Source organism: Herpetosiphonaceae bacterium (assembly GCA_036374795.1).
GTDB lineage: Bacteria > Chloroflexota > Chloroflexia > Chloroflexales > Kallotenuaceae > LB3-1.
The window spans coordinates 1-57,671 of record DASUTC010000200.1 but is presented as its reverse complement, the minus strand read 5'-3'; the positions used below and the strand labels follow the sequence as shown (position 1 = coordinate 57,671).

General features: G+C 63.0%; 55 protein-coding genes. 23 read left to right on the top strand and 32 right to left on the bottom strand.

Annotated elements, in window-relative coordinates:
- The first annotated feature begins 78 nt into the window (after positions 1-78).
- A complete protein-coding gene (locus tag VFZ66_15195; GenBank protein ID HEX6290533.1) occupies positions 79-429 on the top strand; it encodes a hypothetical protein in 351 nt (116 codons plus the stop codon).
- A gap of 95 nt (positions 430-524) precedes the next feature.
- Here VFZ66_15195 and VFZ66_15190 read toward each other — a convergent pair whose 3' ends face one another.
- The 5 genes from VFZ66_15190 to VFZ66_15170 form a co-directional block, all read right to left on the bottom strand.
- A complete protein-coding gene (locus tag VFZ66_15190) occupies positions 525-1,736 on the bottom strand; it encodes an SPFH domain-containing protein (GenBank protein ID HEX6290532.1) in 1,212 nt (403 codons plus the stop codon).
- A 174-nt stretch (positions 1,737-1,910) separates the two neighbouring features.
- Positions 1,911-2,906, bottom strand: a complete 996-nt coding sequence (locus tag VFZ66_15185; protein HEX6290531.1) for a biotin-dependent carboxyltransferase family protein — start codon at positions 2,904-2,906, stop codon at positions 1,911-1,913.
- Entirely contained in the window at positions 2,903-3,577 is a 675-nt protein-coding gene (gene pxpB / locus VFZ66_15180) for a 5-oxoprolinase subunit PxpB (GenBank protein ID HEX6290530.1), read from the bottom strand. The genes VFZ66_15185 and pxpB overlap by 4 nt, the downstream gene beginning before the upstream one ends.
- Entirely contained in the window at positions 3,574-4,344 is a 771-nt protein-coding gene (locus VFZ66_15175; GenBank protein ID HEX6290529.1) for a 5-oxoprolinase subunit PxpA, read from the bottom strand. Before VFZ66_15175 ends, pxpB begins: the two co-directional genes overlap by 4 nt.
- Positions 4,341-5,783 (bottom strand): NAD(P)/FAD-dependent oxidoreductase, encoded by a 1,443-nt coding sequence (locus tag VFZ66_15170; GenBank protein HEX6290528.1) that lies wholly within the window; start codon positions 5,781-5,783, stop codon positions 4,341-4,343. The genes VFZ66_15175 and VFZ66_15170 overlap by 4 nt, the downstream gene beginning before the upstream one ends.
- A 393-nt stretch (positions 5,784-6,176) precedes the next feature.
- Between VFZ66_15170 and VFZ66_15165 the strand changes: the two genes are divergently transcribed.
- The 6 genes from VFZ66_15165 (at position 6,177) to VFZ66_15140 (ending at position 13,219) form a co-directional block, all read left to right on the top strand.
- Positions 6,177-7,100 carry an NAD(P)-dependent oxidoreductase gene (locus VFZ66_15165; protein ID HEX6290527.1) on the top strand — a complete coding sequence of 308 codons (924 nt, stop codon included), beginning with the start codon at positions 6,177-6,179 and terminating at the stop codon, positions 7,098-7,100.
- 281 nt (positions 7,101-7,381) lie between these two features.
- Positions 7,382-7,894 (top strand): VOC family protein, encoded by a 513-nt coding sequence (locus VFZ66_15160; protein ID HEX6290526.1) that lies wholly within the window; start codon positions 7,382-7,384, stop codon positions 7,892-7,894.
- Between the two features lie 21 nt (positions 7,895-7,915).
- Entirely contained in the window at positions 7,916-8,932 is a 1,017-nt protein-coding gene (locus VFZ66_15155) for a phosphotransferase (GenBank protein ID HEX6290525.1), read from the top strand.
- A gap of 144 nt (positions 8,933-9,076) precedes the next feature.
- Positions 9,077-9,700 carry a class I SAM-dependent methyltransferase gene (locus VFZ66_15150; GenBank protein HEX6290524.1) on the top strand — a complete coding sequence of 208 codons (624 nt, stop codon included), beginning with the start codon at positions 9,077-9,079 and terminating at the stop codon, positions 9,698-9,700.
- 124 nt (positions 9,701-9,824) lie between these two features.
- Entirely contained in the window at positions 9,825-10,304 is a 480-nt protein-coding gene (locus VFZ66_15145) for an SgcJ/EcaC family oxidoreductase (protein ID HEX6290523.1), read from the top strand.
- Between the two features lie 260 nt (positions 10,305-10,564).
- Positions 10,565-13,219, top strand: a complete 2,655-nt coding sequence (locus tag VFZ66_15140; GenBank protein ID HEX6290522.1) for a glycosyl hydrolase — start codon at positions 10,565-10,567, stop codon at positions 13,217-13,219.
- 47 nt (positions 13,220-13,266) lie between these two features.
- On the opposite strand, the gene VFZ66_15135 is transcribed toward VFZ66_15140, so the two are convergent.
- The 4 genes from VFZ66_15135 to VFZ66_15120 form a co-directional block, all read right to left on the bottom strand.
- Positions 13,267-14,382, bottom strand: coding sequence for a glycosyltransferase family 1 protein (locus tag VFZ66_15135; protein HEX6290521.1), 1,116 nt, complete (start codon positions 14,380-14,382; stop codon positions 13,267-13,269).
- Positions 14,379-15,209, bottom strand: a complete 831-nt coding sequence (locus VFZ66_15130) for a glycosyltransferase family 2 protein (protein HEX6290520.1) — start codon at positions 15,207-15,209, stop codon at positions 14,379-14,381. Before VFZ66_15130 ends, VFZ66_15135 begins: the two co-directional genes overlap by 4 nt.
- Positions 15,210-15,248: 39 nt before the next feature.
- Entirely contained in the window at positions 15,249-16,535 is a 1,287-nt protein-coding gene (locus VFZ66_15125) for a glycosyltransferase (GenBank protein HEX6290519.1), read from the bottom strand.
- A 149-nt stretch (positions 16,536-16,684) separates the two neighbouring features.
- A complete protein-coding gene (locus tag VFZ66_15120; protein ID HEX6290518.1) occupies positions 16,685-17,173 on the bottom strand; it encodes a GNAT family N-acetyltransferase in 489 nt (162 codons plus the stop codon).
- Between the two features lie 257 nt (positions 17,174-17,430).
- Here VFZ66_15120 and VFZ66_15115 point away from each other — a divergent pair, with 257 nt between their 5' ends.
- Entirely contained in the window at positions 17,431-18,192 is a 762-nt protein-coding gene (locus tag VFZ66_15115) for an META domain-containing protein (protein HEX6290517.1), read from the top strand.
- A 44-nt stretch (positions 18,193-18,236) separates the two neighbouring features.
- Here the strand turns inward: VFZ66_15115 and VFZ66_15110 are convergent, their stop codons facing one another.
- From VFZ66_15110 to VFZ66_15085, 6 genes are all read right to left on the bottom strand, one after another.
- Positions 18,237-19,325, bottom strand: a complete 1,089-nt coding sequence (locus VFZ66_15110; protein HEX6290516.1) for a glycosyltransferase — start codon at positions 19,323-19,325, stop codon at positions 18,237-18,239.
- Entirely contained in the window at positions 19,322-20,602 is a 1,281-nt protein-coding gene (locus VFZ66_15105) for a polysaccharide biosynthesis C-terminal domain-containing protein (GenBank protein HEX6290515.1), read from the bottom strand. Before VFZ66_15105 ends, VFZ66_15110 begins: the two co-directional genes overlap by 4 nt.
- Before the next feature lie 12 nt (positions 20,603-20,614).
- Positions 20,615-22,123 carry a glycosyltransferase family 39 protein gene (locus VFZ66_15100; protein ID HEX6290514.1) on the bottom strand — a complete coding sequence of 503 codons (1,509 nt, stop codon included), beginning with the start codon at positions 22,121-22,123 and terminating at the stop codon, positions 20,615-20,617.
- A 6-nt stretch (positions 22,124-22,129) separates the two neighbouring features.
- A complete protein-coding gene (gene udk / locus VFZ66_15095) occupies positions 22,130-22,813 on the bottom strand; it encodes a uridine kinase (protein ID HEX6290513.1) in 684 nt (227 codons plus the stop codon).
- A gap of 224 nt (positions 22,814-23,037) precedes the next feature.
- Complete coding sequence (locus VFZ66_15090; GenBank protein ID HEX6290512.1) at positions 23,038-24,240, bottom strand: AAA family ATPase; 1,203 nt, start codon at positions 24,238-24,240, stop codon at positions 23,038-23,040.
- Between the two features lie 264 nt (positions 24,241-24,504).
- Complete coding sequence (locus tag VFZ66_15085) at positions 24,505-25,632, bottom strand: SH3 domain-containing protein (GenBank protein HEX6290511.1); 1,128 nt, start codon at positions 25,630-25,632, stop codon at positions 24,505-24,507.
- A gap of 169 nt (positions 25,633-25,801) precedes the next feature.
- On the opposite strand from VFZ66_15085, the gene VFZ66_15080 reads away from it, so the two are divergent.
- Positions 25,802-26,605, top strand: coding sequence for an ABC transporter substrate-binding protein (locus VFZ66_15080; GenBank protein HEX6290510.1), 804 nt, complete (start codon positions 25,802-25,804; stop codon positions 26,603-26,605).
- 519 nt (positions 26,606-27,124) lie between these two features.
- Here VFZ66_15080 and VFZ66_15075 read toward each other — a convergent pair.
- The 4 genes from VFZ66_15075 to VFZ66_15060 form a co-directional block, all read right to left on the bottom strand.
- The gene (locus tag VFZ66_15075) at positions 27,125-27,349 is read right to left on the bottom strand and encodes a type II toxin-antitoxin system prevent-host-death family antitoxin (protein HEX6290509.1); all 225 of its coding nucleotides are present in this window, start codon (positions 27,347-27,349) and stop codon (positions 27,125-27,127) included.
- Between the two features lie 148 nt (positions 27,350-27,497).
- Positions 27,498-28,172, bottom strand: coding sequence for a CpsD/CapB family tyrosine-protein kinase (locus VFZ66_15070; GenBank protein ID HEX6290508.1), 675 nt, complete (start codon positions 28,170-28,172; stop codon positions 27,498-27,500).
- 160 nt (positions 28,173-28,332) lie between these two features.
- On the bottom strand, positions 28,333-29,043 hold the full coding sequence (locus VFZ66_15065) for a hypothetical protein (protein HEX6290507.1): 711 nt from the start codon (positions 29,041-29,043) through the stop codon (positions 28,333-28,335).
- A 24-nt stretch (positions 29,044-29,067) separates the two neighbouring features.
- Entirely contained in the window at positions 29,068-30,192 is a 1,125-nt protein-coding gene (locus VFZ66_15060; GenBank protein HEX6290506.1) for a glycosyltransferase, read from the bottom strand.
- A 197-nt stretch (positions 30,193-30,389) separates the two neighbouring features.
- On the opposite strand from VFZ66_15060, the gene glf reads away from it, so the two are divergent.
- Positions 30,390-31,577: a UDP-galactopyranose mutase gene (gene glf, locus VFZ66_15055; protein HEX6290505.1), complete on the top strand. Its 1,188-nt coding sequence runs from the start codon at positions 30,390-30,392 to the stop codon at positions 31,575-31,577.
- 147 nt (positions 31,578-31,724) lie between these two features.
- Positions 31,725-32,141 carry a TIGR03667 family PPOX class F420-dependent oxidoreductase gene (locus tag VFZ66_15050; protein ID HEX6290504.1) on the top strand — a complete coding sequence of 139 codons (417 nt, stop codon included), beginning with the start codon at positions 31,725-31,727 and terminating at the stop codon, positions 32,139-32,141.
- Between the two features lie 18 nt (positions 32,142-32,159).
- Here VFZ66_15050 and VFZ66_15045 read toward each other — a convergent pair whose 3' ends face one another.
- Positions 32,160-32,456: a hypothetical protein gene (locus VFZ66_15045; protein ID HEX6290503.1), complete on the bottom strand. Its 297-nt coding sequence runs from the start codon at positions 32,454-32,456 to the stop codon at positions 32,160-32,162.
- Complete coding sequence (locus VFZ66_15040) at positions 32,404-33,081, bottom strand: aminotransferase class IV (GenBank protein ID HEX6290502.1); 678 nt, start codon at positions 33,079-33,081, stop codon at positions 32,404-32,406. The genes VFZ66_15045 and VFZ66_15040 overlap by 53 nt, the downstream gene beginning before the upstream one ends.
- Before the next feature lie 175 nt (positions 33,082-33,256).
- On the opposite strand from VFZ66_15040, the gene VFZ66_15035 reads away from it, so the two are divergent.
- On the top strand, positions 33,257-34,681 hold the full coding sequence (locus tag VFZ66_15035; protein HEX6290501.1) for a cytochrome P450: 1,425 nt from the start codon (positions 33,257-33,259) through the stop codon (positions 34,679-34,681).
- Between the two features lie 82 nt (positions 34,682-34,763).
- Here the strand turns inward: VFZ66_15035 and VFZ66_15030 are convergent, their stop codons facing one another.
- The 3 genes from VFZ66_15030 to VFZ66_15020 form a co-directional block, all read right to left on the bottom strand.
- Complete coding sequence (locus VFZ66_15030) at positions 34,764-35,705, bottom strand: peptidoglycan-binding protein (protein ID HEX6290500.1); 942 nt, start codon at positions 35,703-35,705, stop codon at positions 34,764-34,766.
- A 757-nt stretch (positions 35,706-36,462) separates the two neighbouring features.
- Positions 36,463-37,434 carry a penicillin-insensitive murein endopeptidase gene (locus VFZ66_15025; protein ID HEX6290499.1) on the bottom strand — a complete coding sequence of 324 codons (972 nt, stop codon included), beginning with the start codon at positions 37,432-37,434 and terminating at the stop codon, positions 36,463-36,465.
- Positions 37,435-37,546: 112 nt separating this feature from the next.
- On the bottom strand, positions 37,547-38,626 hold the full coding sequence (locus VFZ66_15020; protein HEX6290498.1) for an N-acetylmuramoyl-L-alanine amidase: 1,080 nt from the start codon (positions 38,624-38,626) through the stop codon (positions 37,547-37,549).
- Positions 38,627-39,409: 783 nt separating this feature from the next.
- On the opposite strand from VFZ66_15020, the gene VFZ66_15015 reads away from it, so the two are divergent.
- From VFZ66_15015 to VFZ66_14965, 11 genes are all read left to right on the top strand, one after another.
- On the top strand, positions 39,410-42,340 hold the full coding sequence (locus VFZ66_15015; protein ID HEX6290497.1) for a tetratricopeptide repeat protein: 2,931 nt from the start codon (positions 39,410-39,412) through the stop codon (positions 42,338-42,340).
- 583 nt (positions 42,341-42,923) lie between these two features.
- A complete protein-coding gene (locus VFZ66_15010; protein HEX6290496.1) occupies positions 42,924-44,009 on the top strand; it encodes a glycosyltransferase family 4 protein in 1,086 nt (361 codons plus the stop codon).
- A 206-nt stretch (positions 44,010-44,215) separates the two neighbouring features.
- Positions 44,216-45,748, top strand: a complete 1,533-nt coding sequence (gene malQ, locus VFZ66_15005; GenBank protein ID HEX6290495.1) for a 4-alpha-glucanotransferase — start codon at positions 44,216-44,218, stop codon at positions 45,746-45,748.
- A gap of 246 nt (positions 45,749-45,994) precedes the next feature.
- On the top strand, positions 45,995-46,708 hold the full coding sequence (locus VFZ66_15000; GenBank protein ID HEX6290494.1) for a Maf family protein: 714 nt from the start codon (positions 45,995-45,997) through the stop codon (positions 46,706-46,708).
- The gene (locus tag VFZ66_14995) at positions 46,693-47,442 is read left to right on the top strand and encodes a response regulator transcription factor (GenBank protein ID HEX6290493.1); all 750 of its coding nucleotides are present in this window, start codon (positions 46,693-46,695) and stop codon (positions 47,440-47,442) included. Before VFZ66_15000 ends, VFZ66_14995 begins: the two co-directional genes overlap by 16 nt.
- Complete coding sequence (locus tag VFZ66_14990; protein HEX6290492.1) at positions 47,439-48,461, top strand: diacylglycerol kinase family protein; 1,023 nt, start codon at positions 47,439-47,441, stop codon at positions 48,459-48,461. The genes VFZ66_14995 and VFZ66_14990 overlap by 4 nt, the downstream gene beginning before the upstream one ends.
- Positions 48,458-49,504 (top strand): DPP IV N-terminal domain-containing protein, encoded by a 1,047-nt coding sequence (locus VFZ66_14985; GenBank protein ID HEX6290491.1) that lies wholly within the window; start codon positions 48,458-48,460, stop codon positions 49,502-49,504. The genes VFZ66_14990 and VFZ66_14985 overlap by 4 nt, the downstream gene beginning before the upstream one ends.
- Positions 49,505-49,577: 73 nt before the next feature.
- Entirely contained in the window at positions 49,578-49,850 is a 273-nt protein-coding gene (locus VFZ66_14980; protein HEX6290490.1) for a hypothetical protein, read from the top strand.
- Positions 49,851-49,962: 112 nt separating this feature from the next.
- The gene (locus tag VFZ66_14975) at positions 49,963-50,499 is read left to right on the top strand and encodes a hypothetical protein (GenBank protein ID HEX6290489.1); all 537 of its coding nucleotides are present in this window, start codon (positions 49,963-49,965) and stop codon (positions 50,497-50,499) included.
- A gap of 27 nt (positions 50,500-50,526) precedes the next feature.
- The gene (locus VFZ66_14970) at positions 50,527-51,012 is read left to right on the top strand and encodes a hypothetical protein (GenBank protein ID HEX6290488.1); all 486 of its coding nucleotides are present in this window, start codon (positions 50,527-50,529) and stop codon (positions 51,010-51,012) included.
- 130 nt (positions 51,013-51,142) lie between these two features.
- On the top strand, positions 51,143-51,646 hold the full coding sequence (locus tag VFZ66_14965) for a hypothetical protein (GenBank protein HEX6290487.1): 504 nt from the start codon (positions 51,143-51,145) through the stop codon (positions 51,644-51,646).
- 38 nt (positions 51,647-51,684) lie between these two features.
- Here the strand turns inward: VFZ66_14965 and VFZ66_14960 are convergent, their stop codons facing one another.
- The 8 genes from VFZ66_14960 to VFZ66_14925 all read right to left on the bottom strand — a co-directional run bounded on the left by VFZ66_14960 (position 51,685) and on the right by VFZ66_14925 (position 57,415).
- Positions 51,685-52,296, bottom strand: coding sequence for a GyrI-like domain-containing protein (locus VFZ66_14960; protein HEX6290486.1), 612 nt, complete (start codon positions 52,294-52,296; stop codon positions 51,685-51,687).
- 138 nt (positions 52,297-52,434) lie between these two features.
- Positions 52,435-53,097, bottom strand: coding sequence for an MOSC domain-containing protein (locus VFZ66_14955; protein ID HEX6290485.1), 663 nt, complete (start codon positions 53,095-53,097; stop codon positions 52,435-52,437).
- A 147-nt stretch (positions 53,098-53,244) separates the two neighbouring features.
- Positions 53,245-53,556, bottom strand: a complete 312-nt coding sequence (locus VFZ66_14950) for a hypothetical protein (GenBank protein HEX6290484.1) — start codon at positions 53,554-53,556, stop codon at positions 53,245-53,247.
- Positions 53,557-53,712: 156 nt separating this feature from the next.
- The gene (gene mug / locus VFZ66_14945) at positions 53,713-54,285 is read right to left on the bottom strand and encodes a G/U mismatch-specific DNA glycosylase (protein HEX6290483.1); all 573 of its coding nucleotides are present in this window, start codon (positions 54,283-54,285) and stop codon (positions 53,713-53,715) included.
- A gap of 15 nt (positions 54,286-54,300) precedes the next feature.
- On the bottom strand, positions 54,301-55,014 hold the full coding sequence (locus VFZ66_14940; GenBank protein HEX6290482.1) for a DedA family protein: 714 nt from the start codon (positions 55,012-55,014) through the stop codon (positions 54,301-54,303).
- Entirely contained in the window at positions 55,011-55,433 is a 423-nt protein-coding gene (locus VFZ66_14935; GenBank protein HEX6290481.1) for a hypothetical protein, read from the bottom strand. The genes VFZ66_14940 and VFZ66_14935 overlap by 4 nt, the downstream gene beginning before the upstream one ends.
- Before the next feature lie 78 nt (positions 55,434-55,511).
- Positions 55,512-56,498 carry a lysylphosphatidylglycerol synthase transmembrane domain-containing protein gene (locus tag VFZ66_14930; protein HEX6290480.1) on the bottom strand — a complete coding sequence of 329 codons (987 nt, stop codon included), beginning with the start codon at positions 56,496-56,498 and terminating at the stop codon, positions 55,512-55,514.
- Positions 56,495-57,415 carry a glycosyltransferase family 2 protein gene (locus tag VFZ66_14925; protein ID HEX6290479.1) on the bottom strand — a complete coding sequence of 307 codons (921 nt, stop codon included), beginning with the start codon at positions 57,413-57,415 and terminating at the stop codon, positions 56,495-56,497. The genes VFZ66_14930 and VFZ66_14925 overlap by 4 nt, the downstream gene beginning before the upstream one ends.
- Positions 57,416-57,671: the final 256 nt, after the last annotated feature.

The window sequence follows — 57,671 nt, the reverse complement described above, 5'->3', positions numbered from 1 at the left end:
GATCAATAGTAACCCAGAGTCATGATTCAGAAAGGAATCGCAACCACAGATGTATACGTTACAAGCAGATGCAACCTGTTGCTCGATCGTGTATGCCTGAACGATCGAGTGCTGCTGCGCGCCGGGCTGGCTATTTGCGCACTCGTGTACAATCGGTGTAGCGAGCCGAAATCTGAGCGCAGCAAGGAGATCAGGATCGATCACAGCGAGCCACAGAGCGATCAGAATGAGCAGCAGCCGAAGAAACGGACGGTCTTCGCGCCGCAGCCTGATAACGCCGCACCCGCTCCGGCCGTGATTAGCGTTGAGCTTGACGAAGACGAGGATGTTCAGTGGCAGTGGACGCACTACAGCGGCGGACGAAGCGCGGTCACGGGCTATACGATCGTCAAGAAAACCGAGCAGCCGGAGCATACGAGCGAATCTTAAATCCGCTGCTGATCAGCCTTGCAACCAGCGTATGAGAACAAGAAAGGGCACGGTATGCGTGCCCTTTCGATCAGACTATGGAGCTACCCGCCTCGTTACACCGCCGGGCGCTCCTCCTGGGTCTGCCCGTCGCCTTGCCGCACGCCGTTAGCCTGCGTATGAATGTCGTGCAGCATATCGCGCATGACAAACGCGCGGACCATCTCATCGGCGCTGCCGACTTGCAGCACGGCGCGGCTGTTTCCGGCCAGCGAGCGGGCTACGTCAAGCCGTGCCATCTCGATCTCGCGCTGCGCCGCGTGCGGATTATTGCGCATCGTCTCTTCCAGCCGTGTCAGGCGCATCATCTCGGCCTCGGCCTCCAGCTCGGCGATGCGCCGCCGCGCCTCAGCCTGCTGCACCTGCACCTGCAGCTCCTCGCGCTCACGCTCGACGCGCGCTACGACTTGCTGACGGGCCAGCGCCTCCTGATCGGCCTGCCGACGCTGCGCCAGCGCTTGCTTCTCCGACTGTTCGGCGCGCTGAAGCACTGCCAACTGCCGCGCCTCCTGCGACTGTAAAAACTCGGCGGGCGGTCGAGCGTCCGTAATATTGATCTTGGCAATCGTCACGCCGTACTGCTCCACGTCCGCATTCAGCGACTCGCGCAGCCCTGCGGTTTCCTGCCGCGCCAGATCGTTGACCTGCTCCGACGTGACCAGACGCACCATCGAGCGGATCGCGTCCTGACAGGCCGCCTGGAAGACCTGATCGAAGCCGCTGGCCGAGATACCGTACACGAAGCGGTACGGGTCTGTCACCATGAAGGTGATCGACGTATCGACCGCCGCCCGCACGTTATCTTTGGTCGGCGCTTCCTTGACCGGCGCATCATAGGGGATCTCACGGCGCGTCACCAGATGGGAGACGACCACCCACGGCTGGATGAAGTGCAGGCCCGCGCCAACCACGCCGATATGCTTGCCGCCGCGCGCCAGCAGCGCGTTGACGCCTTCGGGCACCTGGATATATAGCGAGCGCAGCAGGCCAGCCAGGATCAGCAGAGCGCCGAAGAAGAAGCCGAGCGCGCCCACGAAGCCACGGCTCGTCACGCCTGCGGCAAAGAATCCAAACAGAATCACGAAGCCGCCGAAGATGACCAGGCCCCAGCGGATACGATTCTGACGCCTGGGCACCACCACAATCGGCGTGCGGCCAGCCTCATCCTTACGGCCAAAAACCTCTGCCGCCTCTTCGATCGCGGCGCGAACCTGAGCAAGCTGTGAAATACCTTGAGCGACCTGATTGGTGTACGGCGCTTGAGCCATAGTGCGGTTCCTTCCTATGTATGTCGGTGGGACTGTGACGAAACTGTGACTGATCTACGCACGCATGCCGGATTGGTTGCAGATCTGGGGATGCGCCTGGTGAGTGCCACCAGCATACACGAATCCGATTACTCAGGTCAAGCGATCGTTTGGCCTGCCATCGGGCTAAGAAAGTCACGCCCCTGCCCATGCCAACGGGTAGAGGTCGTCGTCGGGCACCGCCCCGCGCCAGCGCTGCATCTCATGCCGCGCAGCCAGCGCCGCCGAGGGCGTCGTCCACGCGAAGCGCAGCCGATCGCCGGGGAGAAGCTGCGCGGCCAGCGGCAGATCCGGCCCGATCACCACCCCGACGATCGGATAGCCGCCGGTCGTCTGCGCGTCGGCCATGAGCAGGATCGGGCTGCCGTCGGGCGGCACCTGCACCACGCCGGGCAGCACGCCCAGCGACGGCAGGCTCCACGGCACGGCATAGCGCATACTCGGACCTTCAAGGCGGTAGCCCATGCGATTCGAGCTTGCGCTGACCTGGAGCGGCGCGGCGACGAGCTGATCGAGCGCGTCGGCGGCAAAGCGCTCGACGTGCGGGCCGGGCAGCACGCGCAGCACCGGCTGCGCAGCGTAGGCCGGTCGCGCATGCGGCGGCCAGCTTCTCCCGGCAAGACGTACGGCATCGATAGCACCCGACGGAGCGTGCAGCAAATCGCCAGCCCGCAGCGCCCGCCCATGCAGACCGCCAAAGCCGCCGGGCAGATACGTGCTGCACGAGCCGAGCACCGGAGGCACATCGAAGCCGCCCGCGACCGCCAGATAGGCCCGCGCGCCCCAGCCAGCCCGCCGCCCGGTCAGCCTGAGCCGCGCGCCCGCTCGCGCAAAGACCGCCATCCACAGCGGCAGCGGCTCGTCGTCGAGCGCCGCGCCAAGATCGGCACCTGTGAGCGCCAGCAGCGTCGGCGCCAGCACCTCAAAGTCCGCGCCGCCTGCGGTCATCTCCAGCGTAGCGGCGCTCGACGGATTATCCAGCAGCCGGTTTGCCGCCACAGCCGCGACATTGTCCAGCGCGCCGCTCTGGGGCACGCCGTAGCGCCGCGCGGCGTATCGCCCCAGATCTTGCACGGTCGTCAGCACGCCGCCCGCAAGCACGTGCAGAACCGGGATCGAATCGTGAATCACGGCTGGACTCCATCGGGCAGTGGCACGAAGCGCACGCCATCGCCGGGCTCAAGCGCGGAGGGCGGGTCGGCGGCGGGATCGAACAGGCGCAGCGGCGTCCAGCCGATCAGATGCCAGCCGCCCGGCAGCCTGGCCGGATAGATGCCGCTCAGATCGGCGGCGATTGCGACCGTGCCTGGGGGTACGCTGGTGCGGGGCGTGGCCCGCCTGGGCAACTGCAAGCGCTCCGGCAGCGGGCCGAGATACGGAAAGCCCGGCGCGAAGCCGATCAGCAGCACGCGATAAAGCTGCGCGCAGTGCAGCGCCACAACCTCCTGGGGCGTCAGGCCAACGCGCGCGGCAATCTCAGGCAGATCCGGACCGTCCGCGCCGCCGTAGCGCACCGGGATCGACACGACGCGCGCGGGCATATCCGGCGCTGCCTCAAGCTGTCTCAGCAGATCGTGGATCGTTCGTTCGAGCGCAGCCTCCGATTGCCGCAGCGGATCGAACGGCACCAGCAGCGTGTTGATCGCCGGGACCGACGGCTCGACGCCATCCAGCGCCGCCGCGTCCAGCGCCCGCGCCAGCGCGATCACCGCCCGGTTGGTCGGCAGATCGGCGGGCTGGCCCTCGACCAGCAGCGCCGCCTCGCCGAGCGGCAGCACGCGCCAGCGGATCGTCGCGCTCACCCGCCGACGACCTGCGCCAGCGGCAGCACCGCGATGCCCGCCGCCTCAAGCTCGCGCCGCAGCAGCGCTGCGCGCCCGGCAGCGCCGGGCGTGTCGCCGTGCAGACAGATCGTATCAGCTTCCAGGTCCACACGCGCGCCGTCATAGGTCAGCGTCGAGCGCTGCTGCACGATGCGGATCGCCTGCGCCTGCGCCTGCCGATCGTCGTGGATCACCGCGCCGGGCTTGCGCCGATCGCGCAGCGAGCCATCCGCTTCGTACATGCGATCGGCGAACGCCTCGCGCGCCACGCGCAGCCCGGCGGCGCGGCCAGCATCGACCAGCGCGGAGCCTGCCAGACCAACCAGGATCAGATCGCGGCTGAACGAGGCTACCGCCCGCGCGATAGCCTCCGCCGCCGCTGGCGTCGTCGCGGCGTGGTTGTAGAGCGCGCCGTGGGGCTTGACATGTGTCAGCTCCACGCCCTCGGCCCGCGCAATAGCGTAGAGCGCGCCGATCTGCGCCAGCACACTATCCGCGATCTCGGTGGGCGACAGATCGAGCAGACGGCGGCCAAAGCCTTGTAGATCGGGATAGCCCGGATGCGCGCCGACGCCAACGCCTAGCTCGCGGGCCAGCCGCACCGTGCGGCGCATGGTAGTCGGATCGCCAGCGTGAGCACCGCAGGCCACATTCGCCGACGTGACATGCGGCAGCAGCGCGTCGTCGTCGCCCATGCGCCACGGCCCGAAGCTCTCGCCGCAATCGCAGTTCAGATCGATCTTCATGTATCTCCGTTTCCTACTCGATCGGGTCGCGCAATCGGACGGACGGTTGCCTGGCCCGCCTCAGGCGCAAGCTGGCTGGCGGCCATCCCGACGATCGCAGTGTATGTCGGATAGGCCAGCTCGATCCCGGCCAGCGTCGTCGCCGTGACCTCAGCCGCCATCGCCGTCGCAATGGACTGGATTACCTCGACGGCGTGCTCGCCTGCCGCGTGCGCGCCGATCACCAGCATCGTCTCGCGGTCCACGATCAGCTTGAGAAACCCGACCGTCCGCCGATCGATGATCGCGCGGTCGAGATCGGCAAAGTGCGCGACGGCTACCAGGCAATCGGGATGCTGCTCGCGCGCCTGCTCCTCGGTCAGGCCAACTCCGCCGTAGTCGGGATCGGTAAAGCCGCCGCTGGGCAGCAGCTTGTGCTTGAAGGACATCTTCGGGCCGCGTACCGCGTTCTCGGCGGCGACGAACGCCTCGAAGTGCGCGCCCTGCACCAGCATCCCCTGGCCGTTGGCGTCGCCCGCCGCGAAGATATGCGGCACGCTGGTCTGGAGATACTCGTCGACCGTGATATAGCCCTTGTCGATCTCCACACCGATCTCCTCAAGGCCCAGGCCCTCGATCGCCGCAGGCCAGCCCGCGCACAGAAACACGGCATCACACTCAACCTGCTCCTGCCGATCGTCCTTCGTATAAACCAGCCGCCGCCGCCCCTCGTCGAGCAAATCGATACGCTCCACGCCCTTGATCCCGGTGGCGACGGTCACGCCCTGGCTGAGGAAGCTCTCGTGCAGCAGTTGCCCGACATCGCGATCCATGCCCGGCAGCACATGCGGCTGCATCTCCAGCAGCGTAACCTCCGCGCCGAACGCATTCATCACCGTCACAAGCTGCACGCCGGTATAGCCGCTGCCGACGATCGCTACCGAGCGCGGCAACGTTTCGAGATCGAGAATATCTTCCGGGTACAGCGCGTGCTCCACGCCGGGGAGCGGCAGCCGCCGCGAGTGTCCGCCAACACATATGATGATCTTGTCGGCGGCCAGCGTCCGGCCCGAATCGGATAGCCGGACCTCGTGCGACGAGCAGAAGGTCGCCGTGCCCTCCAGAAACAGCTCGCCACCGGCGCTACGAATGTTCTCGGAAACGTGCTTGTTGGCGTGAACGTCGGCGATCACCTGGCGCACCCGATCGCGGGTCTGCACCCAGTGCAACGTCGGCTCGCTCACCTGGATGCCGTACGCGCCCGCATCTCGAATATCGCGGAGCGTGCGCGCGGTCTTTGCCAGCACGCGCGTCGGGACGCAGCCGGTGTTGGTGCAGGTGCCGCCCGTGCGCTCCCGATCCACGATCGCCACGCGCGCGCCAAGCTCGCAGGCATGGAGCGCCGCCATCGTCCCCGCCGGTCCCGCGCCCAGCACCAGTACATCATATCGTGTGGTCATGAAAGCTCCTCGTCGTAGAATCGCATCTGGTTACAGCCCAGCGATCGGTATGTTGTGAAACATGTCGGCGGCAGGATACGATCAGACATGCACGACGCAGCAGCAACAAGAGTGCCCGCGACCAATGAGTTTCCAGCGAGTAGTGTTTGCGGCGGAGGGCGTCGCGGACAAGATCGAGAAGTTTGGGCGCTTGTCGGCCCATCACGACACCTCAGGAATGTTGAACACGATCATCCGGTGATGTACAATGCCCAATCAGCGAATGTGCCTGAGGGCATACGCATATTCCGCACATCTATGGGGATAGCGGGCTTATACGGAATAATTCCGTAAAATCACCTGTCGTGCCGCTTTCTAGTAAGACGATGTTGATCATAAAAATAGGACCACAACATGAACGTGTTCGTCGTAGGCGGCACGGGTGCAATCGGTAGTCATGCCGTTCCAGCCCTTGTTCGTGCAGGACATACCGTTACTGCGTTGGCGCGAACGCCAGAAAAGGCTGCTCAGTTGCGCAAGCAGGGGGCTTCGCCCGTCACGGTGTCTATCTTCGATCGAGCGGCCCTGACCGAGGCGTTCAAAGGGCACGATGCGATCATCAACCTTGCAACGGCCATTCCGCCAACCGCGCGGTTTATGCAGACAAAGGCGTGGGCCGCCAATGACCGCGTCCGCAAGGAAGGATCAGCTATTATTGTCGACGCCGCAATCGCGGCGGGCGTCGGTCGGGTGGTACAGGAATCGGTCAGCATGATTTATCCCGATCGAGGAGCGATGTGGATCGATGAAAACTGCGCGCCCGACCATTTCCCGATGGCCCAAGGCAATTTGGCGGCGGAAGCGAGCGCGAACCGGTTTTCTGCCGCAGGTGGCACGGGCATCGTGCTTCGTTTCGGGTGGTTCTACGGCCCCGGCGCGACGCATAGCGAGGAGTTTTTTGCCCTGGCGCGTCGCCATATCGTCATTATGATGGGGCCGCCCAACACCTTTGTCTCGTCTATTCATGTGGCTGATGGGGGCGCGGCAGTTGTTGCGGCGCTGGCGATTCCAGCCGGAACCTACAACGTCGTTGACAACGAGCCGCTCACCAAGCGTCACTACGCAGACGCGCTTGCGGCAGCCGCAGGCAAGGCAGCGTGGCTGCGCGTTCCAGGCCGCGCGGCGCTCTTGCTCGGCAAACGCACAACGTCACTGACTCGATCCTTGCGCGTGAGTAATGCGCGGTTCCGAGCGGCAAGTGGGTGGACGCCCAGGTACCCCAATGCGCGTGAAGGGTGGATCGCCACCGCACAAGCCCTCGCAAGGCGCTCAGGCTAACGTCAAGGGCCGCACGACAACGTGCTGCGCCCGACCGCGTCTTACGTCGCGGTTTTAGAACGCGGCGAATTTTCGTGCTGGTGTCACACAAGTCTCGCGTAGGTTGGGCGGCCTACCCGATCCTGCGTCGGCGTTTTATGCGGGTCCGCGATTCTGCTGGCCTCCGCACAGAGCGCAGGTTGTTTAAGGAATCAGCTCGGCGTATAATCGTTTCTATAAGCAGCATGCGGGCATCGTTCGGGTAGCACCAGCTATTGCTATAGCTAGGAAGGAGCAATCCGATGCAAGACACCAGCCAAAAGATCACCCCCTTCTTGTGGTTCGACGATCAAGCCGAAGAGGCCGCGACCTTTTACACCTCGATTTTTAAAAACTCTAAGCTGGTGCGTGTTACGCGCTATGAGTCAGAAGGCGCGGCGGCCTCCGGCAGATCGCCGGGATCGGTTATGACCGTGGTATTCCAGCTCAACGGGCAGGAATTTGTCGCGCTCAACGGCGGGCCGCATTTCAAATTCACCGAGGCGATCTCGTTCGTCGTCAATTGCGAGTCTCAGGACGAAGTAGACTACTATTGGGAAAAGCTCTCCGAGGGCGGAGACGAAGCCGCGCAACAATGCGGGTGGCTGAAAGACAAATATGGGCTCTCGTGGCAGATCGTGCCCAGAGCATTGGAAGAGCTTTGGAATGATGCTGATCCCGAAAAAGCTCGCCGGGTGTGGAGCACAATGCTTCAGATGAAGAAGCTTGACATAGCAGCGCTCAAGCAGGCGGCTGCCGGACAGGGCACGGACTGACAGACACAGGCATGCAAACCGATGCGCACACCACCCAGGCTCACAGACGCAGCCATTCGCGCGGCGCTGTACGCACACTATAGCATGTCGATCACGGCGCTGACCTTCCTCCCAATCGGCAATGACTCCGCATCGTTCGTGTACCGCGTAGATGCCGTCGATGGGACGAGCTATTTTCTCAAAGTTCGTGCTGGCGTGGGTTTCAGCCCGCCGAGCCTGCTCATCCCGCGCTTCATCCACGAGCAAGGCATTGCCCACATCGTCGCGCCACTGCCGACGACGGACGGCGCCATGTGGGTCGGCGTAGACGATTTCGCCTTGAGCCTCTATCCCTTTATCGCGGCGCGCAACGCCGCGAAGGTGGGCCTGTCGGATCAGCACTGGCGTGACCTTGGCGGCACGCTCCGGCAGATCCATACGAGTCAACTGCCCGCTGAGCTGCGGCTGATGATCCCGCAGGAAAGGTTTATTCCCTCGCGACGCCACGTGCTGACCCAACTCCAACCGGTGATCGACAGCCACGACCTCGCCGACCCGATCCAGCGTGCGCTGGCCGCGTTTTGGCGTGAGCGGCGGCACGACATACACGCGCTGATCGAACGGGCCGACACGCTCGGCAGCCAGTTGCGTCAAGCCACCCTGCCGCGCGTGCTGTGCCATGCCGATCTGCACACCTGGAACGTGCTGCTGGACTCCGCGCAGCAGATGTGGATTGTAGACTGGGATGAGATGATCCTGGCTCCGAAAGAGCGTGACCTGATGTTCGTCATCGGTGGGATTGGGCACGGTTTGGTCAGCCCGCACGAGACGACATGCTTTTTACAGGGCTATGGCGATGTGGCGATCGACCAGCGGGCGCTGGTCTATTATCGCTATGCCTGGGCGGTGCAGGATATGGCGGCGTATGCCGAAGAGGTCTTTGTTTTGCCCGATCTCGGCGAGCAAGACCGGAGCGCTGCGGTGGACGGTTTTATCGACCTGTTTGCGCCTGGAAATATCGTCGCTATCGCCCGTGCGTCGGACAGCAGCGCGCTGTAGCCTCGTTTCCAGGCGCAGCGATGGGGCTGGTTAGCAGATCCGTGCTCGACTTGCTACACACGCTGCCCGCGATCTGTGCCAGCAATGGCGGCGTATGCAGGCCCGAAACGAGTCAGCCGAAGCCGCAACACAGTAGGAGTCGCCATGAGCGTCCGCGAGGCATACAACGCATGGGCCGCCACGTACGACACTGATCGTAACCTGACGCGCGATCTGGATCATCAGGTCATGCAGGAAACGCTGGCCGACACGCGCTACAGCTCGATTCTGGAGCTTGGCTGCGGCACGGGCAAGAACACGGCGCTGCTGGCTCAGATTGGCGCGCGCGTGCAGGCCCTTGATTTTTCAGAAGGCATGATCAGCCAAGCCAGAGCGAAGCTGCCCGCACCCAATGTCAGCTACTCGGTGGCGGATCTCACCCGGCAGTGGCCGTGCGCGGATCGGTCGGTCGATCTGATCGTCTGCAACCTTGTGCTTGAGCACATTGCCGAGCTACCCTTCATCTTTGCCGAGGCATCGCGCACGCTGGTAGCTGGCGGGCGGTTCTTTATCTGCGAACTCCATCCATTCAAACAGTATCAGGGATCGCAGGCCAACTACCAGACCGGCGCAGAGCAGGTCGTCATTCCCGCCTTCGTACATCATATCTCTGATTTCCTCACGGCGGCAGAATCGAGCGGCCTCACGCTCAAACGGTTGCGCGAGTGGTGGCACCACGAGGATCAGCGCGCTGTGCCCCGACTTGTCTCGTTTATGTTCGAGAACTGAGCGCACGGGGCTGGGCCAGGGATCACGGCTGAGACTTTTGTTGGTGCTTCTTTACCTGACAGCGCTGCTAGAATAAGCGCAGATGTACTAAAACAGCGTGCGCAGCGCTGAAGGAGGGCCGACGATGAGCACGCAGCCGGACCAATCCCACCCTGCACGAGCGGCTGATGAGCGGGAAGTACGCGCGCTCTATCAGCAGCTATTGTCTAGCTGGAACGAGCGGAATGCCCATGCGTTTGCTGCGCTCTTCAGTGAGGACGGCCATTCTATCGGCTTCGATGGGAGCGCGATCAGCGGACAGGCCGAGATCGAGTCGCATATCCGCCAGATCTTCTCCGACCACCAGACGGGCACCTACGTAGGGAAGATTCGAGACGTGCGCTTTCTGGGCGCTGATATTGCCCTCCTTCGGGCTGTCTGCGGCATGATCCCGCCTGGGCAGGCCGACCTCAATCCCGCCGTGAATACGATCCAGACTGTGGTTGCTGTCAGACACGATCAGACATGGCGCGTCGAACTCTTCCAAAATACCCCGGCGCAGTTTCACGGCAGGCCGGATCTGGTCAGGCAACTGACGGATGAGCTTCGCGAGCTTCTTACGTAAAGCCATCATCCACAGTCGATGGAACACAGGATCGCGTGCGATAGCCGCCGTGGGGATGCTCGACAGCGGCGATCCCTCATGATTTGCCGCGACGATCGCGCCCAGCCTGCGCACGCTGCTCTTGTCCATCGGGCCAGGCGACAGGCCGACGATCTACCCCCTACCGATCCACCCGATTTCGATCTCATTTCCCTTACCAAGCGCTTGATCTCTCGGTATAATCATGTCTCCCCCTTAGACCTACCGGGAAGGAACACCACTTGAGACAGCTTACGCTTGCTTTGATGCTGATCGCTTCGCTGCTGCTGCCCTACACCTGCTCGCAGGCGGCAACACAGCCAGCGCCGACACAGCCAGCGCCGACCTCTCAGGCGGCGACATCAAGCGCATCCGTTTTTGGCCTCAATAGCCATATCGCATCGCGCTACCCCAACTACGAGACGCTCGACCAACCGGCTGGGCTGGTGAAAAATCTTGCGGTCGGCTGGGTGCGCGAGGACGTGCAGTGGTCGCGGGTCGAGCCGCGTCCCGGCCAGTTCGACTGGTCCTGGCACGATACGGTCTTTGATCTGCACCGGCGCAACGGCGTCAACATCATCGGCGTGATCGGCCCGTCGGTCGGCTGGGCCACGCCGGAGCCGAGCGATCCCGTCGACGGCGTTTCGTTCTACCCGCCCGATCCCGACAGGTACGCCGCGTTTGCGCAGGCGGTCGCGGCGCACTACAAGGGCAGGGTCCAGGCGTGGGAGATCTGGAACGAGCCGGAGAACTCCAACTTCTGGAAGCCGGGGCCGGATGCGGCGGCCTACGCGCGGATGCTGATCAAAGCGGCAGCCGCGATCAAAGCGGTCGATCCGTCGGTCACGCTGCTGAGCGGCGGCGTGGTGCCCTTCGACCAGAGCTTCCTGACGGCGGTCGCGGCTAACGGCGCGTGGGGCGCGTTCGACGTGCTCTCGGTCCATGCGTACGTGGATCCGTTCACGCCCGAAACCGCGCAGATCGACGTGGTCGGGATCGACAATGTGCGGGCGCTGGCCGCGCGCTACGGCAGCAAGCCGATCTGGGTCACGGAGTACGGCTGGGGCAGCGGCGCGTGCGAGCGCGATCCGGTCGGGCGCACCGACGAGCAGCAGCAGGCCAATCATCTCGTGCGCGGCGGCGTGCTGCTGCGGGCGGCAGGTGCCGAGCGCGTGCTCTGGTATAACTTCAAAGATCATCAGGAGCCCTGCTACGGCATCATCCGTGGCGGCGGCGGCAGCACCGACTATAGCTCGCTCAAGCCTGCGGCGCAGGCGCTCCGCGTGCTCAGCCAGCAGATCGGCGGCGCGCAGCCGCGCGGCGCGCAGAACGTGATGCCGAGCCAGGTCGTCGTGTCGTTCGATGACACGCGCGGCTGGGGAGCGCCCTTCCCCGCAGGCAAGCAGCCGATCGTCGCCAGCGGGGCGCAGGTCCACGGCGGAAGCGCGGCAGGCCAGATCAGCTACCGCTTCGACAGCGCCAATAACGATTATGTCGCCTTTCCACGCAGCGAAAACACGCCGCTGCCCGGCAATACCACCCGACTCGGCCTGTGGGTCTATGGCGACGGCTCAGGCCATATGCTTCAGGTGCGCATCGCCGACGAGCAGGGCGAGGTGCTGCAATACCGCCTCGGCTACATCGGCGGGGCGGGCTGGCAGTTCTTGAGCACCTCGCTGACCGGCGAGGTCGAAGAGGGCAACCGCATCAGCGGCGGCAACGGGCGGCTCGACGGCGCGCTCCGGCTCAAGGAGCTGATCGTCGACGATAGCCCGAACACAGCTACCGGCTCCGGCACGATCTACGTTGACGATCTGACGGCGTTCCAGGGCAGCGATGTGTATGTCCAGCGTTTCCAGGTTGGGGGCGATGTCGTCGATGTGATCTGGGCACCCGGCGGCGGTGCCGTGCGGCTACCGACCGCATCGGCGAGCGCCACGGTAACACAGCGCGACGGTAACAGCAGCCAGGTCGGAGCCGAAAACGGCACGCTCGGCCTGAGCGTCGGTCCCGCGCCGATCTATGTGCGGCACGTCCCCGCCAGCGCGCCGAATCCGCCGTCCGCGCCGCCCGCAGGCAACGCGCCCGCGCCCTACGATGGCAGGTACGCGACGCCCAACTTCCAGCGTGTGTGGGAGCGCACCGACCGTGCGGTCGCCGAGGGCAGGCTGACGCAGCCGCGTACCTGGCTCTGGGGTCCGCAGCCGATCACCGCGTCGCATCGCGAGCCATACAGCGACAGCCCCGGCGGCTCGCGCGTGGTGCAGTACTTTGATAAAAGCCGGATGGAGATCAACAATCCCGCCAACGGCCAGGTGACGAACGGCCTGCTGGTAGTCGAGCTAATCACCGGCAAGACGCAGGTCGGCGACGCGGCCTTTGCCGACGCCGCGCCAGCCGAGCAGGCGGTCGCGGGCGATCCGACCGAGGCTAACCCGCAGGGTCCGACCTACGCCTCATTCCGCAGCGTCGCCTACCCAATCAACACCGCGAAAGCGCCCAATCGCACGGGTCAGACCGTGATCGCCACGCTGCGGCGCGACGGAGGCGTCGCGGATGATGGAGCGCTCGGACGCTACGGCGTGCAGATTGGCGGCTACGATGCGACGCTGGGCCACAACGTACCGCGCGTCTTCACCGATTTCTTCGCGCAGCGCGGCCTGATCTACGAGGGCGGCTACCGTCAAGGCCAGGTGATCGACGCGATCTTTGCGGTCGGCCTGCCGATCAGCGAGCCGTACTGGGCGCGCGTCAAGGTTGGCGGCGTCGAGAAGGATGTGCTGATGCAGGCGTTCCAGCGGCGCGTGCTGACCTACACGCCGAGCAATCCGGCTGGCTTCCAGGTGGAGATGGGCAACGTCGGGCAGCATTATCTGCGCTGGCGCTACGGTCGGTAATCGGCGATCATCTTCGGGGCGTATGGCAATACACCCTTACATTTTCATCATCGGCCCGCCGCTCGCTCGTACACCGCGATCGTCCGGCGGGCCGTCTCCGCCCACGTGAAGCACGCCGCCCGCGCTAATCCCCGCTCGCGCAGCCGCTCGCGGAGCACCGGATCGTCCAGCAGCGTGTGCAGCGCCTCGGCCAGCGGCCCCTCCTCCGGCGCTACCAGCAGCCCGGCATCGCCCACGACTTCCGGCAGCGACGATGTGTTGCTGGCGATCACGGGCGTGCCGCAGGCCATCGCCTCAAGCAGCGGCAGGCCAAAGCCCTCGTAGCGCGAAGGAAAGACGAAGGCTAGCGCGCCCGACAGCAGCGCGGGCACATCGGCGGCGGGCACATCGTGGATGAAGCGCACCCGCTGCTCAAGGCCCAGTGTTTGGACGATCTGCCGTGGCTCGGTGTAGCGCCGATCCCATGCTCCGGCGATCACCAGCGGCACATCGGTTCCCACCCGCGCGAACGACCGGATCAGCGTCGCCAGGTTTTTATGCGGCTTGTTGCTGCCGAAGTAGAGCAGGTAGCGCTCCGGCAGCGCGTAGCGCTCTCGGATCGGCTGGATTCTCGCGGCGGGCTGCGGCGTAAACGAGCGATCGGCGGCCAGCGGGATCACGCGGATCAGCTCATCGCTGATCCGGTACTCGCGGATCAGATCGCGCTTGGTAGCCGCCGAGCTGGTGATGATCTGGTTCGCGCCCCGTAGCGACAGCCGCAGCGACAGCTCAAACAGCAGACGCGAGCGCGGCGGCAGCGCGCCCGGCACGACCCGCCCGATCACGTCGAAGACCGTGACGACGGGACGCGGAACGCCCCAGAATGGACGAATGTAATAAGGTGCGTGCCACACATCCGGCTGAACGATCCGGCTGAGCAGCGGCAGCCGCCACTGCTGCGCCAGTTTCAAGGGCGCGGCGCGGGTTGGAATGCGCGCGATCTGTGGCCGGGCAAAGGCTACCTGTGTCGGCGGGGGATCGTCGCCATAGCTCAGCACCGCGATGTGATGCCGCAGCTCGATCTCGGCCAGCCCCGACAGCAGGCCGAGCGTCGCCCGCGCCACGCCGGGAAAGTGCGGCGTTGTCGCCCGCGCATCCACCACGATCCGCAGCCCATCGCTCATCGTCCTGCTCCAACAGCTTCATGCAGCCGACGCGCGAGCCGCTGGATCACGCGATAGGCACACAGCGCCAGCCACACACCGGCGGTGACGACCGGGCCGTAATACTTGGCGTAGAGCCGCACCAGCGATCGATCGTAGTGCGCAACGGCGCGCGATCCGACGGTGCCGCCGCCAATGTGGGTGATCGTCACCGCTGGCAGAAAGATCACCGGCCAGCCAGCCCGCCGCAGCCGCCAGCCCCAATCGACATCCTCGAAATACAAAAAGAAGCGCTCATCCAGGCCGCCGACCGCCTCGTATGCGTCGCGCCGCACGACCATGCATGTTCCGGCCACCCAATCGACCGGCTGCGGCTGTGTCCCGGCCCATTGGTGCAGATAGCCGCCGCGCAGATGCGACCAGACGCGGCGGATCAGGTAGCCGGGCGTCGGCGCGCTGCCGTAGCTGTAGGGCTGCGGCTGCCCGTCCGGTTGGAGCAACTGCGGCCCCGCCGCCCCGATCTGCCGGTGGTCGTCCAGCCAGCGCACCAGCGCCGAGAGCGCGTCATCGTGGAGCAGCGTGTCGGGATTGAGCAGCGCCAGGTAGCGCCCCTGGCTGGCGCGCAGGCCGAGATTGCAGGCGGTGGCAAAGCCGGTGTTGTGTGGGTTGCGGATCAGATTCGCGCCCGGAACGATCTGATCGAGCGCGGCGATCCCAGGCGACGGCGAGTTATCGACGACGATCGCCTCGTACGTTATGTCACGTGTGTGTTGCGTGATCGAGGCCAGAGTCGCGTGGAGCAGCGGCTCGCTCTTGTAGGCGACGACGACGATTGAAAGATCGACCATTGCGATGCTAGACGCTCCATTGGACAGGCTGCGACACGATCACGACTCCTGCGCTACGGCACGGGCGGCAGCCAGCGCATCGAGACGGGCAGCAAGCTGGCGCGTCAATTCGCGGCGCTCGAACTGCGCAATCCGTGGAGCGTGCGCCGCGCCCCGACCAAGCGTGCCCGCTCGGTGCTCGGCCAGCAGCGCGTGCAGCGCCGCGACGATTCGATCGGCTGCCAGCGGCGGCACGGCCTGGCCCACACCCGCCTCACGCACCAGGCGCGAGACATCGCCCTCCGGCGCGAGCGCCAGCACCGGCCTGCCGATCGCGAAATACTCAAACAGCTTGTTGGGATGGCTCAGGCGACCCTCGCGGTCGTCGGTGGTGATCAGCAGCAGCACCTCTGCCGCCGCCATCTCCGCGATCGCTTCGGCATACGGCATGAACGGCACGATCTGAACCATGCCGCTGGCAACAAACGGCTCGGCCCAGTGGTAAACGTCGGGATCGAAAACGCCGACCAGCCGCAGCTCAAGATCGTCCGCCGTGATGCCCTGCGCCACAAGCCGGGCCAGCGCCTCGAACAATCCTCGCGTGGCAGCCGCGCGCGTCCCCACCAGCGACCCGACGTGCGTCAGACGCAGCGCTTTACGAGCCGGAGGCGGTGTTGTCGGCGGAACATCCGCCGGGTCGAAGCCATTGGTGATCGTCGAGATGTGGTCGGCGGACATGTCGAACGCGCGCAGAATCAGATCGCGCTGGCCCGCTGTGGCAGTCGTCACATGATCGGCGGCGCGCAGGCAGGTCTGCTCCCAGGCCCGCTGCAACTTGTAGGTCAGCGGATCGGGGATCGACGGATTTTCGCTCCAAATATCGCGCAGATCCATCAGCCACGGCAGAACGGGAAACCGACGCTTGAGCCACCAGCCCGCGACATGCACCGAGTACGGCGGCGCGGTCGTGAAGCAAGCAGAAATATCGCCCTGACGCAGACGGTCGGCTGCGGCGCGCACCACGGCAGGCACCCACAGCAGTTGCGGATCGGGGATGAACAGGCGACGAAGCCGCTGCCGCAGCCGGGCACTGCGCGAAGGACGCGCGCTGTGGCGTCCCGCAACGGCATCACCCGGCGCGAGCGGATTATCAACGCGGATCACCTCAAGGTCGGGCGGCAACTGCGCCAGCAGCGCCTCGTCGCGCAGGCCGCCGCGCACCGTCGCCGCGACGACCACCGGCTGCCAGCCAAACTCCGGCAGATAGCGCACGAACTTCGTCACCCGCAGCACGCCTGTCGCGCCCCGGGGCGGGAAATCATAGGTCAGGATCAGAACACGGCGCATCACACTTGCTCATCAATCGATCGTGGGGTAATGCTATACCCTACCGAAACCATGCAACGCGCGGATTATACAGCAGCTTACGCTTGAGCAAGCAGGCGCGCTGTTTCCTCACAGGCGCGGTGCTCAACCAGGGATCAAAGCGGCGAGGGTTACTCGTTATCAGGGGCTAGGCTCACATACATCAGCGGCAAGCGGCGAGCGGCGCTGATCGGAGAAAGACGCTCGCCGCAGCGCACCGCGCCCATCGCGCGATAGAACGCCTCGGCATGGGGATCGCTCTCGATCACCATCCTCCGAAAGCCAAGCCGGGCAGCCGTCGCCACGGCATGTCGAAACAGCCGCTTGCCGTATCCACGCCCGATCGCGTCGGGATCGACAAACAGATTGTCGAGTTCGACCTCGCTCTCGCTGCCGAGCAGGCTGTAGAATCCAACCACCGCTCCCGCGACTTCCAGCACGAACACCGGATGCGCCGTGATATACGCTGCCGAGAAGGTCAGCAGCGGGAGGCAGGCATCCATAAACGCCTGATCATAGCCCCAGTAGCCTTTGGAGCGCAGCGCAAGCTCGCTGATCAGCCGCGCTTCTTCCGGCAGCGCAGGCCGGATCGTCGCGTTGGCGCTGGTTTTCATCGTCATCGTCCAGCTCTTCCAAGGTATACAGATCGTCGACAGCAGTATTCTAACAAAAGCTAGAACTTTTTCTGTAACATCGGCGTCAAGCATCTAATCACTCTTTGCAGAGTCGGATAACCGCTCATGGGAGGCTGTGAGCGAACAGTTGAGGTAACAGCTTGATGAGTCTCTTTCGTATGATTATCGCCACGCTTACGATCCTCGGCCTACTCGTCGCCTGTTCCACCACAACTACCCAGGCACCACAGGAGCAAGGAAGCGTGACACCACCAGATCAGAGCAGCAGCCCAACCTCGGAGCCGGAGGGCACTCCCTCCGGCGAGCGCTTCACCAACAAGCAATGGCTGCTTACACAGTACGGCCCGTCCGAACAACCGCTGGCACCGCTGACGGAGAAAGCCCCGGTCGTGACGTTTCATGACGACGGCAGGCTCGACGGCTCGACGGGCTGCAACTCGTATTTCGGAAGCTACGCCGTCGAGGGCGAGCGCCTGACGATCGGCCAGTTGGGACAGACTGAGATGGCGTGTGATGGTCCCGTGATGCAGCAGGAGCAGGCGTTTTTGCAAGCCCTGGCGGCAGCCGGATCGTTCAGCGCTACCGCCAACAGCCTGACGATCACCTACACAGGCGGGCAGCTCAACTTCACGCTTGTGCAGCCGCCCCGCGCCGCCCCGCTGCTCGATACGACCTGGCAGATCAGCGCTTTCGAGCAGGGCGACACCGTCCAATCGCTGATCACCGGCTCGCAGATCACCCTGAAGCTCGCCAATGGCACCGTCGGGGGCAACGCTGGCTGCAACCACTACGGCGGAGCGTACACAGTCGAGGGGCAGCAGATCACGTTCGGCGAGATCCAGCAAACGCTGATGGCGTGCGCCGACGCCGGAGTCATGGAGCAGGAGACACGCTACATCACCGCGCTGCGCGCTGTCACCGCCTGGGCAATCGACGGCAACAACCTCGTGCTGAGCTACGACGGCGGCGCGCTGCATTTCACGGCTCAGGCTGCGTCTCAGTAGCTCCCGTCGACGACAGCCGAGGGCAGATCGCGATCCGCCCTCGGCTAGTGGTCGAGCCGGATCTGCGCATACATCTCTAGCATCTGCGAAACATTCTGCTGCCAGTCATAGCGCTGGCTCACCCACTCGCGCCCGGCGCGGCCCATCGCGGCACGGCGCTCAGGATCGCGCAGCAGATCGATCGACGCAGCGGCCAGCGCCGCCGGTCGCTCCGGCGGCACGAGCAGACCAGTCTCGCCGTCACGCACCACTTCGGGCAGCCCGCCCACGTTCGATGCCACCACCGGCAGGCCGCACGCCTGCGCCTCAAGCGCGGCCACACCAAACGACTCGGCGCGCGATGGCATCACGAAGAGGCTGAGCGACCGCAGCAGCGCGGGCACGTTCTGATGCGGAATTCGACCGCACAGCCGCACGCGCTCGGCAATCCCTAGCTCGGCAATCCGCCGTTCGAGCATCGGCTGCATGCTGCCCGCCCCGCCGATCTGCACCTGCACCTGGGACACGGCGCGCAGCATCAGCGGCACGGCCTCGATCAGCACGTCGATGCCGTAGTTCATTTCCAGATGGCGCAGCGTGCCGATGTTGTAGCCGCCGGGTGGCTCTGGCGCGGGCCTGAATCGATCAAGATCGACGCCAAACGGGATCACATGGATCGGACGGGGCGCGTGCAGGTAGCTGGCCGTTACGCGCGCCAGATAGCGCGAGGTCGCGGTAAGCTGCTCGGCGTGCGCCAGCAGATATGGGTACAGCCGCGTCTTGCGCGCGTCGCGCTGCACGACATCCGAGCCCCAGGTCGAGACGACCAGACGACGCAGCAGGCACAAAAACGGCACCGCCGCCGGAGCGGGCAGCGAGTGCAGGTGAACCAGATCGGGCTTGAGCGCACTGACGATGCCGGGAACACGCGCCCAGCCCCGCAGCAGCGCCGCGACACGCTGCGACGGCGTCATGCCCGCGGTTGCCGTAGCGATCGTCAAGAGCGGCAGGCGGCGCAGCGTTGGCGGCAGCGCGGCGATCGGTGTCGTCGAGATCAGGCTTACGGGGCAGCCGCGCCCGCTCAGCGCCTCCGCCCAGCGCTGAACATGCACATTGCTCGCCGGGCCGATCAGACAGATTCGTCGCGGTATCATCGAGGAACCTCGCCGCGCCTGAGCACCAGCCGTCGATAGACCTGCATATCGGAGCGGCGCGGGATCAGCAGCTCATGCCAGGGAACCCGCGCTACTCGCGTGTAGATCCGCAGCAGCACGATCGTCTGCGTGATGTAGGCCAGCGTCGAGGCCAGCGCAGCGCCCAGGATGCCGAAACGCGGGATCAGGAGCAGATCGGCGAGCAGCGTGACGACCAGCGCCAGCGATGAGGTCAGCGATGGATAGTGCGGCCAGCCCCGACCGGAGAGATCGCTCGCCAGCACTTTATGGATACTGAGCGCCACCACGCCCAGGAGCAGCACGGCCATCGGCGCGACCGCTGGCAAATAGAGCGGGCGGAGCAGCGCCAATCCGGGCCACGTCACGCCCAGCAGCCCGACCGCGCCCAGGCTGGTCAGGAGCAGCGTATGCCGCGCCACGCGCGGCGTGTCCCGGCTGCTGCCGGTCGCGGCTACCTGCGGCAGCAGCGCGGCGCTGATCGCGTTCGGAATGTACCAGATCATCTCGGCCAGCAGAACGCCGGTCTGGTACAGCCCGACCGCCGCCTGTCCCAGAAAGCCCTGCACGATCAGGACATCGAGACGATAGTTGAACGTCTGCACCACGTTTCCGACGTGACCGCGCAGGCCCAGGCCGAGCAAAGGCCGCAGCACAGCGCCGTCGAGCCGGGGTCGCAGGCGACCCAGCCGCCGCACCGACCACACCGTCCAGCCAAATCCACACCAGCCGCCCAGCACCACGGACCACACCGCGCCGCGCGCGCCCCAGCGGAGCCACAGCACCAGCACGATCGCCAGTACAAGCTGCGCGACCGCCTGCACGCTCTGGGTCAGCGCCACCTGCCGCAGATCGCGGCGAGCAGCCAGCAGCGAGCGCAGATAATCGCCGAGCAGCGTCGGCGGCAGCAACAGCAGACCAAGCAGCACGTCGTCGGTCGTGACGCGGTACTCGCCGCTGAGAAAACGCGCCGCCAGCGGCAGGCCCGGCAGCGCCACGACGATCACCGCAGCGACCACGCACAGGCCAAGGCCGAGCAGATTCGACAGCAGCCGCTGCTCGCTCACGCCCCGATTCAGGAGCACGGGCGTCGCGTGGCTCACGCCGAGCAGCGTCAGCGATGCCAGCAGCGTGGGCACGAGCACGATCAGGCTTTGAAAGCCGCGCGCGGCAGGCTCCAGCAGGACGATCAGCAGCAGCGCCGTCGCCAGACGCATGATCTGCGCGCCAAAGCTCCAGGCAGCGTTACGAATCAACATCGCTCGCGACCATCATCGATCGCCCGCTGCTGGCTCGTCCAAGCGGTAGAGCGTGAGCCGCCGAGAGCCAAGCGGAAGCTGCCCCAGCCGGATCGAGCGTGCCAGCAGCGGGCCGTAAAAACGCCGCAGATAATCATCACGGTTGCCTTCTTCCACCAGCGCGTAGCGCGCGCCCAGCGTCTCGACCGGCAGCCGGTCGTTCGCCAGGCCCACGAACGGCGGGGCGCACGGCAGGGTATTGCCGGGGCTCAAACCACACGCCGCCACGCCCAGCACCAGCTCGCCGCGTGGCACCAGCCGCTCGACGGCGCGCGCACTGTCAGGTAAGGTCGTCCGTCGAGCGGCGGCCCAGCGCAGATACCACCAGCCGTTCCAGAGCAGACAGGCCGTGAGCAGCAGCGCAGGTCCGTAGCGCATGAGTGATTGAAAATATTGAAAATATTGATTATCGGCATGAGCCACTGCAAACACTGCTAGGACCACGAGCGCTGGCAGCACCAGCGTATAGTAGCGCGGCGGGCTGTACGGCATCAGCAGCAAGCCCGCGCCGCACAGCGCCCAGGCCAGCGCCAGCGCGACCGATGGCGCTAGCGATCGATCGCGCCAGGCCAGCAGCGCCTTGAACGTGCCCGCCAGCGCGACGCCCAGCAACACTGGTGTCTGGCCCCAGATGTACGTCGAGCGAATGTTGCGTCCAAAGACCTGAAGCGCCTCTTGCAGCGTTTGGGGAACGCGATCGGCGGCGTAGAACTGATTATAGGCCGTCAGCTCGCCGCGATGCGGCAGATACCAGATCAGGCCATACAGGCCCAGCGCCAGCGCCAGACCGAGCAGGTAGCCGACCGCGATCGGCCAGCGCGTCCAGCGCCGATTGAGCAGCAGCAGCGCCAGCAGCGGCACCGGCAGCCAGATCAACGCCAGCGATTTCCAGACACACGCCAGCGCGGCACAGGCTCCACATCCGATCGACCACCACGCGCTGCCGCCCAGCGCGCGCCGCCAGCACCAGGCCGCCGCCACCAGCCACGCGACCATGCTCGGCTCCAGCAGGCCCAGGCGGCTGTACTGAAGCCAAAAATAATCCAGCCCCCACAGGCTCGCTCCCAGCAGCGCCCAGCGCGGCCCCCAGTCGGAGCGCAGCAAGCTCCAGAACAGCAGCAGCGCGACCGTGGCGAAGACGATGCTGATCAGCCGGACCTGCACGAATCCGACGCCGAAGAGCGAGAATACGACGAAGGCCAGGCCGTCGAAGAGCGGACTGACCAGCCGGTTGTCCCACTCGTTGGTGCGCGCTATGCCGAACAACACGCGGTTGCGCGCGGCGTGGCTGTACAGCCCCTCGTCGGTGAAGGGCGCGCCGCTCCAGGTCAGCGTTGTAGCCGCGTCGGCATCGATCCACAGCAGCCGCAGCAGCAGCGCCAGACCAAGCACCAGCAGCAGACCGAGCCGCCAGAGAGTGGCCTGTGTGCGCGACGCGGCGCTGCCCGACGCGGCGATCGACGATGTATTGTGGGAAAACATGACGGATTAAGTGAGGTCGCCGGACGGGGTAATATTGGCAGCCGACTTGGTCTGCTGCTGATGAGCCGCGAGCATATCCTCGATCCGCGCCACGACCATATCGATCGCGATCGAGTTCAGGCCGCCGCGCGGGATAATGATGTCGGCGTAGCGCTTGGACGGCTCCACGAATTCCAGATGCATCGGACGCACCGTGTGGAGATACTGCTCGATCACCGACTCCATCGACCGACCGCGCTCACGAATATCGCGCTGGAAGCGACGGATAAAGCGCATGTCGGCGTCGGCATCCACATAAATCTTGATGTCCATCCGCTCGCGCAGCGCTTTGTCGGCAAAGATCAGAATGCCCTCGACCATAATCACCGGCTGCGGCTGGACCAGGTGCGTCTCCGGCTTGCGATTATGTCTTGTGAAATCGTAGATCGGCACCTCGACCGCCTGGCCGCTGCACAGCGCGTCCAGATGCGCGATCAACAGCTCGTTATCCAACGAGTCGGGATGGTCGAAATTGACCCTGGCGCGCTCCTCCAGCGATAGATGCGACAGCTCACGGTAGTACGAGTCGTGCTCGATATAGGCGATCCGCGCCGATCCGACCCGCTGCAAAATCGCCCGCGATACTGTGGTCTTGCCCGAACCCGTCCCACCGGCCACGCCAATAATGATCGGATGTTGCATACTCTTCACACTAGGTTTCAAGCTCAAAGTTTCAAGTTCAACGTTGCGAGTTTCAAGTTCAACGTTTCAAGTTCTCGGCCTGTTCCCTGGTTCCCTTGTTCTTTCGTCAAATTGTAACATACGTCATCGTGCGCCTACTCAACGGAGGCGCTACAAAGGGTATGGTGGCGCTTAAACCAACCGAACCCCGGCATACGCCAGGGTCCGGTAGATCGTAGGATGGGATGTGCGGCTTAGCGTCGCCCGACGTTCTCGATCGTCTTCGCCATCGCAGGGCCTTGCGAAGGTGCCGGAGACTTCGTCTCCTGCTGCTGCGCGGGACGCTTTGCGGCCTGCTGCACGGCCTCACGGCGTTTGCGGCCCAGGGATTCTAGATCGGTGTCGCGCTCGTAGTAGAACGACAGGTCCTCACCATAGCGATCGTTGCCGTTAAAGGCTACCAACACGCGGCTGCCCTGGGGGATGCCACCGGAAGCCAGCAGATCGGCCAGCGGCGCGTCGATGTCTTTCAGCATGCGGGCGCGGAGCGGACGCGCGCCAAAGGTGGGGTTGTAGCCTCGGTGCAGGATATAATCTTTCGCGGCTTCGCTCACCGCCACTTTGATGCCGTAGGTCAGATATTGCTCGTTGGCCTCGTCGAGCATCCGATCGAAGATGCGGCTCATGGTGGCGCTGGAGAGCGGGCGGAACGCGATGATCTCGTCGATGCGGTTGATCCACTCAGGCCGGAAGTGACGCTGCAACGCCTCGAAGCCGATCTGATAGATCTGCTGACCGGTCGCCTCCATGTCCTGGCGCGTCGACTTGAAGCCAATGTTGCGCTTGTCGAGATAGTCGACCATCTCTTTCGCGCCGACGTTGGTCGTCATGATCAGGATCGAGTTGCGGAACGAAACCGTGCGCGCGCTGTTGAGCAGCGTGACCTCGCCGTCCTCCATGATCTGGAGCAGCAGGTTCCACAGCTCGGCGGTGCCTTTCTCGATCTCGTCGAAGAGCACGACGCTGTTTTCCATCTCGATCACGTCGGGATCGAGCAGCGGCTTCTGGTCGCGGCCAACGTAGCTCGGCGGCGCGCCGACCAGCGCTGAAACCTCGTGGCCCTGGCTAAACAGCGAACAGTCGATCTTGAGGAAGCCGCCACCTGCGGGATGTAGCCGCTGCGCAAGGCGCTTGGCACACTCGCTCTTACCGACACCTGTGGGACCAAGGAACATCAGGTTGACCAGCGGACGGTTGCGATTACCGGCGGCAAAGCCAAAGCGAGCACGGTTCAACGCCCGAATAACACTTTCGATCGCCCGGTTCTGACCAAAGATCGCCGCGCGCAGGTCCTGTTCGATCTCATCTAGCGGGTTGGCGGTGCCGCGTGTGGCAAGCTGCATTCCATCGGGTATGGGGTCGCTGGAGATTGGGGCGAGTTGGTGAGCGGTGCTCATGGGAGGGACCTCCTGACGAAACAACAAGAGCAAAATGTACTGGGGGCTACATAGAGGCGCTTGAGGAAGGCAGGTCAGGTGTTGCGGGCGCCCTTGTAGAAATGTTATGGTGCCATAATACCGAGAACCGTGCCAAGATGCAAACCCACTTAGTCCCAACCCTCTCTGCCACCCGGTTAGTACCTACCCCCGACTTTTGGTTTAGGTAATGTAAAAAGCCCCGACGGGCTGCGCCAGGGCTAGAGCGTTGTATGTGCTTGGGAGCTACTGTGCGGGAACTTTGGCCGCCACCGCCGCATCGATCGTCAGCAGGCTGCTGCTGACCCAGCCCTCGGCCTCCGGCGCGACGACCTTGTACCACTCGCCATTTGCGGTTTTTTGCGTGAGCGTCACCGTCTGCCGCGCGTGAAGCTGCCCCAGGACCGTGCCGCTCTGGACGTTGGGCCGGTAGCGAATATTGCCGCCGTTGAAGACCGTCGCCTTGAGCGGCCCGGCGTCAACTCTGGCCGGGTCCGGGGTGACGAGCGGTACTTTCGCGCTGGCCTCGGCGTCGATCTTGATCTGGTCGGCGTGCAGCCAGCCGACCTGCTCGCCCTGTTTCACGAGGAACCACTTGCTGTCGGCGCTGCGGAACATCGGCTCGAAGGTCATGCCCGTCTGCACGCTGCCGACGGGCGGGGTGCGCAGCGTGGGGCTGATCAGCATCGTTGAGTCCACGACTACCGAGAGCGTCGGCGGTCCGGCGGCGACGGGCGGCTCAGGCGTGGGCTCCGGCGTCGGCGTGGGCTCCGGCGTCGCCTCAGGGCCGAAGAATACCGCCGCCAGCTTCTCCGGCACCGTCAGCGGCGTGCTCGCCGCGATGGCATTAGCGGCATCGCCAACGGTTAGCTCGACTGTATAGCTGCCTTCACTGGTAAGCGTGCCCTGCCACGCATCTGCCCTGGTCATGCGCAGCTCGATCTTGCTGTTCCGCACGGTTGCGGTGCTCTGTTCGGGATCGGCCCAATCGGTTGCTTCTGCCCCGGACAGCAGCCGCGCGGTGACATTGGTGCCGTCCGTAACATGCTTCGTCTGGGCTTCCACAACGATCGCATCGCGGCTGACGACCTGCGCGCGCGAGACTTCAACGACCGGCGTTTCCGGCGCTTTGGCCTTGGTCTTGGGCGTTCCCGCCAGCGCCTGCCAGACGCCCCAGGTCGCGCCAAGCAGCAGCAGGATCGGCAGCAGAACCGCGCCAATCCGCGCGACCGGCGGCAAGCGGTTGAAGCGCGCCAGCGCGGTATCTTCCTCGATCGGCGGCAGCGATGTGTAATCGACCATCTGCGAAGGAATGTACGAACTGAGCGATGCTGCGTCGTCAGCAGGTTTTCGCTTGAAAGGCAGCTTCGGCATGATTGTAGGGTCCTCCAGTGTCAACACGATGAGCTATCTGCACGGCGGAGCATACCATGTGCGTTGTGCCGCAGGCATAGACCACAGGCAGACATCGCGCTAGCCGCAACTCCTACAATCTGTCGGGACTCTCTTCGACAGGCGGTAGGAGATGCGGTACCATGCGGCCATGCGAAGCACTGCTCGACGAATCCTTGATCTGCTGGCGCTGCTGGTGCTGGTAGCCTACGGCTGGACGGCGCACTACACCCAGCGCGGCGCGGCAGATCCCATCTGGACGGCGATCCAGCAGCGCGGCGTGCTGCGCGTGGGCACCGATCCCGGCTTCAGGCCCTTCGCCGAAGAGCGCGACGGACGTTTCCAGGGCTATGACATCGATCTGGTGCGCGAGCTAGCGCGGCGCATCGGTGTGCGCGTCGAGTTCGTGGCGGTCGGCTACGATGCGCTGTATGACGCGCTAAGCACCCGCCGCGTCGATCTGCTGGCTGCGGCGCTGCCGCTCGCGCCTGAGCAGGGCTGGCGCGCGCGCTTCTCGACGCCCTATCTCAACGCGGGGCAGGCGATCGTCGCGCGCAAGGGAGCGGGCATCACCAAAGCAGCCGATCTCGATGGTCGCGTGGTCGGCGCGGCGCTGGGCAGCGAGGGCGACACCCTGGCGCGCAAGCTTCAGCGCGACCTCCCGGCGATGACCGTAGACTCCAGCTTCGACTCGCCAGCGGCGGCGCTCGACACGCTGGCTGCCGGGCGCATCGACGCGGTGCTGACCGATACGATCAGCGCGCTCAGCGCCGCGCCCGCGCATCCTGGCCTGGGCATCGCGCATGTGCTGACCTTCGAGCCCTACGTGCTGGCGATGCCGGTCGAAGCCTACCAGCTTGAGCAGGCGATCAACCGCGCGCTGGAGGAGATGCGTCGCGAGCAGGTCTTTGATCGGCTCAACGCGCAGTGGTTCCGGCCTGAGTTTGTGAGGTGAGGGACGGTTACGCGGTCTGCACAGTGCGTGGTGGTGTATTAGGTAGGTATCGACTACACTCCTGGTTCGACATCTTAAGACCGCTTAGCGACGTTGGTCGCGGCGACATAGTCTACAGCAAGCAAGCTTACCATATACGGGTGATCCTGTAGGCATCGAGCTTGGTATCACGGCTAAGAATTGGCATCTGCTCAACGATGGCTTGAGCGATGATGAGCCGATCAAATGGGGCGCGGTGATCACCTAGTGGAAATGGGAGGGTTGCGACTGTTGCCATATGATCTGTATTCAACCCCAACACCATAAATCCGTTGAGTCGCAATTGTTGTGGAATAAAGGGATCAAACGATTGCTGAAGGACAAGTTTTCCCAGACTTACCTTAATCGCTATCTCCTACAAACTGGCAATACTAATGTACGACGTATTTGCTTCGGCCTCAATATACGCCCGTGCATCACCGCTTAGTTTCAAACTACCGTCAATGAACCATAGGAACGTGTGCGTATCGAGTAATAGGTTCATCGCATGTACTCATCGAAGTCGGCAAGTGGCGCATCAAAGTCGTCAGCCATCTGGATTTGACCACGAGCGCTGCCAAACTTTGGGCGATGTATCGGCTGTAATACTGGGACGAGCTGAACCTGCTGCCCATCCTTCGTGATCACCACGGTTTCACCGCTAATTGCGGCTTCAACTAAATCGACAAGGTGCGCTTGTGCTTCATCGAGAGTCACTGCCTGCATAACAAACCACCTTACAAACATCAGAGCCTTGCAGCAGTTTAGCATAGCAAGTGGTTTACCCGAAGCTGGATCGATGCGACGACCCGCCGCACAACAAACACGAGCGGCGCGTCGGCACCGCCCGCGACAAAACGGTTGAACCGGCTGCTCAGGTTCCGTAGTAGCTGTAGGTATCCTCGCCCTTGACATCCGTCAGAACCACGCCGACGACGTTCGCGTTGACTTTATCGAGCAGCCGCCGCGCCTCACGCGCCCGATCGCGCTTGGTCGCTCCGGCGCGAAAGACCAGCAGCACACCATCGACCTTGGTCGCCAGCACTGCCGCATCGGTGACGGCGTTGACCGGCGGCGTGTCGAAGAGCACGATGTCGGCGTGCTCGCGGAGCTGCGCGATCACTGCCTCCATGCGCTTCGAGCCTAGAATATCGGCGGGACGCGGCGGCAGCGGGCCGCTCGTCAGCACCAGCAGGCCGGGCACCTCGGTCTTCTGCGCGGGCATACGGCTGTTTTCTTGCAACATCAGGCTAGTCAGGCCCTCCTCGTTGGGCAGGCCAAACATCGTATGCAGCGACGGACGACGCAGGTCGCAATCGACCAGAATCACGCGCTGCTCGGCCTGCGCCATCGTCACCGCCAGATTAGCGATCGTCGTGCTTTTGCCCTCGTCAGGCGCGGTGCTCGTGGCGAGGATCGTCCGCAGCGGCTTATCCAGGCTCGAAAATTGAATATTCGTGCGCAGCGCGCGGTACGCCTCCGCAGCCGGTGAGCGCGGATCGCGCAGCGCGATCAACTGCGTCGCTGTGTTTGTAACAGTATTCGTCATATCAACTCACTTTTCCAAGTTTCAAGTTCCAAGTTTCAAGTTCCAAGTTGCGGATTCTTTGAACTTTAAACGTTGAACCTGGCTCTTGATCCTCGCTTTGTTCCCTTGCTTCTTTTGTTCCTTTGTTCTTTCGTTCCCACACCCCCGGCCTGACGGCGGCCTAGCCTTTAGCACCCTTGACCACCGGAATCGCCCCGACAACCTCCAGCCCCAGCTCCTCTATGTCGGCGCGGCGGTGAACGGTCTGGTCCAGATAGTGCCGCAGGAACGCCAGGCCAACCGCCAGCAAGAAGGCCAGCAGCGTGCGAACAATCAGATCCAGCGCCAGGCCGATCGCGCCACCGGCCCGCCCGGCACGCTGCGGCTGGTCGAGCACGGCCACGCTCAACTGGCCCGAATCGCTGCGGTTCCAGTAGCCCAGCCCTTTTTGCTCAAGCATCGCGACGACACCCTGCGCGATCCACTCGGCGTGCTGCCGGTCGTTCGCTTCGACCTCGACCGTCACGGCGCGGTGCGTGCGCTCGGCAGCCAGCCCGCTACGAATATCCTCGACCGCCACATCGGCATTGTGCTGCTGCCTGATCCACGCCGCGATGTCTTGCGCGAAGGTCTGGGTCTGCACCAGCTGGAGCATATCATCGACGATATACTCGGAGGCCGCCCAACTGTTGAAATTGTTGTAGTCGGGCAGCACCACCGACGGCTCGTTGGTCGCCAGCGGCTTCTGCGTGACGAACATCGTTACCTGCGTGGCATAGCGCGCTGGCAGCAGAAAGGTGGCCGCCACCGTCGCCAGCGCAACCAGCAGCGGCAGGCCGACGACCAGCGGCCAGGAGCGGCGCAGAATGGCAAAATAATGCCGAAGTTCCATAGAAAGCTACACCTCAATCACAACTCACGAATCAAGCACACCTGTCTCAGCCGGCACCGCGCCCACCTGCTGCTCGATCACGTCCATGATCCGCGCTTTGAAGCGCTCGCGGCTGAACTGCTCGGCGTGACGCCGAATCGTCAGGGCATCGAACCGCAGCGTGCGGCTCTGGGCCAGCGCCACCGCCAGCGCGGCGGCGGTCTGCTCATAGAAGAAGCAGCCCGTCACGCCCTCGATCACCGTCTCGCGCACGCCGCCCGCCGCGTAGGCGATCACCGGACGGCCAGCGGCCATCGCCTCGACCGGCTGAATCCCGGCGTCTTCATCGCCCGCCGTAATATAGGCCCGGCAGCGACGGTAGAGATCCTGAAGCTCGGCATCGCTCACACGGCCCACAAAGCGCACGTTCGGACCGGCCAGCGCCTCAAGCTTTGGCTGATCGCGGCCAGACCCAAAGACGACCAGCGGCAGCTTGAGCGCGGTACATGCCTGGACGACCAGATCGATGCGTTTGTATGGCACGAAGCGACCGCCCGTGAGATAAAAATCTTCCGGCTCTGCTGCGACGTAAGGCGCGAGATCGACCGGCGGGGGGATGACGGCGGCAGAGCGCCGATAGTAGCGCTGGATGCGCCCGGCGACCTCGCGCGAGTTGGCGATAAACGCATCCACGCGCTGCGACGAGACAACATCCCAGGTTCGCAGATACGTCAGCAGCAGCGAGAGCGCCTGGCTGGCGCAGCCGCCGATCGACTCGCGTTCGAGGTAGCTGCCAGTCCGCCAGCCAAAGCGCATCGGCGTATGGCAGTAGCACACGTGCGCCGCTCCTGGCCGGGGGATGATCCCTTTGGCGTAGGCGCTCGACGAACTCAGGATCAGATCGTAGGCGCTCAGATCGAACGACTCGAACGCGCTGGGATAGAGCAGAAAATATTTCCGAAAATGCTTGCGCCAGCCCGGCATCCTCTGCATCCACGACGTACGAATATCCCAATCCCGGTAGTGGGCTGGCATCGCCGTCGGATCGTAGATCGAAGTATAGACCGGAGCATCGGGAAACAGCTCGTGCAGAGCTTCGAGCACACGCTCTGCGCCGCCGTACTGGTTGAGATAGTCATGGACTACCGCTACACGTCCGTATGGTTTCACAGCGAGCGATGATAGCATGGGATCAGACGCGCGGCAAGCATCGCCTGCCGCCGATCGTATTTTCTGCCCCCTGGTTTGGACATTCACCTCGGCCTCATCGCGGTCTAGCACACTTCTTGCTAAACTCAGCCGCCGTCAGCGCAATAAATATTGGTAAATGCGAATGGACAGCTACAGAGGAAGGCGAAGGTTGAGCTATGTTTGATTACCTGATCGTCGGAGCGGGATTTGCAGGGAGCGTGCTGGCCGAACGACTTGCCAGCGGAGCCAACAAAAAAGTCTTGATCTGCGACGTGCGGAATCATATCGGGGGCAATGCCTATGATTGCTACGACGATGCTGGCGTTCTGATTCACAAATACGGCCCGCATATCTTTCACACCAACTCGCGTGATGTCTTCGAGTACCTGTCGCGCTTCACCGCATGGCGACAGTACCAGCACCGCGTGCGCGCCTGTGTCGATGGGCAGCTCGTGCCGATGCCGATCAACCTGGATACGATCAATCAGCTCTATGGCCTGAATCTGACCGCCTTTCAGCTTGACGAGTTTTTCGCATCCGTGGCCGAGCCGCGCGATCAGATCCGCACCTCGGAAGATGTGGTCGTGAGCAAGGTAGGCCGCGAGCTGTACGAGAAGTTCTTTCGGGGCTATACCCGCAAGCAGTGGGGCCTCGATCCCTCAGAGCTGGATGCCTCGGTAACGGCGCGCGTGCCAACCCGCACCAATCGTGACGATCGCTACTTTACCGACAGCTACCAGGCCATGCCGCTGCACGGATATACGCGCATGTTCGAGCGGATGCTGGATCATCCGAACATCAAGATCATGCTCAACACCGACTACCGCGAGATCGAGGGCTTCATCCCGTATCGCCAGATGATCTACACCGGCCCAATCGATGCCTTCTTCGCCGACCGATTCGGCAAGCTGCCGTATCGCTCGCTGGAGTTCAAGTTCGAGACGCACGACACGCAGGTCTATCAGCCCGCGCCGGTGATCAACTATCCCAACGACTACGCCTACACGCGCATCACCGAGTTCAAGTACCTTACGGGCCAGGTCCATCCCAAGACCAGCATCGTGTACGAGTTTCCGCAGGCCGAATGCGATCCGTACTATCCGGTGCCGCGTCCTGAGAACGCCAAGATGTACGATCAGTACAGGGCGCTGGCCGAGACGACGCCCGGCGTGCATTTCGTGGGGCGGCTGGCGACATACAAGTACTACAATATGGATCAGGTGGTGGCCCAGGCGCTCAAGGTCTATCGTAACATCACCAGCCATAACGGCGATCAGCGTGAGGCCGTGCGTGGCACCAAGGTCTTCCGCACCACGGCGGCGGTCGCCACACATAGGAACGGGAACGGCAACGGCCACACGTAAGCGCACGCTCCGCATACGGACGCCGAAGAGGCTGCTCAGGCATGAATCTGTTCGGCGTCCCGCTGCATCCACCTGCCCGAATCTCGGTCGGCCACCTGGTCGTTTTGGCGGCTTGATCGACGGCGCGAATCGACGTACACTCAAGCCATGCTTGACCTGAACACATCCAAAGGCACACACATCGCTGAGCGCCTGCGCACCGAGCCGATCATCTGGCTCAGCACAACCCGGCCCGATGGCCGTCCACATCTGGTGCCGGTCTGGTTTCTGTGGGAAGATCAGACGATGCTGATCTTCAGCAAGCCGGACAACCAGAAGATTCGCAACCTGCGGCACAATCCGAGCGTGATGCTCGCCCTTGAGGCCGCCGATCAGGGCGAGGATGTTGTTTTGCTCGAAGGGCGGGCCACGCTGCTGGACGAGCCGACGAGCACGCTGATGTCGGCGGCGTACGTCGAGAAGTATGCAAAGTTGATCGCTCGTATGCAGTGGAAGCCTGAGGAGATGGCTGCCGAGTACTCGCAGGCGATCCGCGTCGATCTGACGCGCCTGATCTCGTGGTGAGACGTGGAACACCGAGGATTAAAGGTTCAGCCCTAGCGCCTGCATCAGCCCGGCGCTGAGCGCAAAGCAGCACCAGAACGTAAGCAGGGCGACCAATCCAACACCCGCCGCGAGGCCGATGGCGAGCCAGCGCTGGCGGCCTTGCGTCGTTTCGGCGCGCGTTTGCAGCCGATCGAAGACCACGTAGCAGCCGTACATCGTGAAGGCGCAGATCGCGACACCGCCGCCAAGCAGCACCGCGAGCCAGCCGGATTGTCCCGCGCTACCGGGCGTCTCCGGCCTCGCCAGATTCGAGATGCGCTGTTGTGTCGGCAAGCTGCACCAGCACCCAGCCCCGCACGCTGTTGATCAGCCAGATTCGCTCGGCGCTGGCAAGATCGGCGCGTGTCAGGATGCGCTCGTGGATCGCTCCCCGCACCAGCAGCTCGGCGCGCAATGTTCCGGCCAGCAGACCGCTCTCCCGTGGCGGCGTGTAGCACGTGCCAGCCTGATCGATCACCAGATTACCGATCGTAAACTCGGTCAGCTCGTCTTGCTCGTTCCACAATAGCACATCGAACATACCGGGATGCGGCTGTCGTCGCTGCTCGTAGGCCGAGCGCCGCGTGGTTTTGTGGAGCAGCCAGCGATCATGTCGATCGATCGGCGTATCCGCCAGGACGAACCGCAGCGGCGGCGCGGGCAGCGGCGGCAGCGCGGCACTCTCGACGCGCGGCGCTCCGTCCTGAGATACGAGCAGGCGCACCCGGCGCAACTCATGCGGGAAGCGATCCCGGTGCTCGTCGAGCGCGGCCCGGACAACCGGCAGCGCAAGCGGAATGCCGAAGTAGCGCGCCGAATGTGCCAGGCGATCGAGGTGACACTCCAGCAGGCTGTACTCGCCGCGCTCAAGCCGCAGCGTTTCGAGCAGCTCGAAGCGCGCAGATTCCACTGTAGCCATCTGTAGTCGCTCCATCGGTCGCACGGCCTTCGATTGTACGCGCCACTATGGTACACGATCGGCATAACGATAGCTGGAGCGCATCGTTGCCATAGCAAACAGCAATCGCGCCACCTATTGACATTGTTACAAATGTCACATATGATCGATCCATAGTCACCAAAAGGAGGTGTCTATGGCAACAGCGGCAGTAGCTCCACTCACGCTGCCCGGACCGCGCCATATCCCGCTGCTTGGCTGGCGCGGATATGCCATATCGTTCTACAACGATCCGATCGCCTACATGCGCAGGATACGACGGACGTACGGCAACATCGTCGGCTGGGAGCGCAATCATCCCAACGTGGCCTTTGCGTTCGGCCCTGAGTACAACCGGCTGCTCTTGAGCGATCAGCAGCTCTTCTTCTCCGATCCCTTCGGCGATCTGCCCGCGCCGCCCGACTCGCCGCTGCTCACGCTGCGCTCCGGCCTGCTCAATATGAACGGCGAGAAGCACAAGCAGCAGCGACGCTTGATGCTGCCCGCCTTCCATCGAAAGCACGTCGAAAGCTACCACGACGACATGGTCGCGCTCACGCAGCGGATGCTCGGCCAATGGCGCGAAGGGCAGCAGCTCGATCTTGCGGCTGAGATGCAGCGGCTAACCATGTCGATCGCCACCAAAACGCTCTTTGGCCTCGACGTGCCGCCGAATGCCGCGAGTATCGGCGGCTTGATCAAGCGCATTCTGACCCTAGTCACCTCCTCGTCGGTCTACTTGCTGCCCTATAACCTGCCGGGAACACCTTACCGCGAGGTGCTGCGGGTGGCCGAGCAGCTAGAGGCCACGATTCGGGGGATGATCGCCGAGAAGCGCGCCCGGCTCTCCGAGCACAACGATGTCCTGACGATGCTGATCCATGCGCGCGACGAGGACGGCGCTGCCATGAGCGATGTCGAGCTGGTGGCACAGGCATATACCCTGTTCCTTGCCGGACACGAAACCAGCTCCAATGCCCTGACCTGGACGCTCTTTCTGCTCTCGCAGCATCCGCGCGTCCTCGACGATCTGCGGACGGAGCTGGCTGACGTGCTCCACGGCGAGCCGCCGACCGTTGAGCAGGTGAGCCAACTGCCGCTGCTTGAGCGCGTGATCAAGGAGAGTATGCGCCTGCTGCCGCCCGCCAGCTTTGGCGCGCGGATCAGCACCGCGCCGTTCAGCCTGGGACCGTACGATATGCCCAAGGATTCGGTGATCTTGTTCAGCCAGTACATGACCCATCACATGCCAGAGATCTACTCGGAGCCGGAGCGCTTCCTGCCGGAGCGCTGGGAGCGCATCACGCCCTCGCTCTACGAATACCTGCCGTTCGGCGCGGGCGGGCGTATGTGCATCGGCGCGAGCTTCGCCATGACCGAGATCAAGATCGTGCTGGCGCTGCTGCTGCAACGCTACGGGTTGATGCTGGCACCTAACGCCCGCATCGATCGGCTGCTCAAGGTGACACTTGGGCCAAAGCACGGCATGCCGATGGTCGTGCTGCCCACAAACCGCCCGGTACCACGTATCACCGCGCGCGGTAATATTCGTGAGATGGTCGATCTGACGCCGAGCGCCTGAGCGGAAACACCTTGCTCCACACGCTATGCGGGCCTGATCATGGTTGTGATCAGGCCCGCCTGTGCGTCGACGTGCGTAGCGGCTACGGACGAGGCCACGCACAGTGGATGTGGGTCGAGTGTCCGGCATCGCCAGGACCAAGCACCTCGGTCGCGCCATTGTCGCGACAGCGCTGCATAAAGTTGCTCACGGTCGTCGTGCGCGAGCTGAACTTCGAGCCGTTGATCATGTCCACGTCGAAGGCCACGCCCACATAGTGCCGCGAGGTCGAGCTATGGTCGCCGCCCGCGATCTCGGTGACACGATAGGTATAGCCGTAGGTATTCGCCAGCTTATCCATCGTGCTCAGCATCGACGTGCTGAGATACACATAGGTGCGGCCTACGTCGCTGTAGCTGCTCGTCTTGGCCGCCAGACCGTTGGACGTATCTACGATATTCTGGTAGGCCGTCGACTCCGGATCATAGACGCCCGATGGATGCGAGGTCAGCAGCGAGATCCGGCTGTTGTTGCGGATCTGCGCGGCAAGCTCAGCCCGACCAGACGCGCCGCCGGAGGTCAGTGAAGACCAGGTGGCCGGGCCAATGATGCCGTCTTGATCCAGGCCGTGCTTGCTCTGGTAGTCTCGTGTGGCGCTATCCGTGCCGGGACCGAAGACGCCGTCGACTGTCAGGCCGTAGCCGTACTTGTTCAACTGGCGCTGCGCTGCCTTGACGGCCTCGCCGGAGTCGCCGTAGCGCACGGTGAGCACCAGCGCCTCCCAGGTGTTCGGTCCAACGATGCCATCGTCGACCAGGCCCCTGGACCACTGGAACGATCTGACCTGATTATGAGTAATATCGCCGAAATAGCCGTCGGCGGTCAGCGTGTAGCCGTGGGCGTTGAGCAGGTGTTGGATCGTAAAGACATTCGCGCCACTATCGCCCAGCCTATGCGTCGGCCACGAGAGCGCAAATGTCGTCGTGGGAGCGCTCAACAGCGCAAACAGTGCCAGACCAAACGCGATATATAGGATACGACGCATAATCTCCCTCCTTAGAATAACGATTACGAACGATCCTTGCGGACATACGTAATCGGTTTTCCATATCGCGGCCCATGACACAATGCTATATCGTATGAGCAACAGCGTTCTGTGCAAGATTAGAAGCTGTTATATCATCAGAAAAGCCAGGCACCGCAACATCATCATATATCTTGATATTCGACTGTTCTGCTATCCCTCCCTTCCAGGTATGTTAACGGCGATGATTACATGCTATGCATATTCTTTTCTTCTATATCGATCATACAATTGCTTCGCTCATATCAACACAATGAACGATACAACCTACAACTTACCGATACCTGAGCATTATTCAGTAAGCTATATCGCAATAATCATCACATTCTCGCAAGCATATTCCGTACCATGATATTCTCATCGGTGATCGCAATCGATTTATATCGAAGATTATCACGAATCGCCGAGGGCAATCGCCACATATCGCTTTATGTAAACCTCTACATATATCCTTTCTGACCATGATGATGAGCATCGCGATTGTCATACACAGATATGCATGGTTGTTGAATGTAGCAGAGAACTACGACTGAGAATAAAAATTCCGACTATAGATCCTGATCATGTCTACAAATCTCAGCATATCAACAACAAACGAGACACGTCCAATCATATCAATGACTGAACGTGTCTCATGCTGCCGATGCAGGCAGCGTTTGGTTAAGTTTGCGTCAGCTTATGCGCAGCCAGGCGCGGCGGATCGGCGTAGCGGCTCGCGCTAGCAATCGTACAGGCTGTTGGGATGAATCTTCTCGCAGTAGCGAATATGCAGGTGATTATCATGGTTGGCGTACTGCGTCGTGAGGCCCTCGCTGATCAACTGCGGATCGTTGAAGTAGATCACCTTGATATGGCCGGGCGCGGCGTTGCGGATCGCCCTGACCAGCTCACGGGTCGCCGCGCGATCGTAGGCCGACGATTGCCAGGTAATACGGGTGCCGGTGCATTGGGCGTTGTCGGTGCGAATCGGCCACACATCCACGTCCAGGCCAACCTCGTGGCTGGCATGGCCGGCAATGTCGCCGCCGTGCTCCCTGCTCACATCGCCGACCGGCACGCGGCCCTGGCCCAGCCCAATGAACGCATTGGCCGCCGCCTCAAGCTGCCCGATCGCCGCGCCGGTGCCCCAGTTTGCCAGGCCGTTGGCGTCGGGATCTTGATCACACATGCTGGTGCCCCAGTTGGGATAGTCGTAGTGCCAGACCAGATTCTTCCACGTTGTCGGGCCGACGATGCCGTCGACCGCCAGACCGGCATGGCTCTGGAAATTACGCACGGCGGCATCAGTGCCTGAGCCGAAAACGCCGTCTACGGACAGCCCCGCGCGATTCTTCTCGTTCAGCAGCAGTTGCAGCGCTTTGACGGCGTTGCCGGTGCTGCCGTTGCGCACCGTCGGCGTCAGCGCGTCCCAGGTCGCCGGTCCGACGATCCCATCCACCGCCAATCCCCGCGACGACTGAAAGCTCTTGACCGCGCTATCAGTGCCGGAGCCGAAGATGCCGTCAGCGCTGATGTTCAGCAGCAGTTGGATCGCCTTAACGTCGACGCCGCGATTACCGATGCTCTGGGTGGGGAAAAAGGCGCTGGAAAAAGCCCGCGCTGGCAGCGTGCCGCCCAGCACGATCATGCCGAGCAGTGCCAGCATCAGGATCTTGTTGCGCACCGAACGCAACGAAGCGCGTGGTGTCATGGTTGTTCCTCCGTCATGTTCCGGGTTTCGATTTCCAAGTTCCACATTTGTTTTCTTGTTCTCTGGTGCTTTCGTGTGGTTCTCAGCTCGTGGTTCGCCGCCTGTCGGCGCGCTAGCTCACCAGCGCATTCCAGGTGTTTGGACCGACGACGCCGTCGACCGTCAGGCCGCGCGAGGTCTGGAAGCTCTTGACCGCGCTCTCAGTGCCCGCTCCAAAGATGCCGTCGATCACCAGGCTATAGCCTTTGGAAACCAGTTGACTCTGGATCGCGCGAGTAGGATCGCCCGTGTCGCCGCGCCGCGTCGTGATGATCAGCGACTCCCAGGTCATCGCGCCGACGATCCCATCCGAGGTAATACCCACCGAGGTCTGGAAGCTCCTGACCGCGCTCTCGGTGCCTGACCCAAAGATGCCGTCGATCGTCAGGCTGTAGCCCCGGTGGCGCAGGAGATACTGGATCGTCTTGACGCGCTCGCCGGTGTCGCCGCGCTGCACGATCGGCCAGACGCGCGAGCCACCGCCGCCACCGAGGCGCGCCGCGACATCGCTGCGCAGCTTCGGCAACATCGCATAGAGCTGATCGCCTGGGCACTGCGTGGCATTAAAATCGCGATGGCCGTAGATCTGGGAGCTGGGAATGTCGTACTGCTGGCAGATATAGGCGCACAGCGCGACAAGCTGATTGTAGAGCACCTGCGGCGGCTGGACCGAGGTGTACGTGCCCTCGTTCTCGATGCCGACCGCAACATCGTTCTGGCCGTCGCAGTGGGCGCCTCGGACGTGCGACGTGCCGCCGCGCAGCACCTCAAGGCTGCGGTGGCGTCCCTCCATCACATAGCCGCCCCGGCTAATCGTAAACTGCTGCCCGCTGTCGATCCAGCCGCGATTGAAGTGACTCTGCTGGATGTTGCGCGCCAGTTGATAGGCATGGGAGAGCGAGTAGTCGGTAGAGTTCGAGCCTGCCGTATGATGCACAAGAATCTTGGTTGGACGTGTGCTGAGGACGGTGATCGGCTCTTTGGGCGGCTGCGCGCCCCAGGTGCTACAGCTTGCGATGGTGGGCGAAGTGACCGCAGCTTCGACGACGGGCGCAAAGCGGAGTTCGATCCCGCCCATCAGAATGCTAGTGCCGACACCCAAGGCAGCCTTGAGGAACGAGCGGCGTGGAACAGAGTTGTGCGATTCCGACATAGATAGCTCCCATTGACAGCAACAAACATGCGGTTGAGCAGATGCTACGATGGCCCCCAACCGAAGCGATAGAACAGCGCGCATCCCGAAGCCTGGGCAGCGAGTAGCCGACGGATGATGAGCATCGAAGGATTGTGTGGCGCCAGAACATCAGATACGATTCCACCAGATCGTTGCCCCTGCGCTGGACACCTATCCGTCTAGCCCAACTCCGCCTTGCTCCATCTGATGAGCGGAACGATTGCAGCGAGAGGTGTGGGAGGCCATGTACTTCGTTTTAACCAAAATTATACCTGTCGGATCTAAAAGAGATCTGAATAAATGGTAGAAAGATCTAAATAATAGCTTGAAAAATTCTTTAAAAAATCTTAAGATAGACAGGAGACAACAGCAGCACACTTTGTAGATCGGAGCGCACGCTCGTGCTGATTGGCCGTCAAGCCTGGGGCGTGAGGGTATACTCCCAAACCTCCCCTTGCCGGTGGAGAATCGGCTATTTTCCGAAGATGCACCGTGATTCCGCACAAAGCCTAGCGTTGCTGAATATGGCAGGTTAATCCCTCGTCAGGTAGGTAGTTGCCACCGCGCGACCCACACACTCCCCCCTTGTCGCCGGTGACAGTCGAACACTGCCCAGGAGAGCTTAGGGTGTAGCCTTCCTCAATCAAACATGTCTTCCAGAGCTTGTCGTCCGATCGTGCTGTAGCGACGTTGAAACATCACCGTTTCACGAACCGCACCATCGGTTTAGAGTCGGCCATGTGTTGGACTAGGAGCAGTCTTATGGTATCTCGACAGCAACGTGTACTCGTCGCCGAGGCTGATCACGCCCTCCTGATGTTATTGTGTCGGCATCTCGAAGCGCAGGGCTTCCGCGTACTGCGCGCTGCCGATGGTTTCCAGGCGCTTGCGCTGTGGGAGCAAGAAGAGCCGGATCTGGTTATTCTCGCATCCCAGCTTCCGCAGATCGACGGCATGGAGCTGTGCCGTCAGATTCGCCAGCACTCGATGGTCCCCTTGATGATCATCGCGGAGCCGAGCAGCACGATGCGTAAAGTGGCCGCGCTGCGGCTTGGGGCCGACGACTACCTGACGATACCGATTGGTGAGGAAGAATTCCTGGCGCGTGTCGAAGCATTGCTGCGCCGGGCCGGATACTGGGAGCGGCACGCGCAATCGCAGGTCTTGCACTGCGGTAGCCTGGAGATCGACTTTCAGAATCACCGTCTGATGCGCGATGGAGCGGAGGTACGACTCACGCCGACCGAGTGGGCGCTGGTGCGTGAGCTGGTGCATCACGCCGGAAACGTCCTGACTCACCGGATGCTCTTACAGCGCGTCTGGGGCGATGCGTACGGCGAAGAAAGCAGCTACCTGCACTCGTACATTCGGCGGCTGCGCTGCAAGCTGGAGCACGATCCGTCGAATCCGCGCTATATGCTGACCGAGCCGGGGATCGGCTATCGTTTTGCGCTGCCGATGAGCGCGCCGATACCGATCGAGACAGCGCCGCCTGTGCTGCCACGCGCTCATGCCGCGCCGCGCACGAGCAACCTGCCGTCGCCGACGACGTTTTTGATTGGTCGCGAAGCGGAGGTTGCCACGGCCTGCGATCTTTTGGGGCGGGGCGAGGTGCGGCTGCTGACGCTGACTGGTCCGGGCGGTGCTGGTAAGACCCGCCTGAGCTTACAGATTGCGGCTGAGGTGATCGACGAGTTCGAGCACGGCGTGACGTTCGTGGCGCTGGCGCTGGTGCGCGATCCCGCGCTGGTCGTCTCGGCGATTGCGCAGGCGCTGGCGCTGAAAGAGATCCCCGGCCAGCCGCTTCTGGAAACACTCAAGGTGCATCTTCGCCATAAACATCACCTGCTGGTGCTGGACAACTTTGAGCAGGTGACAGCCGCCGCAGCGCTGATCTCCGAGCTGCTGGCCGCAGCGCCGCAGCTCAAGATCGTGATCACCAGCCGCGCGACGCTGCATCTATACGGCGAGTACGAAGCGCCCGTGCCGCCGCTGGCGCTGCCCGATCTTTCATCACCGACACTCTCCGCGCTGGCGCAATCGCCCGCCGTGACGCTCTTCGCCGAGCGGGCACAGGCCGTCAAGTACGACTTCAAGCTGACCGACGAGAATGCCGCCGCTGTCGGCGAGATCTGCGTGCGGCTGGATGGTCTGCCGCTTGCGATCGAGCTGGCCGCAGCGCGTATCAAATGTCTTCCGCCGCAAGCGATGCTGCCGCGCCTGGATCATCGCCTGAGGCTGCTCACTGGCGGGCCGAAAGACTCGCCGCTGCGTCATCAGACGCTCCGGGCAACGATCGATTGGAGCTACGAGCTGCTGACTCCGGCTGAGCAAACCCTGTTTGTCCGGCTGAGCGTGTTCGTCGGCGGCTGCACGCTGGAGGCGGCGGAGGCGGTGTGGAGCGCGACCGAGGCAGCAGCCGAGCAGCACGCGCTCGACGTGCTGGATGGGCTTGTCTCGCTCGTGGACAAGAGCGTGCTACGGCAGGAGGAAGGCCCCGACGGCGAGCCATACTTCGTGATGCTCGAAACGATCCAGGAATATGCCCACGAGCTGCTGGCGCAGAGCGGCGGTGCGGCGGCGCTGCGGCGATCCCATGCGGCCTACTACCTCCGATTGGCGGAGCAGGCCGAGCCTGCGTTGAAAGGAGCGCAGCAGGCAAGCTGGCTGGAGCGGCTGGAGCGCGCGCATATGAATCTGCGCGCGGCGCTCACCTGGGCGCTCGAAGCCGACGAGCCCGAAACAGCCACACGCCTTTGCGCCGCGCTCTGGCGCTTCTGGTATGCCCGCGACTACATCGGGGAAGGTCGCCGCTGGCTGGATGCGGTGCTGGCCCATACCGAAGGTGTGACGCGCGCGGTACGAGCCAAAGCTCTCTGCGGCGCTGGTGTGCTGGCCTTCATTCAGGACGATTACCACCAGGCGCGGGCCTATTTTACCGAGAGCCTGATGCATCAGCGGATGGCTGGCGATAAAGAGCGGATCGCGCAGGCGCTGACCAACCTGGGCTTAATCGCCTACTGGCAGGGCGACTACCGCCAGGCGATTGGCCTGCTGGAAGAGGCGCTGGGCCTCTTCCGCCAGATCCACGATAAATACGGCATGGCGAGCACGCTGCACTACATGGGCATGGCCGTGCTCAACGAAGGCGATGACGAGCGCGCCGCGCCGCTGATCGATAAAAGCCTGGCGCTGTTCCAGGAATTGGATCACAAGATCGGCATCGCGATGGCGCTCAACTTCCAGGGCCGCAGCGCGCTCTTTCGCGGCGCGCACGCCCATGCGTCTAGGCTGCTCGAAGAAAGTCTTGCGCTGCTGCAAAAGGTCGGCAACAAATCGGGCATCGCGCGCTCTCTGACCTACCTTGGGCGGATCGCGCTCTCCAACGGCGATCACCAGCGCGCGGAGCGGCTGCTCGAAGAAAGCCTACATCTGTTCCGCGAGGTTGGCGATCGCGAGGGAATTGCTACGGCGCTCGAAGGATTGGCGGGTCTGGCTGGAGCGCGGGGCCAGGTGGTGCGGGCCGCGCAGCTTGCCGGAGCGGCGGAGGCGCTGCGTGACGCGATCAGCGCGCCGCCACAGCCTGCCGATCGTCCATACTACGAGCAGATGATCGCCAGCGTCCGCACGCAGATGGATGAAAGCTCGTTCACGGCGGCGTGGGCGTCTGGCAGGGTGATGCCTCTGGGATAGGCCGCTGTCAGGCTGCGGACGCTGCAACCTGTCGTTTCCCTGCCGCACTTCAGTGCCCACCTGGGCAGGGCGCGGTGGCACCGAATCTGCTATACTGATGCTGGAGTTATTGTGCTACATTGTGTAGAGCGCAAACCTCAATAGCTCCATGTACTTGAAGAACGTCGCCAGCACCAGCGCGCTAGGCCGCCAATGATCGGCTACCGTCTGTCGCGCGGCGTGTACGACGAGCTAGTGTGCCGACAGGCCGGGGGTGTGGGGAATACCCAACGTTTCCCTTGCTGATGTAGAATCGCAGGACCGCCTTTCCGAAAAGGTGTCTTGATTCTGCACGAGTGATCCTGGTCGTCATCGAACGGGCAAAGATGGCATGTATGGCGCTGGCAAGCAGTGTTAGCATTGTAACCATCTTTCATTAATCTTCAAGACTCCAGCGTCCGAACAGGGCACGGCGTGCCATCGCCGAACATGGACTACCAACCCAGTCGACTCATCCCCAACATAGTCCATCGATCATGCAGCAAGATCAGCGAGATCCGCTGGTCGCGTATTGCCCGGCTGCACACCAGAAAGGTAATCATCAATGCGTATCGCACAGATTGCACCGTTGTTTGAAAGCGTCCCCCCCAAGTTGTACGGCGGCACCGAGCGTGTGGTCCATGCCGTGACAGAGGAGCTGGTTCGGCGCGGCCACGACGTGACGCTCTTTGCCAGCGGCGATTCGCAGACCTCGGCCAAGCTTGTGCCGATGTGGCCCTGCGCCAGCCGTCTCGATCCACAGTCGATCGATCCGATGGCCGCGCAGGTGGCGATGCTTGAGTATGTGGTGCAGCATGCCGACGCCTTCGATATTATCCACTCACATGTGGACTATTACACGTTTCCATTCACGCGCCGCACCACCACGCCGATCCTGACGACGCTCCACGGACGGCTCGATATTCCTGAGCTACGGGCGATCTTCCGCGTGTACGGCGATGTGCCTGTCGCCAGCATTAGCAACAGCCAGCGCGAGCCGCTCCAGCACGTCGCGATCAACTGGGTCGGGACGGTCTACAACGGTATCTGCATCGAGCACTTCATCGCCAACGATCAGCCAGGCGAGTATCTCGTCTTCCTGGGCCGGATCTGTCCTGAGAAGCGGCCCGATCGCGCTGTCGAGATCGCGCGTGCCACCGGCATGCCGCTCAAAGTCGCGGCCAAGATCGATAAAGTCGATCGCGAGTACTACGAGACTCAGATCGAGCCGCTCTTTGCCGATCCGCTGGTCGAGTACGTCGGCGAGGTCGACGAGCAGGCGAAGGCGGAGCTGCTGCGCAACGCCTACGCGCTGCTCTTCCCGATCGACTGGCGCGAGCCGTTCGGCCTGACGATGGCCGAGGCGATGGCCTGCGGCACGCCCGTGATCGCCATGCGCGGCGGCTCGGTCGAGGAGGTGATCGTGGATGGCGAAACCGGCTTTGTCTGCGACAGCATGGAGCAGATGATCGCCGCCGTGCCGCGTGTGGTCGAGCTGGATCGCCGCCGCTGTCGGCAGCGCGTCGAGGAGCACTTCTCGGCGCAGGCGATGGCCGCGCGCTATGAGGCGGTCTATGAGCACCTGCTCGCGCCGCGCAACCTGCCGGTGCTGCGCCTGTTCCACCGTCATCGGCGGGTGCGGCTGGATTAGCGCCGACGAAGGAATAAGCGAACAAAGGAGCAAGGGAACAAGGGTGCTACGCCTTTGTTCCCTTGTTCGCTTGTGAGCTCGTTCCCGGCTCTACGCGCCCGCCGCCCGCCGCCTGATCTCCGACCCCCGCCGCCCGATCCCGGTGGCCTGGTACGCATTGTGCGGTAAGATAGCGCGATCTTCGGAAATAGACATCGAGGTGTATCATGTACGATCGACGAGCAAGCGGCATCTTGCTCCACCCGACTTCGCTGCCGGGTCCCGGCGGCATTGGCGACCTCGGCAGCGCCGCCTACGGCTTTATTGACTGGCTGGTCAGCGCCAATCAGCGCCGCTGGCAGATCATGCCGCTTGGTCCCACCAGCTACGGCGACTCGCCCTACGCGAGCCTGTCGGCGCTGGCGGGCAACCCACTGCTGATCTCAGTGGAGCGTCTCGTCGAGGATGGATTGCTGCCCCGATCGACGCTCGATCGAGCGCCCGCATTCCCCGCAGCATATGTCGATTTTGGCGCGGTGATCCCGTGGAAGAGCGGCATCTTGCAGGAGGCCTACGCCCATTTCACAGCCGGTGGAGCACCGGAGCAGCGCGCCGCGTTCGAGGCATTCATCGCCAGCCATGCCGTGTGGCTCGACGACTTTGCGCTCTTTACCGCACTCAAAAACGAGCACGGCGGCGCGTCCTGGAGCGAGTGGGAGATGCCGCTCCGCCAGCGCGATCCGGCGGTGCTCGCCGACGCACGCGCAAGGCTGGCCGAGCAGATCCGTTTTCAGCAGTTCGCGCAGTGGCTCTTCTTCACCCACTGGCTCGACCTCAAGCGCTACGCCAACGAGCACGGCATTTTGATCATCGGCGATATTCCGATCTTTGTGGCCTACGATAGCGCCGATGTCTGGGCCAATCCCGACCTGTTCTATCTTGACGAGCAGCTCAACCCGACCGTCGTCGCGGGCGTGCCGCCGGACTATTTCAGCGCCACGGGCCAGCGCTGGGGCAATCCGCTCTACTGCTGGGACGTGCTGGAGCGCCAGGGCTACGGCTGGTGGCTGGAGCGCTTCCGCCTGACGCTCACGCTGGTGGATATTGTGCGGCTCGACCATTTCCGGGGCTTCGAGGCCTACTGGGAGGTGCCCGCCCACGAGGAAACCGCGATGCATGGCCGCTGGGTCAAGGGGCCGGGCACGGCGCTCTTCAAGGCGATCGGCGAGCGCTTCGGGCGGCTGCCGATCATCGCCGAGGACCTGGGCCTGATCACGCCCGACGTCGATGCGCTGCGCGACGAGCTGGGCTTTCCCGGCATGGCCGTGCTGCAATTCGCCTGGGGCGACCGCCCGACCAACGTTCACCAGCCGCATAACTACCACCGCAACCTCGTCGTCTACACCGGCACCCACGACAACAACACGACGATCGGCTGGTGGCACACCCTGGACGACAACGCGCGACGGCACGTGCAGGAGTACTTCGGCATCCACGGCCACGACATCGCCTGGGACTTTATCCGCATCGCGCTGATGTCCGTCTGCGATACCGCGATCATCCCGATACAAGATGTGCTCCGCCTGGGCAGCGAGGCGCGCATGAACCAGCCGGGCAATGCCATCGGAAACTGGAGCTGGCGCTTGCAGGCGCATCAGCTCACTCATGAGGTCGCGGCGCGGCTTGGCCGCCTGACGAGCCTGTACGGTCGCGTGCCGCTGGAGGTGCCCAGCGCGGTTGCCGAGGATAGCGTGGGCTAGACAAAAGAACAAAGGAACAGGGGAACAAAGAGCAAACCGGTGCCATGCCCAAAGGGCGTACCAGGAACCACGGGGAACGTGAAACTCGAAACGTGGAACTTGCACTTCGATCATCCTGTCTAAATGTCCTAAGCAGCGAGCGCCGAGTAGCCCACTACCCGTCGTTACCTTGTCGGATTGATTCGGAGATGCTATGATGCTGCCACTTATGTGGCGCGTTTATCTACAGTAGATAGGCTGTGCAATTTGTTGGAACATGATGGACTAGACCGTCAGCTAACCCTGGCCTCGGCCTCGCCCCGACGCCGCGAGCTGCTGCGCTACCTGATCCCCCATTTCGCCGCAATCGCAACTCAGGGCGAGGAAGAAAGCCGCCCAGCGCCGCCGGAGCTGCAAGCGAAGCTGCCGCCCTTTCCACTTGCCATATCGCAACATCCCACCCTCCTTGCATGGCGTAAAGTAATGGCAGCGCTCGACGAAGGTGTGAGCGGAATCATCCTGGGCGCTGACACAATCGTTGTGATCGATCAGGACGTGCTCAACAAGCCGCGCGATCCTGCCGAGGCCCGCACTATGCTGCGCCGTCTGGCCGGACGCACCCACCGGGTCTATACCGGCGTTGTGGCCTGTGGCGGCGACGGGCACGATGCAGATTCCCTCCAGTTTGCGCTCGATGCCGCCGATGTGCGGATGGCACCGCTGACCGATGCGGAGATTGCCGACTACGTAGCCACCGGCGAGCCGCTGGATAAGGCTGGCGCGTACGGAATTCAAGGACTGGGCGGGCGGCTGGTCCAGCACGTCCAGGGATCGTATACGTGTGTCGTCGGGTTGCCGCTCGTCACAACTCACCGAGTGTTAACTGCGACAGGATTGATTGGTCTGGCCGATCCCGTCGCCGCGTTTGAGCGCTGGCTAGCCGACCAAGGGAGGACAACTCCAGCATGTACCGCACTATAAACCTCCTCATCGTGGACGATCATCCGCTCTTCCGCCAGGGCGTGCGCTATAGCCTGCAAGAAGAGCATGATATTAAAGTCGTCGGCGATGCGGCATCGGCGGAGGAGGCGCTCCAGTTCATCAGCGTGACGCCGCCCGACGTGATGATCGTCGATCTGAATCTGCCGGGCATGGACGGCCTTGAGCTGACCCGCCAGATCCATCGGACCTATCCAAGCCTGGGCGTGATCATGCTCTCGATGCACGAGAGCGATGAGCAGGCGTTCAACGCGCTGCGCGCCGGAGCGGCGGCCTACTACTCCAAAGAGATCAGCTCGGTCCAGCTCGCGCAGATCATCCGGCGCGTCGCTCGCGGCGAGTACGTGATCAATGAGGTCATGTTCGACGAGCCGAAGGTGGCGCAGCGCATCCTGTCGCAGTTCCGCGACATCAACCGGGGTGTGACGACCGAGGCCGATGTCGATTTTTCGCTCTTCTCGCCGCTCAGCGACCGCGAGATCGAGGTGCTGGAAAAGATTGCGGCGGGCAGCTCCAACAAGGAGATCGCCGACAACCTCGGCATCAGCACGCAGACGGTGAAGAACCATATCTCGTCGATCTTGCGCAAGCTGTCGCTGAACGATCGGACGCAGGCGGTGATCTACGCGCTGCGCCGGGGCTGGATCGACACGCCGCTGGATGCGGTCGCGAACACGCCGTTTCGGGTGCCGACTCTGGAGGAAGAGCACGAGTGACCAGCGATGCTGTCGGCGCTTCACAGCATGGCAGCCTGCATTCCCGACGCGCCAGGATTATTCTGAATCCACGCGCTGGAAACGCCGAGGACATCGGCGGCGTGCAGGCTGCTATGCACGCCTGGCAGGCGCTTGGCTGGCAGGTGGAGCTTCTGCCGACCGCCTATGCCGGACACGCGATCAAGCTGGCGCGAGAGGCCGCCGAGCAGCATTACGACATCGTCGCGGCGGCGGGCGGCGACGGCACCGTTAACGAGGTAGTGAATGGCATCGCGCATACTCGCAGCGCGCTGGCGGTGCTGCCGGTCGGCACCGGCAATGTGTGGGTGCGCGAGCTGAAGCTGCCGCTCCGACCGCTCGACGCCGCCACGAGCCTGGCGGCGGGCCATGTGGTCAACATCGACCTGGGCATGGCCGGGGAGCGCTATTTTCTGCTGATGGCCGGCGTCGGCTTCGACGCCGCCGTCACCCGCGCGGTCCACCCCGAAGCAAAGCGCAAGCTTGGGCTGCTGGCCTATATCGTCCAGGCGTTGCTGGCCGCGCGCGAAGTCCACGGCACGCGCGCCCGCATCAGCATCGACGGACGGCTGATCAAAGGCCGTGTGCTGATGGTAGTGATCGGCAACAGCAGGCTGTACGGCGGCTTTTTGCAGATCACCCACCACGCGAATCTGACCGATGGCCTGCTCGACATCGCGGTGATCAAAGGCCAGGACGTTCGATCAGCGCCCCTGCATATCCTCAGCATCCTCTTACGGCGGTATAATCTCAATCCAGACATGGATTATTATCGGGCGCGCGAAGTGCAGATCAGCAGCGCCACGCCGCTTGAGGTGCATGTGGATGGCGATCCGATCGGCGTCACGCCGATGACCTTTCGCGTTGCGCGCGGCGCGCTGCGGACGCTGATACCGCCCTGGGCCTCCGGCGAGACGCTCGGCGAGATGCCTGGCCTGCGCGTGCCGATGATGGATCGCATCCGACGTATTTTAATCGACAAATCACAGCATCGCCCATGAAACGTATCGTAGGACGGCTGATCGGGCTGCTGCTGATCGGGCCGCTGATCGCGGCCTGCTCGCTCGGCTCAGAGCCAGCGGAGAGCAGCCAGCCCCAATCCAGGCCCACCGCCCGACCGGTCGCTATGCAAGCCGACGCGAGCATCGACGGTCGTTTGCTGTTCGTGCAAGACGGCAATCTGTATCTGCACCAGGGCCAGACCACGCGGCAGATGACCAGAGACGGCACCACCCGTGATCCCGCATGGTCGCCCGATGGCCGCCGCATTGCCTACGTCCGCCGCGATGAAAGCTTCTCCGATATTTATCTGCTGGATGTGAGCGGCGGCCTGCCGACGCAGATCACGTTCAATCGCGGACAGTCGCAGCCCTGGACTCAGGAGTTTATGCATGAGGTGGTGTGGGCTGCCGCGCCCACGTGGACGCCCGACGGCAAGCAGATCGTTTTTTTGTCGCAGGTCGCGCCGCCCACCGTCTCGCCGCCGGCTGAGTATCCGCTCTCGATCTACCAGTACCCGATCAGCCTGATCGGCACGCGCCAGCCCACCAACGACGATCTCTTGCTCCGCGCGGACGAGTCCGATTTTCAGCGATCCACCTGGGCATCCGACGAGTCGGCACTGGCGTATACGCGCGTGCCGCGCGGAGCGGAGCCCAAGCAGATCATGCTCTACGATCCCAATACCGGCGAGTCCTCGGCCTACCCCGGCATTCCCGACAACGCCTACGATCCGGCATGGTCGCCCGATGCGCGCTGGCTGGCGTTTGCCGCGATCGTCGACGGAAAAACCGACATCTGGGCGATTCCGCATCTGTCGCTTGGCGGCTCCGCCGTACGCCTGACCGCTGCGGGCAGCGCGCGCGCGCCTGCCTGGTCGCCGGATGGCAAGCAGCTTGCCTATGTGCAGCTTGGCGATGAAGGCGCGGATGTGTATGTGCTGACGCTGAAGGACGCTAGCGGCACGCTTAGCCCCGGCGAGTCCAGGGCGCTGACACATAACGGCCAGATCGACGCCAACTCAGGCTTGTCCTGGGGCAAATGAGGCGCATGACGTTTGACCCTGCGCGGAGCTCGCCGGGGCAGGCGGCCAGAATCATGGGATAGGCGGATACCAGATGCCGTACAAGATTGAACATATTGAAACAGAAACCTGGCATCGAATCATGCAAGACCTCAAGCACTTGGGATTTAAAGAAATGTATCGCTACGATGGAATGGACGCAGGCATCGATTACAACCGGTACGACTTAATGAATCAAGCTGATAACGAACTGGTCATCTTTGAGTGGGACAATTGGATGGAAGGTGAGATTAAAGCTACGCCATCTCGGCTGGAATCGCTCCGCGAGACATATCAGCTTTCCAAAGTTCTGGAAACTGAAACGTAGCTCTCCTTTGCGCGACCAAAGCGTTGCAACAGAGTCCGATCGCGGCGATTCAATCATCATATCTCGTGAGCGTCGACTCAACGACATCGTTAAGCAGCGAATGGATCAAGCCATGAATCAACGATCCCATCACCTTACCCATGTCCTGCTGCGCGTCGCCGCCGATCTCGGTCACGGCGGGCCTGTTTCCGAATACAAGGTTGATTCCGATCAAGAGGGTTACACCGTGACGCTATGGATTTCCCGGCCTTTCCCAGGTCCGGGTACAATTCCTCTACCGCCGCAACCTCCATCTCGATTAGCGCGTCTGCTCCCCGCCTTCGGACAAACTCGCCCCAAGCCGTCGCATATGACCGAGGTTCTCGTGAAGGACCAGCAGCAGGTGGAAGCATTTCTCAGAAAACTTGCCACGGAGTTCAACGTCTATGAGCTCGCTGATCTAAAGTCTCCGTATCCGTTCTTACATCCGACGTTCTACTCTTTCAGCTTCCGAGATTCTGCGGGCAAGAGCCATAGCTTTGAATATCAAATAGAATGCTCTCATCATCTGGATGAGCGATACAAAGGGCTGATTCAGGAGTTCGACAGCTTTTTCGAGAGCCGAAGAGTGTTCCAAGCATTTTTTGAGAGCCAGCGGTCAACGACATGACGATCGAGGAAACGGAGCACGCAGCAGATGGGAATTCCGCTTGATATCTTCAGCCTGTATCGGTTGCAGCGCGAGGACGCGTATTGTCAGCATTATCTCCTGCTGAGGGTCGAGCAGCCGGAGTTTAATAATGCTGATGAGAGCGATTACGCTCGTGCCGTTGATGTCGCGGATCAAAAAAAGAGCAGCTTGATTGAAGCCTATGTAACAGAGATGCTGGCTGATGCATGCGCTGGACGGCATAAGGTCAATCTTGTAGGGGAGCTGCAAGCGTCGCCAGTCGGAGATGCGTTGTTCGAGGAGCGCGGGGGATTCTCCGTTGATCTATGGATTGCGGAAACACGATTTGGGCATCCGTGGGTGGTGCTGGGAACGGCAGAGAACGAAGCAGCGTTTTGGCGCGAGGTAGAGCAGGATGAAGATCTTTCGCGGCTAGGTGCGATCAAGCCAGCGGCGAAGCAGCGAGCGTACTTCCTGACGGAGAAAGATCATGCAACGCGCACGGGCAGGTAGCACGCGAACGCCGTGCCGCACAGCGCCATGCAGCGGATCGGGCACCTGAGAGGAGGCGATAGCCCGCAACGTCGCTTCGGGATATACGTATCTGTGTGCAGGCTTTACCTGACCACATGAGAGGTACTCCATGCTATCCGCCAGATCCTCGCTCGCCGGATTCCTCATCGGCATCGTCTGTATCGGGATCGCGATCACTGCCGTGCTGACGCTTAGCTCCACCGTGACGCTCACCTGTGGCCGCGCGCTCCAGAACAGCCAGTGCGAGCTTAAATCGACGGGGCCGCTGAATAACTATGCCCGGCAGTTTCGGCTCGCCGACCTGACCGGCGCGACGGTCGAGAAAGAGGCGCAGCTACTACCCTCGCGGCGAAGCAGAACATCCCGGTATCGTATCGTCCTGCAAACCAGGAGCGGCCCGATGCCCCTCACCAGCGGCTACTCCTCACGATACGACCAGAAGCGCCGCACAGCAGAAGAGATCACCGCATTTGTTAAGAATCGATCTGCGGCAGTGCTGAAGATCAAGCAGAGCGACGGCTGGCTGGGCTATATCGTCGGCCTTGGCTTTGGCACACTGGGGCTGATGCTCATGTCGCGCAAGACGCGCGGCCTGTTTGGCTTTGGAGGCTGACGACGCGCTGGCCTGCTCCTGGTTCTCGCTCCCGCGCCTTACTCGATCGGCTGGCGGAGCACCGTGTGCAGCTTCTCCGGCGCGGATCGACGGGGATCGCCCAGGTAGATCTCGTGATGCTTGCCTCGTCGGCGGTAGCCGCGCTGTTCGATGAACTCGTGCAGCCGCGCCACCGTCGGGCCTTCCGCGCTGTACGGGCCGATATGCATGATCTGCGCGGCGCGTCCCTCGTGATATGGCTCGAAGCGTACGCCGTGCAGCGCGGGCAGCGCCTTTTTCCGCTCGACTTCGCGCAGCACCACGGCGACCAGCTCAGCGGTCACATACTCCGGCTGCATAATCATCATCGTCCACTGCCACGCATCCTTATGCTCGACGCTGAAGGTTGCCATATCGTCAACCCACCAGAGGCCCTCCAGGGGCATCACGCCGTAATCGACGCCGCTGGCGCTCTGCCTGACTTTGAACTTGAGCGCGTAGGACAGCGCATAGAGCGCCTCGACGGCATCGGCGTACTGCTGCGATGTATTCGGGTTGCCCTCACCGTCGATCATCAGGAAGTTCATCGTCGGCACATCCACCAGCGATACGTCACTGGCGGAAGGATTGTAGAGCGATCTCAGCTCCTTCTTGAGGTCGATTTTTGCCATCGCAGCGACTCCAAGATTCGAGATCAGGGTTCAACGTTTCGGGATCTCGGTTCGTGTTCCTTCGTTTTGTTCTTGGTTCTCCGGTTGTGTTTTGCGCTTTGTTCTTGCCCGTGCCTGGTTCTTTGCGCTCCACCTCGCTCAATCCCGGCTGCGGTGATCAAGCTTGTAGCGTAGAATCCGCTTCCATCCCGCCGCCAGCTCCGGCGTTTCCAGCAGCCGCTCCGCAAATGCGACATCCAACGCGTGATGCGCGCAGACGTTGATTCTGTTCTGCGTCAGATCGGGGAGTGGCCGCGCCTCAAGCCGCAACTGATCGCCCGGCTGCACCACGCCCGGCTGGAGCACGCGCAGGTAGAAGCCCGTGCGCAGCGTCTCACGTGTCTGTTTGAGAAAGTCGGGCAGCTTGAGCTTGCGCTCCTGCTTCCAGCACGGCACGCGCGGCCCGCTGATCTGCACCTGAGCGGTTCCCACGCTGTAGATGTCGCCGATACAGCTTGTGTTCTCGTCGATCCCGACCAGCGTCCAGTTTTCGCCGACGCTGCCGGGGCCGAGCATCGATTGCGGATCGGTGAGGTTGTAGGCGGCATTCCAGTGATCGTAGTGCGCCAGCAGATGGCAGCAGACCGCCTGGTCGGGCGTGCCGTGCCTTTCGGTATCGGTGACATGATCGCCCAGCAGGCCGCGCGTCGTCAGCTCAATCGCTCCAGTGACAGGCGTGCGAAAGATCGACGACTCCCAGATGCCCTGCTCGTCGGTGATCGTCTGCGGCTGGCCGATCAAGATGGAGTGGATCGTAATCACAGGTTTTTCCCTTCGCTACGTTCGCGCGATGGTAGCACGGCGCTCGCGCGGACGCAATGGACGAAGGGCCGAGAGTACGCAGCGGCGAGCGGTTGTGTGACATTCCCGCTGCGCCGTCCAGACATCGCTGGCACCGCCAGCCTGGAGCTATGCCTGCTCCTGCGGCTGGTCGGCTGCGGGTGTCGTCGGCACGTTATCGACAAAGTCGACCCAGCCGCGCCACCCGCCATAAGCCAGCGCCTCCCGATTGTTGTCCGTAATAACGAAGACTTTTTGATGATCTCCCACGCGCATAACGAGCGTCGTCTGGTCCTTGCCGTCATCGACCACCTTGGTGATACAGGCGCGATCTGGGTAGCAGCCGTGGATGAGAAAGGCGGCGAAGCAATCCTGGCAAAAGGAGCCACCTGTGTTTCGATATTCATTCGAGCACAGGCCAGGTGTCATGTCGATACGCATGATCCACCTCCCATTTCCGATAGCCCGACGCTGGTGCCTCGCGTACACCAGCTTGTACTCCCAACTATAGGGCGGCGGGCATGGGGCACGGTAAAGAGAAGCTCACCTCGCGGAATACTATCTTCACCGAAAAGCCGGGCGGAGGCTAGCTGCGCATCACGATGCGCGTGGCGCTTCCTGCTCCAGCGCCAGGCGAAACTCGCGAAAGACTCGCGCCAGATCCGCCGGCGCATAATGCGCGTTAAGGCCGCTTGGATTGGGTAATATCCAGAGGAGCGCGGGGCCGAGCGGCGCTGGCTGCCGACCCATCACTGCCTGCGGTCGGGCAAAAGCCATGCGATAGGCGCTGATGCCCAGCACCGCTACCGCCTGTGGGCGGTACTGCTGAATCTTCGCCAGGAGCCGCTGGCCGCCCTCGGCTAGCTCCGCGCCGCTCAGCTCGGCTGCGGCAGCCGTCGCGCGCTCGACGAGGTTGGTGATGCCGTAGCCGCACGCAAGCAGCAGACGTTCCTCAGCGGGATCGAGGCGGCGGTCGGTAAAGCCCGCCGCGTGCAGCGTCGGCCAGAAGCGATTACCGGGCCGCGCAAAATGATGGCCGGTCCAGCCCGAATACAGCCCCGGATTGATGCCGCAGAAGAGCACCCGCAGATCCGGCGCGATCACATCGGGAACGGTTGTACCTGCGGCTGCCGCCAGATCGTCTTTTGTGGGCCTGCTTGGTCGTGTCATAGCGCCCCTCTGCGATCAGCCGCGCGTGTTCTCCGACAGACTGGGATGATCCTGGGCAAAGCCTGGCTCGTCGTAGCTCCAGCTCTGAGGCTCCGTCGCGCGCCCCCGATCCGTCTCATCCGGCGCTTCGGGATGGCCGGAGCGGAACGATCGGATCAGCAGCCAGCCGAGCACGACGACCGCTACACAGGCGACGCTGATCCAGCTCAGGTCGCCCAGCAGCGCGTTCATCGCCTCCACGCGGTCGTTGAAGACGCGCCCGATGAGCACATAGCCGATAACCCAGATGATCTCGCCCGCGACATCGCAGCAGAAAAACCATCCCAGAGGATACCGCGCGATCCCACTGGTATAGTTTAGCGGCGGTCCCAGCGGCGTGAACAGCCATCGGCTGAAGAAGATCGCCAGCCCACCCCAGCGCTGCGTGGCGCGATTGGCGGCCTCCAGCCGCGAGGGGCCGCCGAGCCAGCGGTTGATGCGCAGCTCGATGCGCGCTCCGCCCCACCGCCCGATCCCGTAGCCGAGATGATCGCCGATCACGGCGGCGGCCAGGCCGAAGCCGACGACCCACCAGAGATCAAGATCGCCCTGCTCCACGAACGCGCCCGCCGCGATCAGCAGCAGCGTTGCCGGAAGCGGCACGCCGCTGGACGCGAACACGATCACGCCGAAGAGCACAGGCAGACCATATTGCACCAGCGCCGCCAGAATTTGATCGCTCAAACTCATGGCGTCCTCCGATTATCGGCTGATGGCGACGGATCCGGCGGGCTAGGTGGCGGCGGCACTCCGGGCGCGTCCGGGCCGCGCGGAGGCCGCGACGCGCGGAACTGCGCGATCGCCTGGATCACGTCGGCCTTAACATCCGCGAATGCACGGCCTTGACCAGCGGCGACCTGCCCCAGCGGGCGACGCTCCTTGGCTCCCGGCGGCAGACCAAGCGCTTCGGCAAGCAGAGGCGGCGGCACTTGATACGAGCGAGCGACGTACGGGATCGTCATCCAGGGCTGGATCGGCTCGTCAGTGCGCTGCCGCAGGTGACGGGCGTGCTCAAAGGCACGCACCGAAAACATCACCAGCACCGACAGCGCGACCGCCAGCGCCGCCGATAGCAGAAGAATCCGTCGTCTGATCCGCTTCCGTCTCATAGCGTATCCAAAGTTCCAGCTTTCACGTTCCAGGTTTCACGTTCAGGCCCTCACCCCGCTGCGCGCAGCACCCCTATGTTACTGCGGCTCGGCCAGCGCGTCCTGGCGCGCCTCGGCCAGCGGGTAGCGCAGCGAGTACAAAAAGCCGATCAGCACGTTCTCGATATTGAGCAGCAGCAGCAGCGTCGAGAGCGAGAGCGCGCGAATGGTCGCCTGCTGCGGCTCGATGTTGAGCACCGCACTCAGCACCAGCACCATCGTCAGATCGCGCGTGCCGACACCGCCGGGAGAGGCCGCGCCGACGATCGAGAGGATCGCGACCAGCGCGATAAACGGCCCGATCGGAAACGGCGTGTCGAGGGCCAGAAAGAGGATGTAGATGCGAATGTAGGTCCAGGCCAGGCCCGTCAGCGATACCAGCGTGATGATCGCGATCTGGCGCGACGTGAGATGCAGCCGCTCCAGCCCGCCGCCGCCCATGCGGTCGCGCAACAGCCGGGGCATGAAGCGCGGCAGCGCCTCTTGCAGCACGAAGACCCGCAGGCGGCGATTACCGGCGAAGATCAGCCCGACGACCACCGCCGCGAGCAGCCCGGCCACCACGAGCACGTTGATCGCCTTGCCTCCGGGCAGAATATCCCAGAAGAAATACAGGCCGGTCGCCGCCAGCAGCGCCGAGATGCCGACATCGAAGAGCCGATCGACGACGACGCTCGCCAGACCGGTGCTGAGCGGATAGCCGCGCTTGCGCAGATACCAGGCTTTCACGGCATCGCCCGCCTGGCCCGGTGTCACGACGCCCAGGAAGATCCCGATGCAGTAGAGCGCGGTCGCCTCGCGCAGCGGCAGGATGATCTGCCAGGCGCGCAGGATCAGCTGCCAGCGGATGGCTTTGAGCACCAGGAACGGCACCACCAGCACCACCGAGAGCAGAAACAGCCAGGGATCGGTCGCCAGCAGCGTGCGCCACACCTCGCGCAGGTTGACCGTCAGCAAAAAGTAGAGCAGCAGCGCAGGGCCGAGCAATCGCAGCCCAAGGCGCAGCAGTGGACGTAGCCTGCTCATCGCTCGCGCCGTCCGATCAGGCCCAGCGCGACGATCTGCTCGGCCAGCAGGCCAAACATAAACACCACGATCGCGCCGGTAAAGAGCGTCTGGGTCGCGCCCGGAATATGCAGCCAGCGCCCGCTCGCGACGACGCTCGCCAGGTAGGCCAGCGCGCTCAGGACGAACATGATCAGGCTGACCGGAAAGAAGACGCGCAGCGGGCTGAAGAGCATTACGATCCGCAGAATGATCGTCAGGAACTTGAAGCCGTTGCGCACGAGCTTCTGGCCGCTCTGGCCGCCCGTGCGTCTGAGCGCGTCGATCGGCACGAACTTGATCGAGTAGCCGGCCTTGGCAAAGCAGAGCAGGCTGGTCGTCGGCCACGAGTAGCGATTGGGCAGCAGGTGAACGAACTCGCGGATCACCTCAGTGCGCATCGCCCGAAAGCCCGACGTGAGATCGGCGAACTCCATCCCGGCCACATACGACGCGAAGCGCGCCAGCAGCCAGTTGCCCAGGCCGCGCGCGCGCGAGGCGTGCGACTGTGCCGAGCGCACGCTGACGGCCATATCGTAGCGATCCATGTACTTGAGCAGCCGCGCAATATCGTCGGGATTATGCTGGCCGTCGGCGTCGATGATCAGCAGCACGTCGGTGCGGGTATGGCGGATCGCGGTTTTGATCGATGCGCCGTTGCCTTTGTTGTAGGGATGGCGCACGACGCGCGCGCCTGCCGCTTCGGCGACCACCGCCGTATCATCGCGCGATGCGTCGTCGATTACCAGCACCTCGGCCTCAGGCACCTCCGCCCGGACCGCCGCGATCACCTGGGCGATACCATGCGCCTCGTTGAAGGCGGGCATCGCGATCGTCACACTAAACGGCCAGCGCTGGGGCGGCGCAGCGACGGTCGGCGTATTCAAAACATCCTGCATAGTATCTAACCCGTGACAACTCCGCGCAAACAGGCGGCGGCATGAGCATACCAGACCAGCCGACGACTGACAAGTTAAGGCTCCACAGCGTCCTGCTCGCGCCGATCTACGGTTGCAGGGTATTAGCAGCACGCTGCCGAAGCCATACAGTGCGCTCTCCGAGGTATACAGCTCGGAGAACGTATCCGTTTGTGCTCGCTCTCCCCCGCTAGCTGCCTCGACCGAGCCTCGTAGATCATCTGTTTTTATGCCAGCT

Coding starts and splice junctions, on each gene's coding strand:
- mug (HEX6290483.1), bottom strand. CDS start 54,285: ATGACACGACCAAGCAGGCCCACAAAAGACGATCTGGCGGCAGCCGCA.
- VFZ66_15105 (HEX6290515.1), bottom strand. CDS start 20,602: ATGTTGATTCGTAACGCTGCCTGGAGCTTTGGCGCGCAGATCATGCGT.
- VFZ66_14995 (HEX6290493.1), top strand. CDS start 46,693: ATGTACCGCACTATAAACCTCCTCATCGTGGACGATCATCCGCTCTTC.
- VFZ66_15150 (HEX6290524.1), top strand. CDS start 9,077: ATGAGCGTCCGCGAGGCATACAACGCATGGGCCGCCACGTACGACACT.
- VFZ66_15120 (HEX6290518.1), bottom strand. CDS start 17,173: ATGACGATGAAAACCAGCGCCAACGCGACGATCCGGCCTGCGCTGCCG.
- VFZ66_14970 (HEX6290488.1), top strand. CDS start 50,527: ATGGGAATTCCGCTTGATATCTTCAGCCTGTATCGGTTGCAGCGCGAG.
- VFZ66_14950 (HEX6290484.1), bottom strand. CDS start 53,556: ATGCGTATCGACATGACACCTGGCCTGTGCTCGAATGAATATCGAAAC.
- VFZ66_15025 (HEX6290499.1), bottom strand. CDS start 37,434: ATGACACCACGCGCTTCGTTGCGTTCGGTGCGCAACAAGATCCTGATG.
- VFZ66_15070 (HEX6290508.1), bottom strand. CDS start 28,172: ATGACGAATACTGTTACAAACACAGCGACGCAGTTGATCGCGCTGCGC.
- VFZ66_15085 (HEX6290511.1), bottom strand. CDS start 25,632: ATGCCGAAGCTGCCTTTCAAGCGAAAACCTGCTGACGACGCAGCATCG.
- VFZ66_15015 (HEX6290497.1), top strand. CDS start 39,410: ATGGTATCTCGACAGCAACGTGTACTCGTCGCCGAGGCTGATCACGCC.
- VFZ66_15135 (HEX6290521.1), bottom strand. CDS start 14,382: ATGAGCGATGGGCTGCGGATCGTGGTGGATGCGCGGGCGACAACGCCG.
- VFZ66_14985 (HEX6290491.1), top strand. CDS start 48,458: ATGAAACGTATCGTAGGACGGCTGATCGGGCTGCTGCTGATCGGGCCG.
- VFZ66_15075 (HEX6290509.1), bottom strand. CDS start 27,349: ATGCAGGCAGTGACTCTCGATGAAGCACAAGCGCACCTTGTCGATTTA.
- VFZ66_15170 (HEX6290528.1), bottom strand. CDS start 5,783: ATGACCACACGATATGATGTACTGGTGCTGGGCGCGGGACCGGCGGGG.
- VFZ66_14980 (HEX6290490.1), top strand. CDS start 49,578: ATGCCGTACAAGATTGAACATATTGAAACAGAAACCTGGCATCGAATC.
- VFZ66_14960 (HEX6290486.1), bottom strand. CDS start 52,296: ATGGCAAAAATCGACCTCAAGAAGGAGCTGAGATCGCTCTACAATCCT.
- VFZ66_15130 (HEX6290520.1), bottom strand. CDS start 15,209: ATGGTCGATCTTTCAATCGTCGTCGTCGCCTACAAGAGCGAGCCGCTG.
- VFZ66_15080 (HEX6290510.1), top strand. CDS start 25,802: ATGCGAAGCACTGCTCGACGAATCCTTGATCTGCTGGCGCTGCTGGTG.
- VFZ66_15010 (HEX6290496.1), top strand. CDS start 42,924: ATGCGTATCGCACAGATTGCACCGTTGTTTGAAAGCGTCCCCCCCAAG.
- VFZ66_15030 (HEX6290500.1), bottom strand. CDS start 35,705: ATGCGTCGTATCCTATATATCGCGTTTGGTCTGGCACTGTTTGCGCTG.
- VFZ66_15065 (HEX6290507.1), bottom strand. CDS start 29,043: ATGGAACTTCGGCATTATTTTGCCATTCTGCGCCGCTCCTGGCCGCTG.
- VFZ66_15040 (HEX6290502.1), bottom strand. CDS start 33,081: ATGGCTACAGTGGAATCTGCGCGCTTCGAGCTGCTCGAAACGCTGCGG.
- VFZ66_15165 (HEX6290527.1), top strand. CDS start 6,177: ATGAACGTGTTCGTCGTAGGCGGCACGGGTGCAATCGGTAGTCATGCC.
- VFZ66_15090 (HEX6290512.1), bottom strand. CDS start 24,240: ATGAGCACCGCTCACCAACTCGCCCCAATCTCCAGCGACCCCATACCC.
- VFZ66_15160 (HEX6290526.1), top strand. CDS start 7,382: ATGCAAGACACCAGCCAAAAGATCACCCCCTTCTTGTGGTTCGACGAT.
- VFZ66_15125 (HEX6290519.1), bottom strand. CDS start 16,535: ATGCGCCGTGTTCTGATCCTGACCTATGATTTCCCGCCCCGGGGCGCG.
- VFZ66_14925 (HEX6290479.1), bottom strand. CDS start 57,415: ATGCAGGATGTTTTGAATACGCCGACCGTCGCTGCGCCGCCCCAGCGC.
- VFZ66_14965 (HEX6290487.1), top strand. CDS start 51,143: ATGCTATCCGCCAGATCCTCGCTCGCCGGATTCCTCATCGGCATCGTC.
- malQ (HEX6290495.1), top strand. CDS start 44,216: ATGTACGATCGACGAGCAAGCGGCATCTTGCTCCACCCGACTTCGCTG.
- VFZ66_14930 (HEX6290480.1), bottom strand. CDS start 56,498: ATGAGCAGGCTACGTCCACTGCTGCGCCTTGGGCTGCGATTGCTCGGC.
- VFZ66_15020 (HEX6290498.1), bottom strand. CDS start 38,626: ATGTCGGAATCGCACAACTCTGTTCCACGCCGCTCGTTCCTCAAGGCT.
- VFZ66_15110 (HEX6290516.1), bottom strand. CDS start 19,325: ATGATACCGCGACGAATCTGTCTGATCGGCCCGGCGAGCAATGTGCAT.
- VFZ66_14975 (HEX6290489.1), top strand. CDS start 49,963: ATGAATCAACGATCCCATCACCTTACCCATGTCCTGCTGCGCGTCGCC.
- VFZ66_15155 (HEX6290525.1), top strand. CDS start 7,916: ATGCGCACACCACCCAGGCTCACAGACGCAGCCATTCGCGCGGCGCTG.
- VFZ66_15035 (HEX6290501.1), top strand. CDS start 33,257: ATGGCAACAGCGGCAGTAGCTCCACTCACGCTGCCCGGACCGCGCCAT.
- VFZ66_15050 (HEX6290504.1), top strand. CDS start 31,725: ATGCTTGACCTGAACACATCCAAAGGCACACACATCGCTGAGCGCCTG.
- VFZ66_15190 (HEX6290532.1), bottom strand. CDS start 1,736: ATGGCTCAAGCGCCGTACACCAATCAGGTCGCTCAAGGTATTTCACAG.
- glf (HEX6290505.1), top strand. CDS start 30,390: ATGTTTGATTACCTGATCGTCGGAGCGGGATTTGCAGGGAGCGTGCTG.
- VFZ66_15100 (HEX6290514.1), bottom strand. CDS start 22,123: ATGTTTTCCCACAATACATCGTCGATCGCCGCGTCGGGCAGCGCCGCG.
- VFZ66_15175 (HEX6290529.1), bottom strand. CDS start 4,344: ATGAAGATCGATCTGAACTGCGATTGCGGCGAGAGCTTCGGGCCGTGG.
- VFZ66_14935 (HEX6290481.1), bottom strand. CDS start 55,433: ATGAGACGGAAGCGGATCAGACGACGGATTCTTCTGCTATCGGCGGCG.
- VFZ66_14940 (HEX6290482.1), bottom strand. CDS start 55,014: ATGAGTTTGAGCGATCAAATTCTGGCGGCGCTGGTGCAATATGGTCTG.
- VFZ66_15145 (HEX6290523.1), top strand. CDS start 9,825: ATGAGCACGCAGCCGGACCAATCCCACCCTGCACGAGCGGCTGATGAG.